Annotated in this window: 48 protein-coding genes and 4 tRNA genes (1 of these 52 running past the window's edge); 18 read left to right on the plus strand and 34 right to left on the minus strand. The window is 41.1% G+C overall.

Translation table 11 applies throughout. The annotated features are described in order from the left end of the window. Positions 1–2,003: 2,003 nt before the first annotated feature. Together thsA and MmiHf6_RS05370 are read right to left on the minus strand one after the other, a co-directional pair. Entirely contained in the window at positions 2,004–3,641 is a 1,638-nt protein-coding gene (gene thsA / locus MmiHf6_RS05365; protein WP_316556777.1) for a thermosome subunit alpha, read from the minus strand. A 473-nt stretch (positions 3,642–4,114) separates the two neighbouring features. After that, positions 4,115–5,422: a hemolysin family protein gene (locus MmiHf6_RS05370; protein ID WP_316556778.1), complete on the minus strand. Its 1,308-nt coding sequence runs from the start codon at positions 5,420–5,422 to the stop codon at positions 4,115–4,117. A 429-nt stretch (positions 5,423–5,851) separates the two neighbouring features. Between MmiHf6_RS05370 and MmiHf6_RS05375 the strand changes: the two genes are divergently transcribed. The 3 genes from MmiHf6_RS05375 (at position 5,852) to MmiHf6_RS05385 (ending at position 7,718) form a co-directional block, all read left to right on the plus strand. Next, positions 5,852–6,409 (plus strand): hypothetical protein, encoded by a 558-nt coding sequence (locus MmiHf6_RS05375; protein WP_316556779.1) that lies wholly within the window; start codon positions 5,852–5,854, stop codon positions 6,407–6,409. Positions 6,410–6,830: 421 nt separating this feature from the next. After that, a complete protein-coding gene (locus MmiHf6_RS05380) occupies positions 6,831–7,202 on the plus strand; it encodes a hypothetical protein (RefSeq protein ID WP_316556780.1) in 372 nt (123 codons plus the stop codon). 351 nt (positions 7,203–7,553) lie between these two features. Next, positions 7,554–7,718: a hypothetical protein gene (locus tag MmiHf6_RS05385; RefSeq protein WP_316556781.1), complete on the plus strand. Its 165-nt coding sequence runs from the start codon at positions 7,554–7,556 to the stop codon at positions 7,716–7,718. Positions 7,719–7,868: 150 nt separating this feature from the next. On the opposite strand, the gene MmiHf6_RS05390 is transcribed toward MmiHf6_RS05385, so the two are convergent. The 12 genes from MmiHf6_RS05390 to MmiHf6_RS05445 all read right to left on the minus strand — a co-directional run bounded on the left by MmiHf6_RS05390 (position 7,869) and on the right by MmiHf6_RS05445 (position 23,727). Beyond that, the gene (locus MmiHf6_RS05390) at positions 7,869–8,162 is read right to left on the minus strand and encodes a DUF2798 domain-containing protein (protein WP_316556782.1); all 294 of its coding nucleotides are present in this window, start codon (positions 8,160–8,162) and stop codon (positions 7,869–7,871) included. A 357-nt stretch (positions 8,163–8,519) separates the two neighbouring features. Continuing rightward, entirely contained in the window at positions 8,520–12,206 is a 3,687-nt protein-coding gene (locus tag MmiHf6_RS05395) for a hypothetical protein (protein WP_316556783.1), read from the minus strand. A 149-nt stretch (positions 12,207–12,355) separates the two neighbouring features. Next, the gene (locus MmiHf6_RS05400; RefSeq protein WP_316556784.1) at positions 12,356–12,760 is read right to left on the minus strand and encodes a type II toxin-antitoxin system PemK/MazF family toxin; all 405 of its coding nucleotides are present in this window, start codon (positions 12,758–12,760) and stop codon (positions 12,356–12,358) included. Then, positions 12,757–13,602 (minus strand): viperin family antiviral radical SAM protein, encoded by an 846-nt coding sequence (locus MmiHf6_RS05405; RefSeq protein ID WP_316556785.1) that lies wholly within the window; start codon positions 13,600–13,602, stop codon positions 12,757–12,759. Before MmiHf6_RS05405 ends, MmiHf6_RS05400 begins: the two co-directional genes overlap by 4 nt. A gap of 244 nt (positions 13,603–13,846) precedes the next feature. Further along, on the minus strand, positions 13,847–15,214 hold the full coding sequence (locus MmiHf6_RS05410) for a SufB/SufD family protein (RefSeq protein WP_316556786.1): 1,368 nt from the start codon (positions 15,212–15,214) through the stop codon (positions 13,847–13,849). 9 nt (positions 15,215–15,223) lie between these two features. Next, positions 15,224–15,982, minus strand: a complete 759-nt coding sequence (locus MmiHf6_RS05415) for an ABC transporter ATP-binding protein (protein WP_316556787.1) — start codon at positions 15,980–15,982, stop codon at positions 15,224–15,226. 331 nt (positions 15,983–16,313) lie between these two features. Continuing rightward, positions 16,314–17,531 carry an energy-coupling factor transporter transmembrane component T family protein gene (locus MmiHf6_RS05420; RefSeq protein WP_316556788.1) on the minus strand — a complete coding sequence of 406 codons (1,218 nt, stop codon included), beginning with the start codon at positions 17,529–17,531 and terminating at the stop codon, positions 16,314–16,316. Between the two features lie 13 nt (positions 17,532–17,544). Beyond that, positions 17,545–18,993, minus strand: coding sequence for an ATP-binding cassette domain-containing protein (locus tag MmiHf6_RS05425; RefSeq protein ID WP_316556789.1), 1,449 nt, complete (start codon positions 18,991–18,993; stop codon positions 17,545–17,547). 163 nt (positions 18,994–19,156) lie between these two features. Further along, positions 19,157–19,774: a biotin transporter BioY gene (locus MmiHf6_RS05430; RefSeq protein WP_316556790.1), complete on the minus strand. Its 618-nt coding sequence runs from the start codon at positions 19,772–19,774 to the stop codon at positions 19,157–19,159. A 384-nt stretch (positions 19,775–20,158) separates the two neighbouring features. Continuing rightward, positions 20,159–21,016, minus strand: a complete 858-nt coding sequence (locus MmiHf6_RS05435) for an Mrp/NBP35 family ATP-binding protein (protein WP_316556791.1) — start codon at positions 21,014–21,016, stop codon at positions 20,159–20,161. 525 nt (positions 21,017–21,541) lie between these two features. Next, on the minus strand, positions 21,542–23,272 hold the full coding sequence (locus tag MmiHf6_RS05440; RefSeq protein WP_316556792.1) for a right-handed parallel beta-helix repeat-containing protein: 1,731 nt from the start codon (positions 23,270–23,272) through the stop codon (positions 21,542–21,544). A gap of 275 nt (positions 23,273–23,547) precedes the next feature. Continuing rightward, positions 23,548–23,727 carry a hypothetical protein gene (locus tag MmiHf6_RS05445; protein ID WP_316556793.1) on the minus strand — a complete coding sequence of 60 codons (180 nt, stop codon included), beginning with the start codon at positions 23,725–23,727 and terminating at the stop codon, positions 23,548–23,550. A gap of 47 nt (positions 23,728–23,774) precedes the next feature. Here MmiHf6_RS05445 and MmiHf6_RS05450 point away from each other — a divergent pair. Together MmiHf6_RS05450 and MmiHf6_RS05455 are read left to right on the plus strand one after the other, a co-directional pair. Next, positions 23,775–23,847: transfer RNA gene (locus MmiHf6_RS05450), tRNA-Arg, on the plus strand. A 136-nt stretch (positions 23,848–23,983) separates the two neighbouring features. Further along, positions 23,984–24,433 (plus strand): N-acetyltransferase, encoded by a 450-nt coding sequence (locus MmiHf6_RS05455; RefSeq protein WP_316556794.1) that lies wholly within the window; start codon positions 23,984–23,986, stop codon positions 24,431–24,433. Between the two features lie 73 nt (positions 24,434–24,506). Here MmiHf6_RS05455 and MmiHf6_RS05460 read toward each other — a convergent pair whose 3' ends face one another. Next, entirely contained in the window at positions 24,507–24,674 is a 168-nt protein-coding gene (locus MmiHf6_RS05460) for a hypothetical protein (RefSeq protein ID WP_316556795.1), read from the minus strand. Between the two features lie 26 nt (positions 24,675–24,700). Here MmiHf6_RS05460 and MmiHf6_RS05465 point away from each other — a divergent pair, with 26 nt between their 5' ends. The 4 genes from MmiHf6_RS05465 to MmiHf6_RS05480 all read left to right on the plus strand — a co-directional run bounded on the left by MmiHf6_RS05465 (position 24,701) and on the right by MmiHf6_RS05480 (position 29,878). After that, positions 24,701–24,967, plus strand: a complete 267-nt coding sequence (locus MmiHf6_RS05465) for a hypothetical protein (protein ID WP_316556796.1) — start codon at positions 24,701–24,703, stop codon at positions 24,965–24,967. A 177-nt stretch (positions 24,968–25,144) separates the two neighbouring features. Beyond that, positions 25,145–26,662: a class I adenylate-forming enzyme family protein gene (locus MmiHf6_RS05470; RefSeq protein ID WP_316556797.1), complete on the plus strand. Its 1,518-nt coding sequence runs from the start codon at positions 25,145–25,147 to the stop codon at positions 26,660–26,662. A 167-nt stretch (positions 26,663–26,829) separates the two neighbouring features. Then, entirely contained in the window at positions 26,830–29,088 is a 2,259-nt protein-coding gene (locus MmiHf6_RS05475; RefSeq protein ID WP_316556798.1) for an energy-coupling factor transporter ATPase, read from the plus strand. Between the two features lies 1 nt (position 29,089). Beyond that, positions 29,090–29,878, plus strand: a complete 789-nt coding sequence (locus MmiHf6_RS05480) for an energy-coupling factor transporter transmembrane component T family protein (protein WP_316556799.1) — start codon at positions 29,090–29,092, stop codon at positions 29,876–29,878. A gap of 230 nt (positions 29,879–30,108) precedes the next feature. On the opposite strand, the gene hisC is transcribed toward MmiHf6_RS05480, so the two are convergent. The 3 genes from hisC to MmiHf6_RS05495 all read right to left on the minus strand — a co-directional run bounded on the left by hisC (position 30,109) and on the right by MmiHf6_RS05495 (position 33,177). Further along, on the minus strand, positions 30,109–31,236 hold the full coding sequence (gene hisC, locus MmiHf6_RS05485; RefSeq protein ID WP_316556800.1) for a histidinol-phosphate transaminase: 1,128 nt from the start codon (positions 31,234–31,236) through the stop codon (positions 30,109–30,111). A 56-nt stretch (positions 31,237–31,292) separates the two neighbouring features. Next, positions 31,293–32,465, minus strand: coding sequence for an acetylornithine transaminase (locus MmiHf6_RS05490; protein ID WP_316556801.1), 1,173 nt, complete (start codon positions 32,463–32,465; stop codon positions 31,293–31,295). A 127-nt stretch (positions 32,466–32,592) separates the two neighbouring features. Continuing rightward, positions 32,593–33,177, minus strand: coding sequence for a flavin reductase family protein (locus MmiHf6_RS05495; RefSeq protein ID WP_316556802.1), 585 nt, complete (start codon positions 33,175–33,177; stop codon positions 32,593–32,595). A gap of 354 nt (positions 33,178–33,531) precedes the next feature. Here MmiHf6_RS05495 and MmiHf6_RS05500 point away from each other — a divergent pair. Both MmiHf6_RS05500 and MmiHf6_RS05505 read left to right on the plus strand, forming a co-directional pair. Beyond that, a tRNA-Thr gene (locus tag MmiHf6_RS05500) sits at positions 33,532–33,603 on the plus strand. A gap of 549 nt (positions 33,604–34,152) precedes the next feature. Further along, positions 34,153–34,617: a ribbon-helix-helix domain-containing protein gene (locus MmiHf6_RS05505; RefSeq protein WP_316556803.1), complete on the plus strand. Its 465-nt coding sequence runs from the start codon at positions 34,153–34,155 to the stop codon at positions 34,615–34,617. 400 nt (positions 34,618–35,017) lie between these two features. On the opposite strand, the gene MmiHf6_RS05510 is transcribed toward MmiHf6_RS05505, so the two are convergent. From MmiHf6_RS05510 to lpdD, 5 genes are all read right to left on the minus strand, one after another. Beyond that, the gene (locus MmiHf6_RS05510; protein ID WP_316556804.1) at positions 35,018–35,386 is read right to left on the minus strand and encodes a hypothetical protein; all 369 of its coding nucleotides are present in this window, start codon (positions 35,384–35,386) and stop codon (positions 35,018–35,020) included. Positions 35,387–36,378: 992 nt separating this feature from the next. Next, positions 36,379–36,453 (minus strand) — tRNA-Pro (locus MmiHf6_RS05515). Positions 36,454–36,519: 66 nt separating this feature from the next. Further along, a tRNA-Pro gene (locus tag MmiHf6_RS05520) sits at positions 36,520–36,594 on the minus strand. A 147-nt stretch (positions 36,595–36,741) separates the two neighbouring features. Then, complete coding sequence (locus MmiHf6_RS05525) at positions 36,742–37,302, minus strand: UbiX family flavin prenyltransferase (RefSeq protein ID WP_316556805.1); 561 nt, start codon at positions 37,300–37,302, stop codon at positions 36,742–36,744. 19 nt (positions 37,303–37,321) lie between these two features. Then, a complete protein-coding gene (lpdD, locus tag MmiHf6_RS05530) occupies positions 37,322–37,666 on the minus strand; it encodes a prenylated flavin chaperone LpdD (RefSeq protein ID WP_316556806.1) in 345 nt (114 codons plus the stop codon). A gap of 141 nt (positions 37,667–37,807) precedes the next feature. Between lpdD and MmiHf6_RS05535 the strand changes: the two genes are divergently transcribed. Then, the gene (locus MmiHf6_RS05535) at positions 37,808–38,650 is read left to right on the plus strand and encodes a TatD family hydrolase (protein ID WP_316556807.1); all 843 of its coding nucleotides are present in this window, start codon (positions 37,808–37,810) and stop codon (positions 38,648–38,650) included. Positions 38,651–38,782: 132 nt separating this feature from the next. Here MmiHf6_RS05535 and MmiHf6_RS05540 read toward each other — a convergent pair whose 3' ends face one another. Next, positions 38,783–39,094 carry a hypothetical protein gene (locus tag MmiHf6_RS05540; RefSeq protein WP_316556808.1) on the minus strand — a complete coding sequence of 104 codons (312 nt, stop codon included), beginning with the start codon at positions 39,092–39,094 and terminating at the stop codon, positions 38,783–38,785. A gap of 67 nt (positions 39,095–39,161) precedes the next feature. Here MmiHf6_RS05540 and MmiHf6_RS05545 point away from each other — a divergent pair, with 67 nt between their 5' ends. The 3 genes from MmiHf6_RS05545 (at position 39,162) to MmiHf6_RS05555 (ending at position 44,611) form a co-directional block, all read left to right on the plus strand. Beyond that, positions 39,162–39,923, plus strand: a complete 762-nt coding sequence (locus MmiHf6_RS05545; RefSeq protein WP_316556809.1) for an anaerobic ribonucleoside-triphosphate reductase activating protein — start codon at positions 39,162–39,164, stop codon at positions 39,921–39,923. 479 nt (positions 39,924–40,402) lie between these two features. Then, a complete protein-coding gene (locus MmiHf6_RS05550; protein ID WP_316556810.1) occupies positions 40,403–44,020 on the plus strand; it encodes a GLUG motif-containing protein in 3,618 nt (1,205 codons plus the stop codon). A 441-nt stretch (positions 44,021–44,461) separates the two neighbouring features. Further along, a complete protein-coding gene (locus MmiHf6_RS05555; RefSeq protein WP_316556811.1) occupies positions 44,462–44,611 on the plus strand; it encodes a hypothetical protein in 150 nt (49 codons plus the stop codon). A gap of 267 nt (positions 44,612–44,878) precedes the next feature. Here MmiHf6_RS05555 and MmiHf6_RS05560 read toward each other — a convergent pair whose 3' ends face one another. From MmiHf6_RS05560 to MmiHf6_RS05575, 4 genes are all read right to left on the minus strand, one after another. Further along, on the minus strand, positions 44,879–45,646 hold the full coding sequence (locus MmiHf6_RS05560; protein ID WP_316556812.1) for a hypothetical protein: 768 nt from the start codon (positions 45,644–45,646) through the stop codon (positions 44,879–44,881). A 5-nt stretch (positions 45,647–45,651) separates the two neighbouring features. After that, on the minus strand, positions 45,652–46,155 hold the full coding sequence (locus tag MmiHf6_RS05565; protein ID WP_316556813.1) for a zinc metalloprotease: 504 nt from the start codon (positions 46,153–46,155) through the stop codon (positions 45,652–45,654). A gap of 367 nt (positions 46,156–46,522) precedes the next feature. Further along, on the minus strand, positions 46,523–48,832 hold the full coding sequence (gene nrdD / locus MmiHf6_RS05570) for an anaerobic ribonucleoside-triphosphate reductase (RefSeq protein ID WP_316556814.1): 2,310 nt from the start codon (positions 48,830–48,832) through the stop codon (positions 46,523–46,525). Between the two features lie 392 nt (positions 48,833–49,224). Then, complete coding sequence (locus MmiHf6_RS05575; RefSeq protein ID WP_316556815.1) at positions 49,225–49,479, minus strand: glutaredoxin family protein; 255 nt, start codon at positions 49,477–49,479, stop codon at positions 49,225–49,227. 790 nt (positions 49,480–50,269) lie between these two features. Here MmiHf6_RS05575 and MmiHf6_RS05580 point away from each other — a divergent pair. Both MmiHf6_RS05580 and MmiHf6_RS05585 read left to right on the plus strand, forming a co-directional pair. Further along, positions 50,270–50,440 carry a hypothetical protein gene (locus MmiHf6_RS05580; RefSeq protein ID WP_316556816.1) on the plus strand — a complete coding sequence of 57 codons (171 nt, stop codon included), beginning with the start codon at positions 50,270–50,272 and terminating at the stop codon, positions 50,438–50,440. A 92-nt stretch (positions 50,441–50,532) separates the two neighbouring features. Beyond that, entirely contained in the window at positions 50,533–50,748 is a 216-nt protein-coding gene (locus MmiHf6_RS05585) for a hypothetical protein (RefSeq protein ID WP_316556817.1), read from the plus strand. A gap of 126 nt (positions 50,749–50,874) precedes the next feature. On the opposite strand, the gene twy1 is transcribed toward MmiHf6_RS05585, so the two are convergent. Both twy1 and MmiHf6_RS05595 read right to left on the minus strand, forming a co-directional pair. Beyond that, entirely contained in the window at positions 50,875–51,957 is a 1,083-nt protein-coding gene (gene twy1, locus MmiHf6_RS05590) for a 4-demethylwyosine synthase TYW1 (RefSeq protein ID WP_316556818.1), read from the minus strand. Between the two features lie 191 nt (positions 51,958–52,148). Continuing rightward, the gene (locus MmiHf6_RS05595; RefSeq protein ID WP_316556819.1) at positions 52,149–53,321 is read right to left on the minus strand and encodes a hypothetical protein; all 1,173 of its coding nucleotides are present in this window, start codon (positions 53,319–53,321) and stop codon (positions 52,149–52,151) included. Between the two features lie 687 nt (positions 53,322–54,008). On the opposite strand from MmiHf6_RS05595, the gene MmiHf6_RS05600 reads away from it, so the two are divergent. After that, a complete protein-coding gene (locus tag MmiHf6_RS05600) occupies positions 54,009–54,296 on the plus strand; it encodes a hypothetical protein (RefSeq protein WP_316556820.1) in 288 nt (95 codons plus the stop codon). 66 nt (positions 54,297–54,362) lie between these two features. Here MmiHf6_RS05600 and MmiHf6_RS05605 read toward each other — a convergent pair whose 3' ends face one another. From MmiHf6_RS05605 to sepS, 4 genes are all read right to left on the minus strand, one after another. Beyond that, a complete protein-coding gene (locus tag MmiHf6_RS05605) occupies positions 54,363–55,325 on the minus strand; it encodes a tyrosine--tRNA ligase (RefSeq protein ID WP_316556821.1) in 963 nt (320 codons plus the stop codon). Positions 55,326–55,798: 473 nt separating this feature from the next. Then, complete coding sequence (locus tag MmiHf6_RS05610) at positions 55,799–56,224, minus strand: flavodoxin (RefSeq protein ID WP_316556822.1); 426 nt, start codon at positions 56,222–56,224, stop codon at positions 55,799–55,801. A 379-nt stretch (positions 56,225–56,603) separates the two neighbouring features. Beyond that, positions 56,604–56,861 (minus strand): PRC-barrel domain-containing protein, encoded by a 258-nt coding sequence (locus tag MmiHf6_RS05615; protein ID WP_316556823.1) that lies wholly within the window; start codon positions 56,859–56,861, stop codon positions 56,604–56,606. 219 nt (positions 56,862–57,080) lie between these two features. Beyond that, positions 57,081–57,671: the final stretch of an O-phosphoserine--tRNA ligase gene (sepS, locus tag MmiHf6_RS05620; protein WP_316556824.1), read on the minus strand. It continues 1,029 nt past the right edge of the window; only the last 591 of its 1,620 coding nucleotides appear in the window; the start codon falls outside the window, past its right edge; the stop codon is at positions 57,081–57,083.

Genomic DNA, 57,671 nt, shown 5'->3' on the forward strand with positions numbered 1-57,671 from the left:
TTTTTCGATTTTTTTAAATTTAAATTCCATTTCCTGTTGTCGATTTTATTTTCGATTTTTTGTTTACTTCGTTGTGTTTGCTGCAATTGTTTTGTTTGCATTTGTCTTGCGCACATTCCACCGAATCTGTTTTTTGTTTGCCTCCGCCGTTTTTTTGGTTTTTTGAACTTTCGAGATACGAGAGGTGGTTGGACCCCGTTGCTTCATACGGGATTTGACGGAGGCAAACAGGCAAATCCGAACGATTCGGGTCAGTTCGGATTTGCCCGGTTTAGGGGTGAGGCAGCAAATCAAAAGCAAAGGATTTTTTACACAATATACGGGGTTGGTTAGTGTCCGCTTTTGATAATTGCTGATTTTGAAACGGGAGCAGATACGACCCTGCCTCTGTAAGACAGACAGAGACGCAATTCTGCTTCCTTGCCGCCCGTTGGTTTTGAACCGACAGATTCTCAATGAAGAGAATCAACACGAAAATCCAAGGAAAGATTTTCGGCTCGTCAGGCGACATGATGAATTATTGGATCTGATCGAATTGTTTGGTCGAATTGTTTGTCGAATTATTTTGATTGAATTATTTCGAGAGTTGTTTGAAAGAATACCGGGCGGCATTTTTTTAAATTATTTTGACAAATTTCAGAGATTTTCGCGCGATTTTCTTGTTACGCGCGCATTTCAGTCGTGTTACGCGCATAAAGCGCATGGAAAAGTAAAGAAAAAAGAGAAACGCCGAAATGTCGGAAACGGAATAATCCTTTTATATTTCCCGAACGTTTCAGCAGTTGCCTCTGTTCACTTTACTTTTGCTGTACGGTGACATAGGTACTCGATGCCGGCCGAGTGTAAGGCGGCCGACATCACCTTTATTTTAAATTTTTCGATTTTTTTCAATTTTTTTTCGAATTTTGTATTTCGTATGTTGGTTATTTCGTATATTTTTGGTATATTTCGTATGTTTCGTGATACTTTGTTTTTTATGTCAGATCGAAACGGATTTCGATTAATTTGTGTGTGTAACAAATTGGTTTTTACTTTGGTTTAGAATGGGTTTTCAATTTCAGCGGTATGACACTGAAAAATCAACCGGTTTACGGTTTTCGGGTTTTACTGCATTCGTTTGTATTGAATTGCATAACATTTCGCTTAACGAAACGGAACATTTGCGTTTTGAAATCGTTTTTATTTTTAGTTTTGAAATACAGTTTTTTCAAACTGATACGGAGTCGTCTGCACGACATAACTTGTTTGGACGGAAAAGAGAAACGCAGTCCTGCGCTAATCCCTTTACCCGCTCCCCCTGCGATTTTCGCACAAAGCGTCGGAAAACCCCGACAAAACAAGTAAAATTGTGCAGATTAAACTAAAGGAAATCAGAATATATAAAGATATTGCACATTTGAAAACGAAATCAAGAGGCAATAAAAAAGCAAAAAAAGAAACAGAAAAAAGACAAAACAAACCAATCAAAATTAAGAAATTATCGAAAAACAAATTAACAAAAAACGAACAAAAACACAAAAATAACCTGAAAAGATAACATAGATTGAAAAATCAAGAAAGAGAGATTGAATAAAATAATAACTGCGGAATACCGGCAAAAACGGGAATGATAAAATAAAAACGGCAAACTGAGAGTGCCGAAAACAGGAAGACGAAATAAAATAAATCAGCCTTTAATGAGAGGATTGGTGATAAATAAAGAGAGTTGGTGATTAAAGGCTGAAAAAGACGCTGCATAAAACTGCAAAGCAGAATTATGCAAGCATCGGATTACTTTGGAAGATGAAATGAGTACAGGCGCGAATGCAGACTTGCAATCAAACTGCAAACGCCCCAAAAGGCGAAGCCTGAAAACTTGCGAAGCAATTTTTCCGCAAACACCGCTCTAAATCGACGGCGAAGCCATAAAAGTCGCGAAGCGATTTTTTACAAACACCGCCCCCCAAGTGCTCTTTGAAATTTTGTGAGAGGCTGACCGAAGGTCGGCCGCGAACAAAATTTTTTTACATCATGCCCGGAGGCATTCCGCCCATACCGCCCATTCCGCCGCCCTGCGGCATCGGCATTGCTTTTGCGGATGCGATCACGTCATCGATTCTGAGAATCATGATGGTGGATTCGGTTGCGGCGTTGATAGCCTGTGTTTTGATTCTCAAGGGTTCAAGAACGCTGTTTTCATACATGTCTTCAACCTTTCCTTCGTAAACATTCAAGCCGGCGTTCTTGTTGCCCTTTTCGTGCTGAGCCTTCATTTCGGCAAGCATGTTGATCGGGTCAAGACCTGCGTTTTCGGCAAGCGTCTGCGGAATGATTTCAAGAGATTCGGCAAACTTGGCGACAGCCAACTGTTCTCTGCCGGAAAGCGTTGCCGCGTATTCCTGCAAACGGAGTGAAATTTCGATCTCGGGAGATCCGCCGCCGACAACGACTTTTTGATCTTCGATCGCAACACCAACGACACGGATGGCGTCTTCAATGGCGCGGTCAAGCGCGTCGACAACGTGTTCGGTTCCGCCGCGGAGGAAGAGTGAAACAGTCTTTGTTCCCGGACAGCCCGTGACGTAAATCATCTTGGAGCCGGTTGTTTCCTTTTCTTCGACAAGTTTTGCTTCGCCGAGGTCATTTGCCGTGATTTCGTCAATGCTTGTCAAAATCTTGGCGTTTGTGGCTTCGGAAAGTCTTGTCATGTCGCTCTGTTTAATGCGGCGTGCGGCTAAGATGCCTGCTTTTGCCAAATAATACTGAGCCAAATCATCGATTCCCTTCTGGCAGAAAATAACATTTGCGCCGGAAGCGAGGACTTTGTTGATCATTTCCTTAAGCATCGCTTCTTCCTGTTCGATGAAGCTGAGCATCTGGTCCGGAGAAGTAATTTTGATTTCGGATTTGGTTTCCGTCTTTTTGTATTCGATCGGAGCGCCGAGGAGAAGGATTTTTGCGTCTTTGATGCTGGTCGGCATGTTCGGATGAACACGTTCTTTGTCAATAATCACGCCGTCAATGAGAACGGAATCATCAATGCTTCCGCCGGCACGCTTTTCGACTTTGATTTTGTCTGTATCGGCAACGACTTTGCCGTGTGCATCTGTTTTCGTAATGGAGCGGACAGCCTCAACGGTCAATTCGGACAACTTGTCTTTGTGAGCTTCAGCGCCTTTTCCGGTAATTGCGGTTGCCGCGATTTTCTTCAATGTTTCGACATCGTCAACGGATGCGTCGATTGCAATAGATGAAACGATTTCCTGCGCTTTGTCGGCCGCCAAGCGGTAGCCCGCGGAAATAAGAGTCGGGTGAATGCCGTCTTCCAAAAGGTCTTCGGCGCTTGCCAAAAGTTCGCCTGCCAAAACGGCTGCGGTGGTTGTTCCGTCACCGACTTCCGCGTCCTGTGTCTTGGAAATTTCGACAATCATTTTTGCTGCCGGGTGTTCGATGTCCATTTCTCTTAAAATGGCTGCGCCGTCGTTTGTGATGATGACGTCGCCCATCGAATCAACAAGCATTTTGTCCATTCCTTTGGGACCGAGTGTTGTTCTGACTGCTTCCGCGACAGCTTTTGCTGCCATGATATTGTTGTTTTGGGCGTCAGAACCTCTTGTTCTTCTGCTGCCTTCACTTAAAATAAAGATAGGTTGACCGGACATTTATTAAATCCTCCTTTGATAACTGTAAAAATGTCTCACTGACAATGATAATAACACTATTAATGTACACTATTAACATACAATAGACAATAAAAACGGCATTTTAAAAACCGTCTTTTTCCATAAAGCAGCCGATATAAAATCATGATTTAAAGAGGCTGTTTTACGAATCTGCAACTCAGATTTGGAATAAAACTAATGTAAACGCTTCTATATAAGGTTTACCCGTGAAATAAAATGAAAAAGGAGAGCAACCGACGGAAAAGAGAGCAATAAAAGGATGAACTGATCGGATGATGAAATTAAAAAACCGACATTCGATTCTCAGACAGATGATTCAATCCTGCTGCACATCTTTTTGTCGGATCATCACGACCGGATTGCTGACTGTTGTCCGCCGCCCGCGCGCGAGCCGCATCAATTTTAAAAAAGTGAAAAAAGGGGAGATTCGTTTTTCGTATATTTTATCAAAATTATTCGTCAATATCATCCGCTTTTTCTTCGATGCCGCATTTCGTTTCTTCTTTTGAAATCGGTTCATTCGTTTTTTCAACTTTTAATTTCGTCACGCGCTGTTCGTCGGCTTCCAATATCGTTACTCTCAGATTTTTATAAGAGAAGGTGTCGCCGATTTTCGGGATTCTTTCAAAAACCGCGAGCGCCCAGCCGCCGGCTGTGTTGTAGTCGCATTCAAAAGTGCTGTCATCAGCATCCAAATATTCAAACAAATCGTCCAAATTCATGTTGCCGTTGACTTCAAAAACATCTTCTTCGACTTCTGTGATTTCGCTGACGATTTCATCGTGCTCATCCCAAATTTCGCCGACAAGCTCTTCCAGGATGTCTTCCATTGTGACGATGCCTTTTGTGCTGCCGTAATCATCAACAACGATTGCCATCAGTGATTTGGATTGGCGCATTTCCGTCAAGAGCGGGGAGATGTTCATCGTCACGTAAGCGAAAGTGACGGGCTTCATCAAGTGATTCAGATTGAAGCGCCTGTTTGTCGCGGCGCGGATCAAAACGTCTTTTGCGTTGACGAAACCGACGACATTGTCTAAATTTTCTTTGTAAACAGGCATTCGCGTGTAGCCTTCACGAATGATTTTGTTCAAAACGTCATCTAAAGAATCGTCAATGTGAACGGCAACGATATCAGAGCGCGGCGTCATGATTTCCTGAGCCGTCGTTTCGTCGAAATCGAGCGCGGATTGAACGAGATCACTTTCGTCTTCTTCCAAAATGCCTTCTTCTTCGATGGATTCGATAATGTATTTCAATTCATCTTCCGTAACGGTCGGTCCGTCAGGCTCTTTTTTCCGGTTGAGTAAACCGATGAGTTTGACCAAAACAAATGCGGCCGGCGAGAAAATGGTGATGATCAGACTGACGATTCTTGAGGTTGCCAAAGCGTATTTTTCGGCATTTGCTTTTCCGAAGCTTTTGGGAAGTGTTTCGCCGAAGATCAAAACAACGATCGTGACAACGACGGTTGAAACGGCTGCCGCCATTTCTTCCGGAAACATGCGTGCAAAAAGAAGGGTCGCAATGGAGGAAGCACCGATGTTGACAACGTTATTGCCGATTAAAACGGTTGAAATGAATTTGTCATAATTTTCCGTAATTTTTAAAACGCGTTTTGCAGAAGCGTTGCCGTTGTCAGCCATTGCTTTTAAGCGAAGCTTGTTTGCCGTTGAATAAGCCGTTTCGGTCGCCGAGAAAAAGGCGGAAAGAATAAGCAGAATAAACAGCAGAACGTACCAAAATGTCATGGTTTCCATAATTTATGCACTCTTAAAAAACGATTCTCAATCGTGATTATGATTTGAAAATGATAAGAATTGACTTGAAATAGTTTAAAATGATATGAATTGACTTGAAAATGGTTTAAAATGATATGAATTGACTTGAAAATGGTTTAAAATGATAAGAATTGATTCACCAAGAACATAAAATGAATTCCATTTGATATAAACATATTTAAATAAACATAAAATGAATCAAAAGGAATCAAACTTGCACCATATTTTAATAGAATCTTTTAATAGAATCAAAACAGTTTTAATTTGCGTTGGTTTACTTTTTATTTTACGGATTATTTACTGATTATTTTACAGATAATTTTACATAATTTTACAGATAATTTTACGGATCAGCTTTTTGATTTACAAAAATGATTTAAATTTTAATTTAATAATGAGAGGAAAAATATGGAATATGGTCTGGAGATATACACCTATATCTATATGGGAATCGGCGTTTTCGCTTACTTTGTAATTTTATTCCTGACTTTTCGAGATATGCGTATTTTCAGAAGAACGGGATACGACTCCTACAGAAAAGGAGCATTTAAAGGCATCATTGCTTCATCGATGGTTCTGCTCGGTCTTTTTTTAATGCAGAGTCTGGAATTAATCGGAATCGCCCTTGTCTTCCTCGGTGTATTATATAATCGAAAAGGACCTCGCGAGAAAGTCTTTACGACGGCCAATGCTTTTGATCGATTTACCGGCAAAACCGATATCGTTCTGACGAATGAAGAGAAGAAAGAATTTCATGAAAAACAGCTCGCGGAAAAGAATCAATTCTTAAAAGAGAAAGAGAAGGCTGACAGACGCGAGAAAATGAAAGAACAAAGAGAAAAAGATGATAAAGCGGATGAAAAAGAAGAGTTGAATGAAGAAAAAGAATTGAGTAAAAAAGAAGAGTTGAATGAAGAAAAAGATGAAAAAACAAATGAAGAAAAAGATGAGACGAACGCATCTTAATCTTTTCAATATTCTTTTTCTCAATTACATCTTTTCATTTTTCTTTTTTCCAATTTACTTTTTCAATTTATTATTTACTTTTTTGAGTTTTAATTTCATTTTGTTTTATTTTTATGATTTTTTTTCGTTTTGATAATTTCTTGTTCATTTGGTTTCATTTTGTTTTACATCTTTGAAACCCAAACATCCAATTTTCAAAAACGTTGAACCTAAACGCCCGATAAAACCCTAAATAAATGTTTTAGATTTGGAAAAAAGAAGGCGTTTCATTTTTGTTTTAGATTGAAGAAAAAATGATGTTTCAATCGAAAAATCATCCGAATTAAAAGACCAAGCGCCGCCCCTCCAACGACGCGTTTTCGGAGCGAAGCGGAGAAAAGAAGGAGTTGGAGATTCTAACAATGAGTCGACGAATTCGCAGATGCTGACATTTAAATTGCCGACGCAATCAGCTGAGCTCGAACTTTTTAATCGTCGTGTAAGAATCCGCCAAGTCTCAATTCCCTTCGCTTCGCTACGGGAATCTCAACTTGCGGGGTTGTTGTTTGGACTTTTCATTTATTTTTATCAAAAACAAACATCCGTTTTATTCAAATCTAAAAAAAACCGAACGCCGTTTTTTATCCAAAAGATTCTTTTTATTTTGGGTTTTAAAGGGCGTTCGGGTTTATTGAATTTAAAGAAAAATCGATGTTTGGGTTTGTCCAAAAATTCAAAGAAAAGACAAAGAACCGCCCCTCAATCGACGCGTTTCCGAAGCGCAGCGAAGGAAAGAAGGAGATTGAGATTCTAACCATACGTCGACGAATTTCACAGATGCTGACATTTAAATTGCCGACGCAATCAGCTGAGCTCGAACTTTTTAATCGTCGTGTAAGAATCCGCAAGCCACGATATCGCTCGCTTCGCTCACGAATCTCGTTTGCGGGGGCGGTATTTGAACTTTTCAATTTATTTTATCAAAAACAAACATCGATTTTATTCAAATCTAAAACAAAAACGAACGCCGTTTTTTATCCAAAGGACTCCTTTTATTTTTGATTTTTAAAGGGCGTTCGGGTTTATTGAATTAAAGAAAAATGGATGTTTAGGTTTGTCCGAAAAAACAAAAAAACTGAAAATATTTTATCAACTGCGGTCTGACATGCAAAGCGGAACAGTCTGCAACTGTCTTTTACACTTCCGACTGTTTGACTGTGTCTGCCGGCGGCTGCCGCGCGCGAGCCGCACACTGTTTTTTAAAAAAAGTCAAACCGACACCGCGTTTTTAATTTTAAGACAAAATGAAAACAAAAACAAAACAAGATAGAACAAAGATAGAACAAACAAAACAAAGATAAAAACAAAACAAAGATAAAAACAAAAAGAAAGACGAATTTTGGTGAACCGGTCAAATTGAATTCGACCGATTGTGCATCGCTTTAACGCTTTGATTAATAAAACGAAGTATTTTTTCTATTTAATCCACGGTTTCGGCGACAGGAGCGGATGTGTGCGTCATTGACGATGCCCCCTGAGTCTGCATATTTCTCTGAGTGTTGTCCTTGTAGATTGCGGGAAGAATTTTTGTCAGCACCATCGGCGTCACAAAACTTGTCAAAATGAACGCTAAAACAAATGATATCGCCCAAGATCCGAGCCAATCAAAAAGCGTCGGAATCTGTTTTGTGTTAATAATCATTTGAAGGAGTGACATGCCGCAAGACATGAAAAAAACCATACAGAGTTTGGTTGCAGTTTCTCTTTTAATCATAACATTACCTCGTTTATATTAAAAATTTAATACAATTTTCAAAATTTCACTTGTTTTTCAAAACAAAACGAGTTACAAATTGAACATTCTAATTTGTTGAAAAGTACGAAACTGTTTCGCATAATCAACATGCAGTTCCAACCTTATTGAAAAAGTATAAAAAGTTTTCGAATATAAGAAGGCAGAGGGCATATGTATATGAAAACAAAACGTGAACAGAAGAAGTCATAAAAATCAATGAATATTAATGATAATATGCGTTTTTGAGAAAAATAAAATCATGATAAGAACAAAAAAATGATGTTCAAATCATGAAAAATAAATATGTAACCCGTACGATTTTTTGACGGACCAAATTTATGAATTAAAATATTTTACGAAAACTCCGTTATAGTTGACAACTTTACCATCATCTAATTTGCAGGTTGTGCGGTCTAAATTGCCCGATAACTCCTTCAGCTGCTTTCTTTCGGATTTTTGGACTTCCATATCCGGTGTTATTTGTATTTCTTCACCATAACCGATATCAAAATACATCGTTCCGTCTTCACTCTTTGAAACCAAATTGAATTTTCCATATTTGTATGTATTATCTAAAAGATTTCCAACGGGTATCATTTCAGTTTCTTCTTTAGAAAAGAACATGATATTTCTATAGGGATCAAAAGAAATGGAAACAGCATCGTCTGCGTATAATGCAACAGGACAATATTCGCCTTCATTACAAATCTTTTTAATTGTCTCTTCTCCCCCAGTATTTGTCACAAAAAGAACCTCAGTTCCTCTGACAGTAACATATGAGAAAGATTCGTTGTCAATAAACAAGGAAAGCAACTTTTCCTCATCGGAACCTTTAATTTGCCAACCCATAACATCATCAATTTCGAAGTCAATTCCATCCCCTATGATGCGAGTTTTGTATCTCATATCCTCAGGAACATCTGACAAGTTTTTTCGAACGGGTTGTTGTACCACATACTTGTCTCCGACACGACATAATGACAGATGACGCAAAGCGCCGCACGGCATATGTTTACAATCAGGTTCGATGCGAGTCACGAGATCAAGATTAAAATCAATCGGATGGATTAATCGCCCATAAGAATAGGTGCAGATGATTGATTGAATATTCATCCATATTAAAGGAATCTGATAATCAAAAGTTTTGCCGACATAATGATCGAAAATGCGATCAAATGTATAGATGTATGGCAGCGAAGGAATATTTTCACTTTTTGAATTTACACCAACGGGTAAAATCACAACATCTCCATTTTTAAAGGAACAATGGGGTGGAATTATATTCTTAACAACTTCGATATACTCCAAACAATCATCACCCGCAAATTCGGAAATACAAGGAAACTTTTCCAACAAAACATCCGAATCAAGTTCTTCTGACTGCGGGTCAGAAGAATCTTGACACCACGTGAAGATTGTCTTTTCATCCAGAACTTTTTTCATTTTTTTATCATAAGTTGATACACTATGAACAATACCGTCCGAAGCTGATGACACGAGCACACTACCCTCATCGCATTTTTCCAACAGCTTTCCATATACAGGAATATCTCCCCTAGGGTATCTTTTCCCGCTTGATGTATCCCATGACGAAATACCATGCCTCTTATCGGAGAGAGCGTGGCTGGATGTCATTTCTGACACAATAAATTTACCGCCATCTAAAGAGAGGGCTTTTGACCTTGAATCTATCTCATATCCAGCAAACCCATACATTTGTCCTCCAGACTGATCCAGGTTGTACCTAATCATTAAACCCTTGTTAGAATCCATAACACGAAGTCGTGGTTCATACCAATCGGCAGGATTTTCAGGATTTTCTATATCCTCTGTTGTCGATATTATGTACCGTCCACATTCAAGAGCAGTCATATTAGTAGAGATTGAATCGACGCTCAGTTTAATAACCATACCTTTCTTCAACTCCTCTTTTTTGATGGTCAGTGGATATATATTCTTCCATTCTTTGACAATAATAGATGTATTCTTCACATCTAAATCTGTACGCCACGCTTCTTCTGTTCTGAAATTGAAGTTTGCTTTTTCAAATACATCGATATGGCCGCTTTCCGGAAACAGCCGCGCAAATTTTACATTGATTGTTTTTTGGTCAACATTCATTTCGAATTTGACCAATGAAAATCTTCCGTCAGATGTCTTACCAGTTGACCGCCATCCGCTAAGATTAATAATTTTCTGGTGTTGAATAACAGACCCATCAAGATTGGAAACACATATCTCGCCTTCATTTGATATCCAATAAATTTTTCCTGAAAAAAGACATATGTTTTGCGGACAGGACAAATGTATATCTTCAAGAGGAAACAAATTTTGCATAGGACCCGATTGAATAAATGATTCCGATTTATCTTTCCCAATGACATAAATTTTCGGCCAGGTTGAGCCGGAAATCCATTTGATTTCATTCAACGAGCAGTGTTGAAATGTTGAATCATCGGCAATTTTTTCACAGTTTGCAAAAGGATCCACACAATAAAGGACATTCTCTCCATCCAGATAATAATCATTGAACGGATCGTTTGATTTAATCTTGTTTCCGATAGGAATAGCTTTTATTTCAATGCCCTCTTCACTTAATATCAGTCTCTCATTCCCTGAACAATAGGCAAAACCAATAAGTGACGAAATATCATTATCGTCCCAAACGTACACATTTCTACCTTTGTTGATGATCTTTTTTTGAAATTTTGGTTGAAAGCGATGGAGGAAAGAAAAATCAATTAATTTAAACATTGAAGAATCCTCTATCATAGCTTCTGTTTTGGTCTGTCTAAGATACACATTTTTTGCGGATCCATACGGAATGTATTTTTTCTCAGCATTGGACAAAAATTCTAAAAACTCAGCCTCATCATCTTCATTAAATTCAGAATCATATTGCGGCCATTGTTGGCGTTGAATCATCTTTACATCGAGTGTGTCTGACAGAATATAATCGACCGGATTGCATTGGACACTGCGATCATACATGATTAGGTTTTCATCTGTTGATTTCAATCCGCGACAGGAGACATCAACAATAGAATCAAACATATGTGAATTATACATTTTTTCAATTTTTTGGGAAATTGGAAATATTAAACCATCCGGATTTATCATTTCTAATTTATCCTTTATCTTAAGGACAATCCCATTTGCTAGAACATAGAACTCTTCGTTTTTGAATAATGCTTCAGCATCATCAAGTGACACAAGAGAATTCATCTTATTGATTTCTTCCCCTAAAACGACATCAATTATTCTTACAGCTGAATCTCCGAGCAAAAGAATGTTCGTGCCTTGATTATCCAAACAAGTGGTTGAAACGGGATATGAAGTTGGAATAGATTGGACAATTCTTTTTTCATGAATATCATAAACACATATCTCGAATTCTTGTTCGCATTTTTGTTTAACATAAGATATTCTTTTACTGTCGGCTGACCAGGATACCATATTTATCGTTGGTAAGTTCACATTCTCCAAATTCACATTCTCAGAATTCAGATTCTCCAATCTTTGAACTCTTAATTCGGAGACATCCCAAATGTGAAGAACATTTACATACAAAATCGCTACTTTAGACGAATCAGGGGAGAAAGAAACACCCATATCACTCGGATTTGCATTATTAAATCCTTTTTTAAGAATCAGTTTTGTCCAACATAATGGTAATTCCCGCGATGGAAAAATCACAACTCCGTCATCGGAAAAACATGCTGTAAATGTTCCGTCCTGCGAAAGTTCAACTCTGTGACCATAAAAAGAGGGCGAACCGGAAGAATCATATTGCGGGATAAAGCCATTCTCCTTGCATACTTCCAAAATATTCTGAATCATTTCTTCTCTTGACATAGACCTGAGATATTTTAATCTGAAATCAATGGAAGACAACAAAGCAATCTCATTCATAAAACGTTCAGTTTCATCCGATTCTTCTTTATTTTCCCTCAAACGCCTTTTAATAAGAGACAAGAACCATTCGTCATCTTTTATTTTAGCAATTAAGCTCTTTTGTGACATTATTTCTCTCCTGTGTATCATACTCAATAATTATTAGTACAGAAATTGCAGTGAATAAATTGAGTGACCGCCATTCAATGACATTCACTTTCAATTTCCGTTTCAAATTCTTTTACTCCTCTTGTTCTGATTATTCAGTTCACAGAGTTTCACGACCTAAACAGCCCTTGCACTTTGCGCATACCATCATATGTATTTTTTAAATCGCTATTATTCCACCAATCAATGGATTTCTTTACAGTATTTCTATCATCACGAGAAAGAGTTCCTAAATATGATCCCAACGATTCTTTTGAGATTGTCCTTGCTTTCCGAATCTGCACCACAGAATTTTGACTCAGCCCTGCCGTGTTGAGATCAATGATCGAAACATCAACCGCATAAAGTGGTTGTTTACTTGTAATTTCCAGAACCGTACAGGATGAACCATTCAGCTCCACTACTAAGACTGGTCTTCTTTTGCCGATTCCGCCATCTTCGAATGGAATATAAGCGTACCATACCTGCCATGGAGCGGGTGTCTTCAAATATTTTTTGAGCGGAATCTTAGTCATTGAGAGCACCCCCAATCGTATTCTGCACCACGGCCGTGATATTTTTTTGAATCGACAACCGTTTCAATCCCGTTTGACAGGATTATGCTGAAAGGCTGATAGAAGACCTTGTTTCCGGAATTACGCATTATCATTCCCCGAGGATCTAACATGAAATAACTGTCAACCATGTCGTCCTCGCCTTCAAAAATTATTTGTTTCCTGTTGGAGAGGAGGAATTCTTTATGTGTTTTTACAAAATGATTCCACTCCTCATTCGTTATGGAATATTCGCCGTACTTGTCCTCATTTTCCCCTTCGAGCTTCAGCACTTTGAAAGCCTTCACCCTTTCAGGATTCACTCTGCGAATCAAAGCGGAAAAATCATGATCCCATGATTGGTGAAGAACCGTAATGTTGAGTTTGACTTTGATGCCGTTTTCATGCGCTAAATCAGCCACTTTGATGACATTTTCAATGTGATTTATATGGGCGCATTGCCTGCCGACCGCTTTCTCCACCTCGTTGTCCGGTGAATCGATAGAAAGCCCGATCCAGTCAACAATTCCTTTCATTTTTTGGATCAATTGAAAGTCGATTTTGGAACCGTTGGTGACAACTGAGACAGTGAATCCCATATTTTTTGCAAGCTTACAGAGCTCAATAAAATAAGGATACAATGTCGGCTCACCGCCGGCAAAATTAATCTTGGTTATCCCCATCTTTTTCAAATCATTGAAAATTGACTTCCATTGGTCTGGAGTCATCAAAATGTCGTCAAGATGTTTAGCGAAACAGAATCCGCAGCGATAGTTACAAACTGCGTTAAGGTGTATATTTGTTGATTTGATTTTCGAATTCATATTTTTTTCCTGAAGTCAGGCAAAAACAGATAAGCTATGACGACTCTAAGAATCGTCATAGCTTGTTACATGGATTCTGAAAAGAAGCCAAACAATAATACGATTCGATAAATATCAATAACTTGAATGTTCTTTAAAACTTCAAGCAACAATTAACTATTATAATATTTAAGAGTATGGATGATTCTTACGCATTAAATTTAATGTCATGAAAAAATGATAAAAAGAAAAAGAAAAAAGCGAATTAAGATGCATCCGCCGTTTTCTTAATAATATCATCAATATCTTCTTTTAAAATTTCAGGAATACCTTCAATTCCCGCGCTCAAGAAACCGCGGACAATCAAACCTGTTGCTTCATTTTCATCAAGCCCGCGCGTCATCAAATATTCCACCTGATCACGCGCGATTCTGCCGATTGCCGCTTCGTGCGTCATTTCAACATCCATCGCGTGCGCTTCAAGCGCCGGAATCGCTTTTTGAGAACCATGTTCACTGAGAACCAAACCGTTGCATTCCAAATGACCGTAAACGAATGGCGCATTTCCGATAATGTCGCCGCGGGAAATCACTTCGCCGCCGATCGTAATCGTTCTTGAAATAATTTCAGTCTTCGTGTGCGGCGCGTTCAAATAAACTTTGCTTCCCGTATCCAAAACAGATCCGGGATGAGCAACAGCAATCGTGTTGAAGTAAGCCGCCGCGCCCTCGCCTTCCAAATAAGCAGACGGATTGGACTGAACCGATTTTGCAGGCTTCATACAAACATAATTGTTGGTCAGCTGACCGCCCTCTTCGATGCGGATTCCCGTTCTCGGGCGAACCTCGACCGATTCATCCCAATCATGGATCATCGAAAACGTCAGCTTGGCATTCTTTTTGACATACATCTCAGAAACACCGATATGAAGCGCGCGCTTAACATTGTCATGCGTCAGACATCCGGTCACAACTTCAAGCTCGGCGCCTTCTTCAACAATAATAATATTGTGAACCGTTTGAAGCGCCTTTTCCGAGCCGATCATCAAACAAGACTGAACGGGAGTATCCACTTTAACGCCCGGCAAAACACGAATGAAATAGCCGTCGGAATCCTCAACGAAACTCTCGGCCGTATATTTGTCCGTTTCCGGATTGACAAGCTTCCACATGTAATCCTGAAGCCAATCGTATTTCAGAAGCGCCTCCTTAACAGACATAATTTCCAAACCTTCTGTCGAAGAAGAACGATGAGAAACTTTATTGTTGTACATCAAAAAATTGCCGCCGGCATCGCCGTCAGCGGAAATTCCGACATTCGTTAAAGACGATTTGATCATCGAATCCAAATCGGTCATCTTATTGACCTTCAGCGACTCATCCGGAATATGATACATTTTCAAATCCACATGACCGCCGTACATGGCTTCCTTGTTCAATGACTTTTTGACGCGCTCAATCGTCTCTTTGTCATTTGCATTATTTGTGTTATTGTTTGCATTACTGTTTGCATTACTGTTTGCGTTTTTGTTTGCATTACTGTTTGCGTTTTTGTTTGCATTATTTGCATTATCATTTGTATTTTGATCTGCATTTTTTGCATTATCATTTGCATTGCACTTATTTTCTGCCATTTTTCCACCTCAGTCAAGCTGTTTCAAATCATTCAGCTTGCAGCGAATGCATTCTTCATACCCTTGAGTTTTGATTTCACTGAGCAAACGCGTCGGATTACCGGAGCACATAACGGTTCCGTCGCACAGAATGTACGCTTTGTCGGCCGCCAAATAATCCAAGATCTCGCCCGTGTGCGTAATCACAAGCGCGGATTTTCGATTCGGGTCTTTTGCAGTGCATTTTTTGTTGTCGCAAATCAGATTCTTGATCATGTTTCCGACCTGCGCCATGTTGACCGGATCGACGCCGGATTCAGGCTCGTCAAGCAAATAGAAATCGGGCTGCTGGATACTGAGCTGAAGAAGTTCGGAGCGCTTGATTTCGCCGCCTGAGAAGCCGACATTGATATCGCGTTCCAAAAAGCGTTCCATGTCAATGGAGCGGGCCATTTCATTCAAATTTGAAGATTTGCTGCCGGCTTCGATTTCCAATAAATCGCGGAGCTTAACGCCTGCAATGTTGGGCGGGCGCTGAGACATGATACCGATTCCCATCTTGGCGCGCTCATCAATCGGCGCTTCCGTGATGTCTTTGCCTTTGAAATAAATCTTCCCCGATGTCACTTTATAATTGGAGAATCCCATAATCGTGCTCAAAAGCGCGGACTTGCCGGCGCCGTTGGGCCCGAATAAAATCGTCGTCTCGCCCTTTTCCACCGTCAGCGATACATTTTTAAGAAGCGGACGCCCTGCCACCTCCACACATAAATCTTCAATTTGAAGCATCGTTTTGACTCCTAAAACTTAAAATTGTAAGCAAATTAAACATAAATTAAATGCAAATCAAATAAATTAATTTAAATTCGGATTTAATAACCCAATATGATTTGATAAATAAAAAGATTCTTAAAACCGTCTCATTTTGTCATTTATTTGACGTAATGCTATAAAACAACATAGTATCAAAAAGATACTTATTTGTTGATAGGTTTCTATAAAAAAATTCAAAAAAACAAAACAATATGACCTGCCCCTTGCATTTTTATTGAAATTCAATAATGACAGATTGTTCAATTGATTTGTTCAATTGATTTGTTCACTGATTGAAATGTCTGACTCAGAGATACGTTCCGATTGAAAGCTGGAGCCAGCCGACGGAGATGATGATAAAAAGCATCACAACGACAAATGAGCAGAAGAAAACGCCGTCTCTTTTGCCGAACTTCAATTCATTCATGGAAGTCTTGCCGACGCCGGTATATCCTCTGTTCAGCATCGCTCTTGAAACATCATCGGCAAAATTGATGATTGAGTTGACCAGTGATGTCGATATGATTTTAATCGCGCGCATCGGATGCTTTGACGGCCTGAAAGCGCGGGAAGTCGTCGACACTTTGATTTGAGCCGACGTTGAAATCAGAAGCGGTATAAACCGAATTGTCAGGAAGATCATGAGCGCCAAATCATGAGATGTAATATTCGCCCATTTCAGCGGAATCGGGCGAACCAGTCTTTCAATGCCCTGAACCAATGCCGATTGCTTTGTTGTTGCCGCCATCAATGATGCGAACAAAATCAGCAAAACGAATTTCAAAGCGACGCCGAGTCCCGTTATGAAACTGTACATACTCGGGTAAATCGAAAAACTCGTCTCAGGAGCAACTTTGATTTGATAGACGACCGGATGGTCTAAATTGATGCGCTTATGCGGATCAGGCTCTGCGGGAATGACTTCAACTGAAAATTCGCGAAGCTTCTCTTCGGGAATCTGATCAAGAGGGACTCTTTCGATTCTTAAATGACCGATTTCAAAATGAGCGTTCGGCTCGCCGGATTCGGAATCGCCTGCCTGCACGGAGGAATTATCAGGCGGCGGTTTAATGACAATAAAATAATCGACCTCACCGCCTTGGAGAATCACATCCGAAGACGGATCATGAACACCTCCAAAATACTGCAAGCGATAAATCTGATTTTCGCTGTCATATTCCCGAATCACGTATTGCTTATCAAATTCATTGATTCGGTCATCCATAATCTTCACCGAAAGCGTCGCGTCAGAAAAAACGGCTGCCGGCGCAAAAATAAACTGAAGCAGAAACACAAGAATGATGAAAAAGAGCATCGGTCTGACAGACACGACCAGCTTTTTAAGAGGAATACGCGCAATCGCGGCAACAACGACAAACAGAAGAAGAATAGAGATTAAACTCCACAAGCGATGAATATTGAAAATGATAATACTCAATATCATCAAAGTAATGATTTTTGTCCTCGGGTCCAATTTGTGTAAAAAGGATTTTCCGTCGACATAAGGTAAAAACTGTTTGTACATTTCCGCTCCGTTTTTAAATTGATTTGCCGTATGTGTTTCCGTTTTGTTCGTTTTGTTCAAATTGCTCGTTTCGATCGACTTGCTTGTTCTGTTCGTTTTGATCGTTATATTCAATCTGTTCGTTATGTCCGATTTGTTCGTTATGATTGACGTGTTCGTTATGTTCGATTTGTTCGTTATGTTCGATTTGTTCGTTATGTTCGATTTGTTCGTTATGTTCGGTTTGTCCGATTTGTTTTAAGATTTCTTCCGCTGCCGCTTTCGGGTCGGCAGTGGTTTCGGAAACGTCAATGCCGTTTTCACGAAGATATCTGAGCAATTCAACCATATCGGGAAGGCGGTATTTACCTGACGAAATATACTCCGAAAGACCGCCGTCAAATGCGATTTCACCTTTTTCGAAAACGATGATTCTGTCGGCTTTCAGCAAATCTTTGGGATTGTGACTGATATAAACAAGCGTTTTTCCGCGCTCGCGAAGCTCGTCAATCACTTTTAAAATGCGGTCTTCGGCAGCAATGTCAAGCATCGAAGTAACTTCGTCAAAAACGATACACTCGGGATCCATTGCCAAAACGCCTGCAATTGCCGCCGCCTGCGCTTCTCCGCCGCTGAGCGTTGAGGGGTCCTGATAAGACAAATCTTTGAGATGAACGGTTTCTAAAACATTGGAAACGCGCTGTTTGATTTCATCACGCGCCAGCCCGAGATTTTCGGGACCGAACGCGACGTCTTCTTCAACCGTATTTCCGACAAACTGCATGTACGGATTTTGAAAAACGATGCCGACTTCTCGATGAATCGCAGAAACATTTTTTCGGGATTTCGTGTCTTTGCCGAAAACTTTCATGCTTCCCGATGTCGGCCGCAGAAGACCGTTTAAATGGTAAGCAAAAGTGGATTTCCCCGAGCCGTTTAATCCGACAATGATCGTGAAATCGCCTTTGTAAATTTTCAAATCAATATTTTTTAAAATAGGAGAGCCGCCGGGATATGCAAAAGAAAGATTTTCCGCGTCAAATACGACTTCGCGCTCATTCGGATTTGAAGCGCTTTCGCTTTCCGAATCGGTTTCAGTTTCGGTTTCAATTCCGATTTCAGTATCAGTTCCAATCTCAGTATCAGTTCCAATCTCAGTATCAGTTCCAATCTCAGTATCAGTTCCAATCTCAGTATCAGTTCCAATCTCAGTATCAGTTCCAATCTCAGTATCAGTTCGGATTTTAGTTTCAGTTTTGATTTCAGAGCTGATTTCGATTTCAGATTCCGCTTCGGATTTGGAATCCTGCCCGGATTTGATTTCAAAATCCTGTTCCGATTTGATTTCAGAATCCTGTTCCGATTTGATTTCAAAATCTTGTTCCGATTTGATTTCAGAATCCTGTCCCGACATTTCGGATTCTGTTTCCGATCTTTCCTCGGAAATTTCTTCTTTCACGGATATTTCCGTTTTGTCTGCCATAATTTGTCCCCTCAGTCCGCATCATGTTTGACGAGGCATTCGTTTTTGATTTTGTATTAATGTTCGTATTAAATTTGTTTTTGTATTATTGTGATTTAATTTAGTGTATTGTGATGAATAATGATTTGAATGAAGTCAATTCGGCTTTCAATACCGTTTTACTTCAAAAATTTTTGAAATTCACTTTTTTAATGATTGACGGAGAAACCACTCCGATTGCAATTGATTTGATCATGTCGCCCGCAAAGAACGGAACGAAACCGCTCAAAAATGCGGTGCCGATTGGAATTGATCCCGAAAACGCGAAATGAACCGTACCGACGCCTAAGATAATAATGCTTCCCAATACGGCAATGCCGAACATGATAATGGAATCATTTGCTGATTTTTTGGAAATGTTTTCCGCACTTTTTGAACGTGCTTTTTTCCAAAAAATATCACTGAGCCAACCGCACAGGAATGCAACGATTATGAATGAATACAGATATCCGCCGGACGGGCCGAAGAGGATGCCGAGTCCGCTGTTGCCGCCTGCAAAGACCGGAAATCCGATGAAACCGACAAGAAGATAAACAATGACGCTGACGGTTCCCCAGTTTCTGCCAAGCGTCACCGCCGCAAGCAGAACGAAAAAAGTCTGAAGCGTAATCGGAATCGGCCCGATCGGAATTTTGATGTATGCGCCGACCGCAATCAGAGCCGCAAAGAGAGCAGCTAAGACCATTTTCTTAATTTTGACGGAATCGTCTTTGTTATTGAAATTATCAAGAGTTTCACTCATAAATACCACAGTTGGAAGAATAAATAAAAAATATAAATAAAGTAATATCAAATGACCCGATTGTAAACCAAATTGAATCGTAGAGTAAACAATCATTTTCATCGTATATATAATTTCTGAAAAGTACAATTCAAAAAAAAGTAATCGCCCGACAACGACAAATCGAGCGAATATAAATATGAAACGAACGATGAAAGGAATTGTAAATCAAAAAATTATAATTATCGGAATTTGATATTTGTTTCGAATTCGATTATTATTTGATTGCAACTCGATAGGATTTGATTGCGATTTGATTACAATTCGATTGTGGTTTGATTGCAATTTGATTGTAATTTGATTGCGATTTGATTGGTCAACTATTTTGATTATTTCGGTTGATGATTATTGTTTTAAACTGTTCTTTTCAACCGCTTCCAACACTTTTTTGAATTCCTTGGTCCATTCGGATTCGTTCATCATCCATTCAACCATTTTTCCTTCTTCTTCCGCTTTTGAAAAAGCGGGATCCATCGGCAAACGCGCCAAAATATCCGCGCCGAAATCAGCCGCCGCTTTCTCAAGACCGCTCGGTCCGCGGGAGTTGTAAAGATCAATGCGTTCATCGCAGTGCGGACAAATGAGCCCGTCCATGTTGCTGACAATTCCGGTCAGCGGAACTTCCAGTTTTTGAAGGAAAGTCAAAGATTTGCGGACGCTTGTGAGCGCAATGTCCTGCGGAATTGTGACAACGATTGCGCCGTTGTTTTTCGGCAAAAGCTGCATGATGCCGAGCGGCTCGTCTCCGGTTCCGGGCGGCAGATCGATGATCAAATAATCCAAATTTCCCCAGTCGACATCGGTGAAAAACTGCTGAATCGCGCCCGCTTTTGCCGGACCGCGCCAAATAACAGGCGTATCGTCATCGGGCAAAAGCAAACCGATTGAAATGACACCGAGATTCAGATTCGGCTCGGGCTTTGCGGGAATCATTTTATCGCCGACGACCTGCAAATCTTCCGGCTTGATTCCGAAAATTGCCGGAACGCTCGGCCCGTGCATGTCGCAGTCCATTAATCCGACATGATTGCCGGCAACGGCTAAGCCCGCAGCAAGCGCGCAGGCGACAGTGCTTTTGCCGACACCGCCTTTGCCGCTCATGACGACAAAAACGTTTTTGATGCGGCTCATATCAACGCCCGACTCGCGGGCGGGCTGACTCGGTCTTTGCGGCACTTTGTTAACAACATTTAATTCCGTCATTTTAATTCACCTTGATGATTTGTAATTGAATTTGAATAAGAATTTGAGCAATTGTTTTGAGCAATTGTTTTGAGCAATTGTTTTGAGCAATTGTTTTGAGCAATTGTTTTGAGCAATTGTTTTGAGCAATTGTTTTGAGCAATTGTTTTGAGCAATTGTTTTGAGCAATTGTTTTGAGCAATTGTTTTGAGCAATTGTTTTGAGCAATTGTTTTGAGCAATTGTTTTGAGCAATTGTTTTGAGTAATTGTTTTGAGTAATTGTTTTGAATAATTGAATTGAATAATCTGCTGATTAATGTAATGACTATGAATAAGACAGGTGATTTAAAAATTCGACTCTTCGGATGAGTACAGATTCAGACTCTGCAATCTGATGCGCGGCGGCATCGCGCGCGAGCTGCCACATTTTTGAATAAATTATCAAAAACGGAATTGATATTTGAAAATCAAAAAAGAATGAAGCAAAAAGTTTAAAAAAATAAGAAAGGTTAAAGGCTTCAAGCCTTTAACAACACAAATGCGGATTAACCGAACTTGTATTTTCTCTTTTCATTATATTTCCACAATAAAACGCCTGCAACAGCAATGATGACCAAAAGGACAATGGCTATGATGCCGTACATTAACCATTTCGTCCAGCTGCTGCCGGAGTCTTCAGGCTCGGGTTCGACCGGCGTTTGATTTGTTTCATTTTCAGAGGGCTGATCGGGCTCGGGTGTTTGTTCGTTGCCGCCGAGAATGTCGGCTGCGGGGTTGTCGGCGCTGCTGTTCAAAGCAACAGTGTAAACCTGAACTTTGTCGTAGCCTGCCGTGTATCCTGTGGATCTTGTCACTGCGGGAAGACCGTTTTGCATGACGAAAACATTCTCGACTTCAATGCCGGAGACATCGGTCGAATCAATCGGGAATCTGCCGTTTCCGTTATAGGTTCCGACCAAATTGTTGCCGCCGCTATTGACGGTTGCGTTGAGCTGGCCGAAGTCAACGTTTCTCGGATCAGTGTTTCCGACAATCACGTTGTTTGAAATCGTTGCAACGCTGTTTGAAATATTCAAACCGCCGCCGCCGACATCTTTTGCCGTATTGTTGGATTTGGCTGTGTTTCCTGCAAGAACCGATTTTGTCAATGTCGCGTTGCCGTCATTCCACAAAGCGACAGCGCCGCCGAAGAATTTGGCTGTGTTGTTGACTGCCGTAATGCCTGTTGCGTTCACTGTTCCGCGGCTGAAGAAAGCGCCGCCGTAGTTGGCGATGTTGTTGAGGAACGTACAGGTGTCAATTGTTGCCGATGCGTTGGCTGCAACGTGAATGCCGCCGCCGTCATCTGTTACATTGGCGTTTGAGAAAACGGAATACTTGATGGTTCCTGTGGAGCCGTTCATCAAAGTAATGCCGCCGCCGCTTCCGGTCGTGACGCCCTGGTCAAAGACACAACTTTCAACGATCAATGTACCATAAGAGGTGATGCCTGCGCTTTCTGTTGCGGTGTTGTTTGAGAAAGTGCTGTTTTTGAATTCAACGATCGTGCCTGAAGAAGCGTTGACCGGACTTCCTTTGGAAGTGATTGCGTTGTTGATGACGCGGGATTGGTTGGCCGTAATTTTTCCCTGGTCCAATTTGATCAAATTGTATTTGTCGGAGTGACCGTTGACGATTGTGTTTTGGAATTCGACGTTGCCGCTTTTAATGTAAAGAGCGCTGCCGTCTGTTGATGCCGTATTCTTGTAAATGGAAGAAGTGACGAACTTGACATTGCTGCTGTTTGCAACATAAATGCCGCCGCCTGTGTCGGCTCTGTTGTTCTGGATCGTACAGGCATCAAAAGTAACGTTTGCGCGGTCGATTAAAACGCCGCCGCCGGTTCCGTTTGTGACGTATCCGTTTTCGATTGTTAATTGTTTGAAAGTGACGTTTGCGCCGGAAACGGTGAAGATCGCCATTTCTTGCGTGACGGGGCTGGAGTCGCGTCCGACAGTGACTTTTGTGGTTCCGCCGACTGTGATGTCGTTGGAAATGTTTAATGTGCCGTTCATGATGGCAACGGATGTGACGTTATCGGCGAAAACGATCGTGTCGCCGGAAGATGCTTTTGCGATGGCTTCGCGAAGCGTCATGTTGTCTAAATTAATCATGCTCAGATTGACTTTGCCTGTGTCGCCGCCTGATGTAACGACCCATTCCTGGGCGGAAGCGACGCTTGTGAAAAGAAGCAAAATCAAGACAGATAAAACGAGTGTTTTTGCAATTTTCTGCATTTTTATCCCCTAATTTTCGTTGTAAAATAACCTACCTTTGTTAAAACGATAAACAAAATTTACTCATCTACATCGGGAAATCCGACATAATTAATGAATATGAATGAGCAAAACGTATATAAAAATATTTGAAGTTAAAAAAAGCATGTGCTGACATAGCGCCGTATTTTGAAAAACGAACGATTTTCGATTTTATTGTCGGGGATAAAAAGTAAAAATGGCGTACGGATTTGTTTGATGATGTAAAATAAAAACCGGGCACCTGTTTGAAAAATTTATAAAAAACGGAGCGGCTCGCGCGGGCGGGCGGCAGCCGCAAAAAGGTGGCGAAAAAAATCGCTTCGCGATTTTTTCATAAACGCCTCCCTCCCGCTGCAAACAAACACCGCCCTCCAACTGCAAACCGGCGAAGCCTGAAAATCGCAAAGCGATTTTTTACAAACACCGCCCTCCAAATAGAATAATTAATATGTAAGACAAACATTAGGAAAATGTTCAACCGGGGCGCGTGGCCTAGCGGATATGGCAGCAGCCTCCTAAGCTGCAGGCCGGGGGTTCGAATCCTCCCGCGCTCGCTGATTACAAATGAAAAACGAAATGAACGAACTCAATAAAAATAGAAAAACGATTTAAATCTGCATTCAAAAAATACCGATTGTTTTTTATTCTCACAATGAATTTGAAACAAAACAATTCTGCCGGGGTGGCGTCTTGATTCGAAAAGCAAAAATGAGCGACGTTTTTGAAATGAAGGAATTGATCAATTCCTATGCAACTGACGGGTGTATGCTGCCGCGTTCTTTGGACAGTCTTTATACATACATTCGGGATTTTGCGGTCATGGAAGACAATGGAAAAATTGTCGGCTGCTGCGGTGTTCATCCGGATTGGGAAGATTTGGGAGAAGTTGTTTCTTTCGCCGTCGCCAAACCGTACACGCGCCAAGGGAACGGAACGAAACTTTTGGAAGCCTGTATCGAAGATGCCAAAACGATCGGGCTAGGCAAATTATTTGTTTTAACAAGCAGCCCGGAGTTTTTCAAAAAGAAAGGATTCACCGAAATCAAAAGAGAAGAACTGCCGTGGAAAATATGGGCCGATTGCGTCAATTGTTCTAAATATCCGGATTGCAATTCGATTTCGCTGATTAAAGAGATTTAAAATATTTTTAATTTTTTTCTAAAATTTTCGTCCAATTTTTCTTCATTTTTAAAAACGGCAGGCGATTTTCAAATCAAAATGAAAAACGGAGCAGCTCGCGCGCGGCGGGTTGCTGCTGCGCAAACCTGACCGGCAAACGGAAACCTGAAGGTAGCGGCAACACGTTCGCGAATGCGAACGGATTACGATTAAAATGAGCAGATACAGGCAGAAGCGCAGACCTGACTCGCAGCAGCAACATTAAAAGACAGTTGCAGATTGTTCCGCTTGGCAGGAACCGCAACCGTAAAAGACAGTTGCAGATTGTTTCGCTTAGCAGGAGCCGGAAAGCAGCTAAAAGTCAGAGGTTTTGCATTTTTTGTTTCGTATGGGAAGAATCCGCCAAGTCTCGTTTCCTCGCTACGCTCGGAAACTCAACTTGCGGGGGCGGTTTTTGAAATATTATTCAATCTAAAATCAATTGAAACATCATCTTTTATCAAAATTATTCAAAACGGAACGCCTTCTTTTTTTCAAAGATTAAACATTTTTTAGGGTTTTATCGGGCGTTCGGGTTCAACGATTTTTGAAAATTGGATGTTTAGGTTTGACTTTTTTCAATTTTAATTTTGATTTTAATTTTAATTTTGTTGGATTTAGATTTCGGTAAAGAGAATGTTTATATTTGATGAACATATTTGTTCATTGTAGAACTTTAAAGGACATTGACTTATGTTAAACATAACCACATTTTTAGATGCAAATATGAGAAGACTTTCCAAAAACGTCTTTCATTGCCCCGAACGGGATACATATTACACATCTGCCGAAATTCTTTCAATCGCGTCGGGACTCGCCGAAAAGCTGAAAGAAAAAGGAATCGAGAAAGGCGACCGTGTTTTAATTTATTTGAATAACTCTCCCGAATATCTCTGTTCATACTTCGCGATTTGGAGAATCGGCGCCGTTGCCGTTCCGACCAACCGCGTTTACACAAAATTTGAGTTAGAATATATGATTCAAAACGCCGGCGTACGCCTCGTCATTACCGATGAAGACGGCGTTGATTCTTTCGATGACGAAAACGCCGATCTTTCACTTTCACTTTCATTATTTGTCCCGACGGGAATTGAAGAAATGAGAAATCATCCGATCCTGCCGCCGACGCCGACAAATCCCGAAGATTTGTGTCAAATTCAATACACATCAGGCACGACAGGAAAACAGAAAGGCGCAATGCTGACGCACGGCAACTGGCTTGCCGCCATTTCAAACGAAGTCGATGTTATGGAATTCACGGAATCCGACGTTTATTTAGGCATTTACCCGATGGGACACGTCGGCCTCAGCTGGGGAATCGCAGCACTTCGAGCAGGCGCGCTTTTCATCATGCAGGAACGCTACGAACTTGAAAATTATCTGCATTTGATTGAAACCCATCAAGTAACGGCACTCTCCGGAATGCCGCCCGTCATCCATTCACTTGTCAATTGTCCGTCCGGAACAGAAGAGCGTATCAAAACCGTCCGCGAAATCATTTCCGGCGGCGGCCCGCTTCACCATGAAATTTGGAAAACTTTTCATTACAGATACAATATTCCCGTCGTCAACGCCTACGGACTTTCAGAAACGATCGTCATCGGAACGGGAACCGTTATCCGTCCCGTCGATTATGCAACCGCCGACAAATTCCAAAGCGTCGGACATCCCGTTTGCTTTTCGGAAGTCAAGATCGTTGATGAAAACGATCCCGATCGCGAGCTTGAACAAGGCGAAGCCGGCGAAATCGCACTGCGCGGACCTGCCGTTGCAAAAGGATATTACGGCATGCCCGAAGAGACGAAAAAAGCATTTTTAGCCGACGGCTGGTTTTTGACCGGTGACATCGGCTATCTCGATCAGGATTTACGCCTTTGTTTAACGGACAGAAAAAAAGATATGATCGTCATGTCGGGCTGGAAAATTTATCCGACCGAAGTTGAAGACATTTTGCTTCGGCATCCGGATGTTGCTGACGCCGCCGTTTTCGGAATCATTCACCCCCACCGCGGCGAAATTCCGATTGCAGCCGTTATCTGGCGCGCGGGCTGCGAGAGCCCTGCAGAGTTGTCCGACTTTGCAAAAGAGCATTTAGCCGGTTACAAAGTTCCGAGACACATCCTGACCGTGGACGAATTGCCGCGGGTGAACGGATGGAAACTGCTCAGAAGAGAACTGCGCGCAAAATACGAATTGATGTTTACAGAATAAATTCGATAAACAATGACATTGATTCGAGGACATTCGAATTGTTTCAATTTTTAAAATTTTGAAACATCGAAAAACCCGTTTTACCGCGCGAATTTTAAAACCGGAAAGCAACGCCCGTGAAAATTTCAGCAAAATGAAGAAACATTTTAGGAATCAACAGATCTTACATGAAATCAAGAGATATCGCGCTTGTCGGCATTCTGCTTGCCGCCGGCGCTATTGCCAGATACATTTCCCTCTTTATACCGGGTGCGATTGTCGCGAATTTGACAATTGCATTCTATTGCCTCGCAATCATTTTAGTGGTCCCGAAATACAAAGAAACGCTCGGAATCGGATTGGTTGCGGGCATTATTTGCGCCGTTTTCAGCCACTCCGTCTTCCCGCTCGGAAATTTAATTTCGGAGCCGATCGGCGCTTTTGTCTGCCTTTTCGTCTATAAAGCGATTCGAAACAAAACCAAACTGCTTTCCCCCGTCATTGCAACCGCGATTGCAACGCCTGCAAGCGGATTTTCATTCATCGCCATTACATTTTTAGTGATGATTGCGCCGTCGGGAGCATCAACAGCGACAATGATTTCGTTTGTCGCTCCGCTTGTGCCAATCGTTCTCGGCGCGACAATCGTAAATGCCATCATCGTTCAGGTAATCGCATTGCCTGCAATGCTTTTGATGCAAAACGCCCCGACAATTGAAAAAACATCACATGAAAAACCGGCAGACAAAGACACGATTATCGGTCTTGAAAATGTCAGTTTTACATACAATACAGGAAAAAGTACAGGAAACAGCACAGGAAACACCAACGGAAACAGCACAGGGAACAGCATCGGAAACAATACAGGAAACAGCATCGGAAACAATACAGGAAACAACACCGAGAGCAATACAGGAAAAACTGATAATATTGACACATCTAAGCCCGCGCTTGAAAACGTGACGCTGAATATCGGCAAAGGCGAATTCGTTGTCGTGACAGGCTCGTCGGGATCGGGAAAAACGACATTCTGCCGAACCGTTACGGGAATTATTCTTCACTCGTACGGCGGAATCGTCGGCGGCGAAATCACTGTCATGGGAAAATACGCCGATGAATACAAAGATATGGAAGAACTCAGCACGGTTGTCGGAATGGTTTTTGATGATGCCGACGCTCAATTGATTTTTACGACCGTTGAAGAAGAAATCAGAACGGGACTTGAAACTCGAAAGCTGTCGAATGAAGAAATCGAAAACAAGCTGAACGATTTGTATGAGATGACGAATACCTGCGGCATAAAAGACCGCGCGCCCCACGCGCTTTCCGGCGGGCAGAAGCAGCGTGTCGCGTTTGCCGCGGCGCTTTCCAAAGAAACGCCGATTCTCGTTTTGGATGAAGCGACTTCCGAATTGGATAAAAACGCCCGAAAACGGGTTTATGAAGTTTTAAAATCGCTGGCCGACAGCGGCAAAACAATCATTCTTGTCGAACATATGGTCGATGAAACCGTTGATTACGCGACGCGCCAGATTCGTTTGGAAAACGGAAAAGTCGTTTATGACGGCGCGCCCGTTAAAGATTCTGCAGTTATTCCGAATTTTGAGCGAAAAGAATCGGGAATGAATGAACCGGAAATAAATGAACAGGGTATGAGCAAACAGGGAATGAACGAACAGGAAATAAACGAACAGGAAATGAATGAATCAAGAACAAAAGAGCCGGTTGCTTCCGTTAAAAATTTGGTTCATGTTTACGGCAACAATTTAAAAGCGCTCGATGATGTTTCGATGGATTTGTACGCGGGGGAAATTGTTGCAATTGTCGGTGAAAACGGATCGGGCAAAACGACTTTAATCAAACATTTAAACGGGCTTCTTCGACCGACATCGGGAATCATTGAGATTTTTAATAAAAATATCAGCGAAATGCGCGTTCCTGAAATTGCGAAAGATGTCGGATTGGTTTTTCAAAATCCCGACACGATGCTTTTTGAAAACACTTGCCGGAAAGAAGTTGAATTCGGTTTGAAAAATATCGGCAAGAATGAGTCTGTTGCGGTTTCGGCTGCGATTTCAAAAGCGCTTGCGGAAGTCGGTCTTTTGGAAAAAGAAAACGTCAATCCGCATTACCTCAGCCGCGGCGAGCGCCAAAGATTAGCGCTGGCTTGCGTTCTTGCAATGAATCAGTCGATTCTGATATTGGATGAACCGACGACCGGGCTTGATTTGAAAGAATCTTTTGAAATCATGGAACTTTTGATGAAAATCAGAAACGAAGGAAAAACGATTTTGATGGTAACGCACAGCCCGAAAATCGCTGAAATCGTCGCCGACAGAATTATTGAAATGTCAAACGGCAAGATTACGAATGTGACTTGCGGCGGAAAAAGTCAAACGGGCGAGATCATTGAAAGCACCGACATTGAAATCGCGGAAGGTGATTAAGATGGATGACATCATGCAATACACGCCCGGAAACGGATTATTCCACCGCCTCAATGCGATGACAAAAATTATTTTTGCAGTCGGTATGCTTTTTGCAGCCGTTTTGACAAATAATTTGTACATTTTAGCGGCGATGATCGTGTTCGTTGCCGTTCTTGCAGTCGTCTCGGGTCTCGGGAAAGCGCTTTTGAAACAAGTGCCGATTATCATTGTTCTCAGCGTTCTCTTGGTTCTGCTGACGGTTTTGACGATGAAAGACGGCGATGTTTTGTTCAACCTGATTCCGATCGGAAAAGGTTATGTTTCGGTGACGACGGGAGCGGTTTTGTTTGCCGTGACGATGAGTTTCAGGTTTGCCGTTTTGATTTCATCTTTCCAGATGCTTGTGATTTCAACGAAACCGAGTGAACTTGTCAACGCGCTTTACGTCTTGCACGTCCCGAGCGATTACGCTTTGATGTTTTTGATTGCGATTCGCTTTATTCCGACGCTTCAGCGCGAAGGTGCCCGAATCAATGAGGCACAGCTCTCCCGCGGCTACAATCCGGGCGGCGGCTTTATCGGGAAAATGAAACAAACGGGACCGGTCATGCTTCCGCTGATGCTCAATTCGCTTTCAAAAGCAGATACGCTCGGCTTGACAATCGATATGCGCGGATACCGGAAAGCATCGGAAAATAAAAGAAAAATCAAATACAAAGCATTGGATGTTTTAATGATTTTAATCACGCTTGCAATTTTAATTGCGATGGCGGCGATTGCTTTGGGATGGATTGTTTTGCCGATTTAATCAGACAAAACAATCAATTAAATCAACAAAACAAATCCAATCAAACAAATATCAAAAAAGTTGTTGAACAAAAATATTCAATAAAACTCAAACATCCGTTTTAATGAAAATATGAAAACCCGAACGCCCGTTCTCTTTTCTGAAGAGAAGAAAGACGGCGTTCGTTTTTATTAATTTGAAAGAAAAACGATGTTTCATTTTTGTTTTATTTTTTCGATTTCACTTATTAATCATTCTTCGTTTTTCAAAAATTCAAACGCTTCAATCACTTTTTCATTCACTTCAGGCGTCCCGATCGTAATTCTGACCGTATTTTTCCCGATATTCTGAAAAGAATCACAGCTTCGAATAATGATTCCTTTTCTCAAAAAAGCGTCAACCGCTTCCTGAGAAGTTTTCGGCGACACGTCAGCGATAATGAAATTTCCTTCCGACGAATACGCTTTGTAAGGCGTTTTTTCATTGATTGATGCAATCAGCTTTTTACGCTCGGACTGCACCATCTCAATGGCTGCATTCAAAGATTCCTGATCGCCAAGCGCTGCAACCGCCGCCGCTTCTGCCAAGATGCTGACCGCAAAAGGCGGCAGCACGCGCAGCAGCGCAGACGCGATCCAAACGGGCGCAATAACGTAGCCGAGGCGCATTCCTGCCAAGCCGAACGCTTTTGAAAAAGTTCTGCCGATGACAATATTTTCAAATTCATTCACAAGAGCGGATAAACTCCCCGCTTCCGAAAATTCGACGTACGCTTCATCAATGAAAATAATCGCGTTCGTCTTTTCGGCCAATTTTCGAACGTCTTTGGCTGCAATGACATTTCCGGTCGGATTGTTCGGCGAACAAAGCCAAATGATTTTTGTCTTGTTCGTCACCGCTTTTAAAACAGCGTCGACATTGAGTGAATAATCGGGATTCAGATTCACATGAACAGGAACGCCGCCGAGACCCGCCGCTGAAATTCCGTAATATGTAAAAGTCGGAACGGGAACAATGACTTCATCGCCGCTGCCGACAAATAATTTATTCAGCGCGTCAATCAGACTGTCCATTCCGGGACCGGACGCAACGATATTTTCAATCGGAAAGCCCGTGTATTCCGTTAAAGCGCGGCGCAAATTGGAAGCGTCCGCCGTCGGATAAAGCGACGCGTTTTCGGCTTCTTTTTGAATCGCCTCAATCACTTTCTTTGACGGGCCGAGCGGATTTTCATTTGAATTCAGCTTGATAATCGTATTCGGATCAAGCCCGTAAGCGGCAGCGATTTGAGACGTCGTCTTCCCGGGAACGTATTCCGGCACGTTTAAAACGGAATCTTTGAGCAAAGAAGCGTAAATTTCCTTTGATTTCTTGGTCATTGAAAGTTCTCCGTTTTCATTTTGAGTTAATAATATTTCATCAATTTTTTCATCAATTAATTCGGTCTTACAATTGAATCGATTACTTCGACTACGCGATCGACTTCTTCTTTTGAAATCGTCAACGGCGGAATCAAACGAATGACATTTCCGGCCGTCACGTTCAAAAGAACGCCTTTTTCGGCTGCGGCATCCATAAAGTATCCGCATTCATGATTTAATTCGATTCCGATCATGAGTCCCATGCCGCGAATATTGACAACGTCATTGCGTTCCATTTTGGAAAGTTTTTCAATGAAATATTGTCCCATATTTGCCGCGTTTTCAAGCAGATTGTCTTCTTCGATTGTTTCCATAACGGCAAGCGACGCCGCGCAAACGAGCGGGCTGCCGCCAAAAGTCGTCCCGTGTTCGCCTTTTTCAAAGGACAGGCTTTCACAAGCAGCAAACGCGCCCATCGGAAGACCGCCGCCGATGGCTTTTGCCATTGTCAGAATGTCCGGCTGAACATTATAATGGTCTTTGCAGAACCATTTTCCGGTACGACCGAATCCGGTTTGGACTTCATCGAAGATGAGAACCAAATCTTTTTTGTCGCAAATTTCACGAACTTCTTTGAGATATTCGGCATTGGAGACATTCACGCCGCCTTCTCCCTGAAGCGGTTCTAAAATAACGCCCGCAATATCATCCGTGACCGCTTTTTCGATTGCTGACGCGTCGCCGTAGTTGACGAAAGTTGCCGGTTTCACGAGCGGCACAAACGGGTCGCGGTATTTGATATTAGCAGTTGCGCCGAGCGATCCGATCGTTCGTCCGTGAAATGCGTTATTGGTTGAGATGAAGCTGTTCTTTTTGGTGTGCAGCTTTGCAAGTTTCATGGCGCCGTCGTTGGCTTCTGCGCCCGAGTTGCAGAAAAAGACTTTGGAAAGCCCTGTGATCTGAACCAATTTTTCGGCGGCGTTCGCTTGCGGAATATTGTAATAATAATTTGAAATGTGGATGAGCTGCTCTGCCTGCTCTTTAATTGCGTTGACTAATTTTTGATTGGAATATCCGGTTGCATTGACGGCGATTCCCGCAACGCAGTCGATGTATTCTTTGCCGAAAATATCAATCAAACGGCAGCCCTCGCCGCCCGTAAAAAGCAGCGGCTTGCGGCCGTATGTCGGCATAACATATTGATTGTCTTTTTCGACAACGGATTTATAAATTGATTCGGGGTCCATTCTTCTCCCTCTTGATTTAAAATAATTAATAATAAAAATAATAATTTTTGAAGATGAATATTTAATTTCGATTTATTATCAAATTCAATTGTTATTCAAATTCGATTGTGATTCAAATTCGATTTGTTTATTCGCTCTTGTCTTTGATTTCTTTTCCGATTGAGAAGGCTTTGCCGACTTCGTCGCCGACTTTGTAATAGCTTCTGTCTGTCGGGGAATACACAAGCGGTTTCAGCTTTTGAATTTCAATGCTGTCTTTGTGGTCTAAAATTTCTTCATCGGCTTTGATATCAATGATTTGTCCGATCAAAACAAAATGCGATCCGAGATTCATTCTGTCGGTCAATTTGCATTCCAAATGCATCGGAAATTCTTTGATGTAAGGCGCGTTGACTTTTTCGGCGCGCTCTGCCGTGAGTCCTGCTTTTGCGATTTTGTCTTCATCTCTTCCGGAAGCGATGCCGAAATAATCGGTTTCTGCCGCGAATTCCTCTGACGGAATACAAACGGTAAACTCTCTTTTGGCGAGAACATTTTCGTAAGTGTATCTGCTCGGCTGAATTGCAACAGCGACACACGGCGGATTTGAGTTGACGATTCCGCCCCACGCGACTGTCATTGCGTTTGCGCGTTCATTTTTGTCATATGTAACGATGACCCATGCGGGTGTCGGGAATGCTGCCGTTGACGGTCCGAGAGATTTGAATGTCATATTTATTCACCTGTAAATGATTTCATATTTTTTTTGATTTTTAAATATTAAAATATTAAAATTGAAATTTGAATTTGAATTTTAATTTGAAATTTATTGAATTTTTAGATTTATTTGATAATTTGAATATTTCAGCATAATACACTCCGGCTTATTAAATTAATGTATCCGGTACGAAAAATGAAAACTAAAAACGAAATCAAAACAAAATTGAATGAAAATAAAAATGGAAATAAAATGGAAATGAAAATAAAATGAAAGTAAAATGGAAATTGAAGATTGGAAATTGAAATCCGAAAATAATCTTTAAATATCTTAAAGACTACTAAGGAATTCTGTTTTATTTCAAAAAGCGCCGTTGTGGCTTAGCGGTATAGCGGCTGATTCGTAATCAGCAGGCCGGGGGTTCAAGTCCCCCCAACGGCTTCCGTTACTTAAGTCAAGTCCCTGATGCGGAAATCGCATCGGGTGAAAATCCGGGATAAAATAAGGGCTTTGACCAAAATGTCAACAGCCCACGGGTCGGCTTTTTTATTTTTATGATTTCATCATAAAAGAGTAAAATTAATTTTTAAAAAACGTTTTCAAATGAGCGACTTTCCAAAATTATCCCCTCTGAAAAGTATTTTTAGAAAAACGATGTAAAGAATTAGCCGCTCGACAAGGGGTTGAATTGAAAAGTCGAGCGACACACTGATTGAATGATTTTGCCGATTCTTGCGGCAAAATAATTTTCAAGTAATTCTGAATGCAGATAGTTTTCAAAGCCAACTTTCTGAATTAAAATTCGAAGTTAACTTTCAAATTAACATTCGTAATTACCGAAACGATTTTGACAAAAACATTTTTTATTTTCGCCACGAATTATTGCATATGTAATTAATATATTTAAAACTTTTCAAAATTATTACCGTTGCAATAAATTATTATAAAATGAATAAGAACGATAATAAGAATAAAATTAAATTTAAGGATATGAGTCAGCACAATCGTAAAAAGCTGTCAATTTCCTTATCGATTAGTGAAACTCTTCTTAAAAAAATAACAGCGATTGTAGAAAGCGGTGATTTTGCGACAAATTCCGATCTGATTTATGTTTCAATCTGTGAATTTTTAGGCATTATTTCATACCGCGAAGAAAAAGAACTGTTTGAACTGGAATCTTTTTTGGATTCGGTTCCGGAAGATATCGGGCCCAAAGTTTCAGTTTCAGCGACAGTCAATCCGTTTATTTATTCAAAACTGAAACAGATTTCAAGACAAACCAATTACAATCAGTCTGCAATCATTCGAAAAGCAATTCTTTATTTTATGGAGCGTTACAACAATCCGCCCCTACCCCTTCAAGACACGACCGAATATGCTTCGTTTCCCGCATCTGAAATAGAGCTGAAAGAGTTTATCATTCGAACAATTCAGGAAATGAAAAAACAAGAATGAAAATTTGGGATATTGTTTTTAATTTTTTATTATTTTTAAAATGAATTGTTTTTGAAATTTTTGTTTTTTAAATATTGATGCTTAACTTATTTTTCAGATAGAGTTGAGCCTTTCAAGAATGTTTAATTGAATGTTTAATTTAATCTTATTTGTTTAAACTCTTTAATTGTTTAAATTAAAATTGTTTAAATTTAAACTTATTTTCATTTTTCAACCCGAAATTTAAAAACCGAATAAAAATTATGGTCGCTCGGCGGGGTTGAATAAGTTTGCCGAACGACACCCTGTTGTTAACCAAACACTTTCGCTTTGAGCGGTTAACATCAGGATATAGAATTCTCTTTTATTTATTGTTTTTGACAAGATTTTTTTGAAAAGATATAATTATGAACCCCTGTGATTAACTTAAAAGGTTCACTTCCGTGTATGTCCAATTGCAGACAACATACGCTTTCTTTGATTCTGTGTCTTCGTTGATTAAGAAGACATGGCAATTGTTGTAGCCGGTGCCGTCTTTTTCATCATCGTCTTCATAATTGACGGTGGTGAAACCGGACCCGGCGCCGATCATAGAGAGCGCTTGAATATAATTTTGATCTTTTAAATCAATTTCAAATTTAACTTTTAATTGATCGGGAACATGAAGACTGAAAACTCTGCCGTTCTCGTCAAAGAACTGTTCGTCATTTTCTTTCATGCTCAACAATTTAAAGTTTTCAACATCAAACTTGGAACCGTCATTGAATTTAATGTAGCTGTGATGCGTCATTTATACATCCTTCCGTGGATTTAAACAATCAACCGAATATATTTATGATATAATAGTCGATTAATTACAATAATGTATACTACAGATATATAGATATCCATTCAAAAATTAATTCAGGATGTTTTAGGATATTTTTCAGGATACTTTTTAGAAAAATTCCGGATATTTTTTAGATATTTTTGATTTTTTTGGATACTTAACACTAACTTCATTTTAAAAAACCAAATTAAAGAGATTTTTATTAAAATTAAAGGAATATTTATATACATGATATAATGTTTTACGAGTATCACATATTTGTTTACAGAAGCAATGAAAAATCGTTATGTAAACAAGTATTCACATTCTTGGAATGTGCAGGTTACGTAAGAAAGGATCGGATCGCCGTTGAGCGCCGCCCGAAAAGATCGGGGCGCTGCTGCGCACCACCCGAAAATTGGGGCGCCGCTACGCGCCGCCCAAAAAACAAAAACAAAAAAACAATTCGCTCCCTTTCATAAGGGTTCAAAAAAGGTGATAAAAATGTTTGAAGAAGACTTTTTTGAAGTCGACGAACTTCAATATAAGACAAGAGACGGTGTTGATGTCGAATATGAATACGTATTCGATGCCGGAAAATATTTCAGGATGCTGAAATAATGACCGCCAAAAAACAAAAAAAGGTCAGTTTCTTGTACTATTGCATGACAAAATGCACGGAACAATTCCGTGCGTTATGCAATTTTTTTTATTTTTCTAATTTATTAAAATTTTCCACTTTTCATTTTTCTCATTTTAGATTTTCTACTCTTCATTTTTCGGATTTTAGATTCTCTAACATTTTGTTTTAAATTCGCTCATTTTCACAAAATGAAAAGGCTGCCGCTGCTTCATTCATACTTCTAAAACAAGTCATAAAAAGAAGAAGTCATAAAAAGAAGAAGTCATAAAAAGAAGAAGTCATAAAAAGAAGAAGTCATAAAAAGAAGAAGTCATAAAAAGAAGAATTGAAATGGGATAGCGCGGATTTGAACCGCAGTCCGAACGTCCCGAACGTCCGAGGATGGACCAAGCTACCCTACTATCCCATGCTGAAAACATAGAAATAAGAATTTTCGGGAATGATAAAAGAATTTGTTGATATTTTAATCTTATGGGATAGCGCGGATTTGAACCGCGGTCCAAGCGTCCCAAACGCTCGAGGATGGACCAAGCTACCCTACTATCCCTTGCTGATTATGAAAATACCGTTATCGTGCCGCTGCCGCAACTGCTGTAACCGCAGTCACCGCCGCAACGGACATAGAAACACTTTCTGATTTATAAAGATTTTGATTTTTAAAAAGAACCCGATAATGTTTTTCAATTATTCGATTTCATTCGCTTTCTTTCCAGCGTTTATAAACATGATTTTCAATGCCCGCCAAATCCAATGCGCGTCCCGCCATGATATTGTACAAATCATCAATCGTTTGCGGCCGGCTGTAAAATCCGGGGCTTGCCGGAAGAATCGTTGCGCCCGCTTTCTTTGCGGCAACCATGTTTTCCAAATGAATCAGGCTGAATGGAGTTTCGCGAACCATTAAAATCAGTTTCCGCTCTTCTTTTAAACAAACATCGGCGGCGCGGACAAGCAAATTGTCGGAAATGCCGTTTGCGACTTGACCGAGCGTTTTCATGCTGCACGGCGCAATAATCATGCCGGCCGTTTTATAAGAACCGCTTGCAATCGGCGCCGAAAAATCCTTTTCATCCCAAACGAAATCCGCCATTCTTTTGACATTTTCGGGATCATAATCGGTTTCCGTCAAAATGATTTCTTCAGCGGCTTTTGTCATAATCAAATGCGTTTGAATGTCCGTTTCTTTTAAAATATCAAGCAAACGAATGCCGTAGCCTGCGCCTGAAGCGCCGCTGATTCCGATAATAAGTTCCATATTTTTACCTGTTTTGTCCTTAAGAATTTTTCAAACAATTCTGAATCATTTCACGACATACGCTTTCAATTTCTTCGATTTCTTCCAATGAAATTTCATCCAAATGAATGCCGACGGCAAACAAAACCGTTTTTTTCGTGTCTTTGCTGATTGCCTTGGCGCCGTAGAGAGCGATTTCTTCTTCCTTGTGACCGGGCGCGGAAATGACGGACGCCGTTGTCCGGCCCGTTTCTTTGTCGACATATGCAAGAGCTGCCGCGCCGATATGCGCTTTGCCGCCTGTTAACGTGACCGACAAATCGACTCCGACTTCTCTTTCTTCAAGAACAAGGGTCAGGCGACCAATCGTTTTGGATGTTTTCATTCAGACCACCGTTTTATTGCAGATTTAAAATAATTTGAATAATGAAAATCTTTTATAAAAATAAAATGAACAGACAACAATAAATATTTAATTCAATTTTCAAAATCTAAAAATTTAAAAATCAAAAAACGAGGAACGACCATGTCTCAGCTTCCGATTACGGATAATCACATTCACATTGATATGAAGCGCGGCCGCGGCTTAGATGCTGTCCGCGACTTTCAAAACGCGGGCGGAACGCACATGTTTTTAGTCTCGCTTCCGAGCCGTCATCTCGGGGTTTCCGTGAAAAAGCCAGAAGATTACAAAACCGTTTTTGATCTGACGATTGAAGCCGCTTCCAAAATCAATGAAACCGGCGTCACCGCGTTTCCCGTATTGGGAATCCATCCGGTCGACATTCTTTATTTGTCCGAAGAAAACGGCGTTAAAAAAGCCGTTGAAATCATGTGCGGCGGATTTGATATTGCCGCGTCATACGTTCAAAAAGGAGATGCAATTGCGCTGAAAAGCGGCCGCCCTCATTTTCCGGTCGAGCCCGATATTTTAAGCGCTTCCAATCAAATCATGAGTCACGTTTTCGAGCACGGCAGAGATTTGAAATGCGCCGTTCAGCTTCACGTCGAAGATATGACCCCGGAAAGCATCAAAGATATTGCCGAAATTGCAAAAAAAGCAGGCATCGGAACTGAAAAAATCGTCAATCATCACGCAACGCCGCTCGTTTCCGCGGCGGAAGTTTTCGGCATTTACCCGAGCATTCCGGCTGCCAAGGATAATATTGAAATCGCGTTTGAGCAGGGAAGTCGTTTTTTGATGGAAACCGATTACGTTGACGACCCCGACAAACCGGGTTTTGTTCTCGGTCCCAAAACCGTTCCGAAGAAAACGAAAAAACTGATTGAAACGATCGGCGAAGAACCGTTTTGGAGCATTCATCAGGAGATTCCGAGCAAGATTTATGATGTCGATATTGAAATTTGAAAAACAATTCCTCTTTTTGACTTATTTTTGAAAATTGTACCTGCCGTTTTTATTTTATTTTTTTAAAAATTGTACTTGCTGTTTAAATTTTATTTTTTTAAAAATTGTACCTGCTGTTTAAATTTTATTTTTTTAAAAATTTGTGCAGCTCGCGCGCGGGCGCAAGCCAAAAAGTGGCGAAAAAGTGACGAAAAAGTGGCGAAAAAGTGGCGAAAAGTGACGAAAAAGTGGCGAAAAGTGACGAAAAAGTGGCGAAAAAGTGACGAAAAAATCGCGAAGCGATTTTTTCATAAACACCGCCCTCCAAGCGCAAACAAACACCTCCCTCCCACTGCAAACAAACACCTCCCTCCCACTGCAAACAAACACCGCCCTCCCACTGCAAACAAACACCGCCCTCCCACTGCAAACAAACACCGCCCTCCCACTGCAAACAGAAACCACACTCCCATCGCCAACCTGGAAAAGCGCAAACCTAAAATTTTAATAACTCCGCCCCCTTTTCACATTTATGATTGCAAATGTCGGCGGCGTCGTTCCGCTTTCAACGGTTGACTGGCACGGGAGATCTTCCGTTGTCGTCTTCTTGAACGGCTGTCCCTTCCGCTGCGGTTACTGTCACAATTATGATTTGCTGACAAAATCCAATCCGACGGATTTGGAACTTGTTAAAAAACGGATCAAAGAATCAAAACCTTACGTCAGCGCCGTTGTTTTTTTGGGCGGCGAGCCGCTGATGCAGGAAAATGCGGTTGAAGAAATCGCGGCATTTGCAAAAGAAAATAATCTTCTTGTCGGCATTCATACAAACGGATTTTATCCCGAAGCAGCGGCTTTGTTGATTGAAAAAAAACTGGCGGATAAATTTTTCATTGATATTAAAGCGCCGCTTGAAAATGAAATTTATAACAAGACTGCCGGTATTCAAAATGAAAAAATAAGCGAACGAATTCAGGAAACGATTCGAATCGTTGATGAAAGTTCGGCGGAGCTGGAAATCAAAACAACCGTTTTTCCGGAATTGGTCGGCACAAAAGAGCAAATCGCCGAGATTTCGAAATGGATAAATGAAAACATTCATCAAAAAGAAAAACTGACCTGCGTTCTTCAGCAGGGCAAAGGCGGAAATTCAAACGATCCCGTTTTTCAAGAAATGACTTTTTTATCGCCCGAAGAAATGGATATTTTAGTTGAGATTGTTCTTGAAAATTTAAAAAATACAGCCGTTTTTACGCAAACCGATGAAGAAGGGCGTGTTTTGAAAAAGAAATGAAATTTTGTTTTTTACATTAATTTGTTTTTTTACATTAATTTGTTTTTTACATAATTTACGTAAATTTCATTTTAGATTTTTCATTTTTACATTTTTATTTTTACATTTTTATTTTTACATTTTTATTTTTACATTTTTATTTTTACATTTTTTGATTTCATATTATTAGATTCAATTTCGAATATTTTGCATGTTTACCGCATCGTTTTTTGAATAATCAGATTTTTGAACAATAAATCAAATTTTCACAGATTTGACAAAACAAAGACCATCAGCCGTCTTTTCAAAACCGAGACAGTCTCAAATATTTGAAATTGATTCATATAAAAATAAACTGAAAAAATAAAATAATACATTAGATATAAATATAAAAAATGATTAGTATTGAAAATGATTTGTATTAAGAAATAACGATTAACATCATATGAAAATTTAGAAGGAACTGTATGAAAAACAGAATAACAATATTCGGGGTTATATTGGCAATAGGAGTGATTTTTGCATTCTCGGGAGTTGTCGCCGCTGATTCCGGCTTTGCGGGCGGAGACGGCAGCGCGGAAAACCCGTACCAAATTGCAGATATCGACCAGCTGAATGCAATGAGAAACGATTTGAGTGCAAACTATATTCTGATCAGTGACATCGATATGTCTTCATATACCGTTTGGGAACCGATTGGAACAATCGAATGGGTCAAAAGCGCAAATACCTGGAAAAACGAAATTCCGTTTACGGGAACATTTGACGGCGCGGGTTATACCATTTATAATTTTACACATCTCCCCGAAACGAAAGATGTCTTTACCGACGGCAGACAAGCCGACGGAAACGGAAACGGACTTTTCGGCTACATCAAAGACGCAACCATACAAAATGTGCGCATGGAAAATATCAAAATCGCAAGCACCATTATGGACCACAACAATGTCGGGCCTTTGGTCGGGCAAATAGAAAACTCTTCCGTGATTAATTGTTCAAGCGTGAACGGTTCCGTTGAATTGACAGGCATTTTGTGGCTGTCCAATGCCGGAAATGCCGGCGGATTAATCGGAAAAGCCGGAAACAGTTCCATTGAAAACTGCTACTCGAATGTATCCGTTAAAACGCATTTCCACCGTGTCGGCGGTCTGGCCGGCGGTATTTGGAACACGAATGTTTCAAATTGTTCGGCTGACGGAGACGTTGCAGGACGATCTTGTGTCGGCGGTTTGATCGGCGACTCATACATCAGCAGCAGCACCGATGTTTATATCACAAACAGCTTCGCAACAGGAAACGCATCTTCAATTTCCGTCCCCTGCTTAAACAATTCATTGCCGGACGGATATAACATGATCAACAGCGGTCAAGTCGGAGGATTTATCGGCTGGATTTCTCAATCTGCTTCAACAGACGGCACGCTGAATTTGACATACGTTTTAAACTGTTATTCAACAGGAAATGCCATTAATGAAAACGGAACAACCGCCGGCGGATTTGTCGGCGAATATCAAAACGGTGTCATTTCCGACTGCTATGCAACCGGAACGGTTTACGCACACGGATATGTATATGACAACGGTACCCATAAGCTCGGTTATGCGGGCGGATTTGCCGGAAAAATGGCGAACGGAACGATTCAAAACAGTTTCGCATCCAATACAGTCACCACTGTTGATGAAGCAGGCGGATTTGTCGGACAAATGTCAGGCGGAACGATTCGGGAATCTTATGCCGTAACAAATACAACCGCCGAAAATTCATCAGCCGGCGGATTTGTCGGATTTATGAGATGCGGCGTCATTGAAGAATGTTATGCGGCAGGCGATGTTTATTCAAAAAGTGAAGCAGGCGGTTTTGTCGGACTCGTTAACGATACCACAGGCGGATACGAAGTCAAAATCAACAACACATATTCTGTTTGTGATGTCGCGGCAGCGCAAGGCAATGCAGGCGGATTTGTCGGACAAATCATTGCAAACGGCGCAAACATTTCAATTGCAAACAGCTACGCGGCAGGCAGTGTCAAAACAGACAGCGGCAGTTCGGGCGGTTTGATTGCGCAGTCCGGTAAAAGTGTCCTTTCAAATGCGTTTTTTGACAATGTTACGACGGAAAAGACGACAACTGCCGGCGGCACAGGCGGCAAGGGTAAGAATACGACTGAAATGAAAAACATCAGTATTTTTGAAAATGCCGGCTGGGATATTACGAAAGGAGAGCCGCAGGGTTCATCTGTTTGGTATATTCTGGAAGATTACAGCTATCCGCTTCTGACGGCTTTTTATCCCGAAACGATTTATGTCGGAAACGAAGAACAGTTCAAAATGATCGGAACACGCGCTTACGATTACGATTCGGACGGGTCCGGACAGAAAAAGTTCTGGCACACGAATGCAAATTACGTGCTGGCTGCCGACATTGACCTCTCAGAAACAGAGTTTGAGCCGTTCGGAACCGTTTCTTTGCCGTTTAAAGGCAATCTGACAAATCAGGGTGATTATGTCATCAGCAATTTGAAAATCGAAAAACCGGCTGAAGAAAACGTCGGGTTGTTCAGTTTTGCCAAAAAAGCAGTTATTGACGGAATTATGATTGAAAACGCATCCGTCTTGGGCGATTATGCTGCGGGAACTTTTATCGGAACAGGCGAAAATGTCACGCTTATTGACTGCGCTGTCGTTTCCGGAAATATTTCGGCATATCAGGAAGCGGGCGGATTGATTGGCAAAACCGACGGCGCTGTTTTGACAAACTGTTCTTTTGAAGGCGATTTTGTCAAAGCGGAAGGAACATATTATGCCGGCGGACTCATTGGAAACGCTGCGAATATAACTGTTTCAAACAGCCGCGCAAATGTCAAAGAAGTTTATTCCGAAAATGAATATGCGGGCGGTTTGGTCGGCGCTGTTTCAGAGACAGGATCGTCTTCACCCTCTTCATCTCTTTCAGCTGTTTATCAAAGCAGCTTTACCGGAAATGTGACGGCAGGCTATGCTTTTGCAGGCGGTCTCATCGGACAGGCTGAAAACGTAACGGTCAGCCAAAGCTTCGCCAAAGGAGATGTGACGGCAGACACGCACACGGCCGGCGGACTCATCGGCGCTTTGTCAAACGGAACGATTACAGAATCATTCGCGACAACCGGAACTGTTTCTGCTTACGGCATCGCAGGCGGGCTTGTCGGCTTTGCAGACGGCGCAACAGTCATCATTCAAGACGGTATCGCAACCAATTCCGTTCACACGGAAGAAGGAAAGGCGGGCGGTCTTGTCGGCGTTGCTGCGACTTCTGCGCCGCTTCAAATCAAAAACAGTTTCGCTTTGAACGAATACGTGAACGGAACCGCTGATGTCGGCGGTTTGGTCGGAACAGTTTCCGGAGGAAGCGTTCAGACTGTCGGCAGTTTCAGCTGGAGCGGTATGCAAAACGGCGATGCGCTTGTGAGCGCGGGAACGGGTATTCACGGAACAGAAATTGATTCGATTGATGTGTGGGACACTTTTGATGACAGCGGTTCCTGGGACATTCTTTCAAAGAGTAATTGGCAGCAGGATAAATACAGAAGATATTTGCTTCCGATTTTGTCCTGGCAGGAGCAGCCTTTCATTGCCGAAGCTTTGTATTTGGCGCCGGATGAAATGCAAAATCTGTATTATGTGACGTATGTCGGAAACGGAAATGATGCTGCAGGCGTTCCTGTTGACGATAATAATTACATCTTAAATGACATCGTTACCGTGATGAGCAACGATTCAATGGTGAACGGAGATGCGAAATTCATCGAATGGAACACCGAAAGCAACGGAAAAGGTGAAAGTTTCGCACCGGGCGGCACTTTTAAAATCACAGGCGATGTGATTTTGTACGCGCAGTGGAAATCTGTCGGCACGGATGAAAAAACCGAAAACAAAACAAGAAATTCAGGATCAGGCAACAGCAATTCTCTTGGCTCAAAAATCGTACCGGCTGAAGGAACAACCCCGGGTGAAGGATATGAAACTCAAACATTGCCGGAATATATCGGAAATGCGGTCAGTCTCCCGCTGATTCTGCTTGTCTTTTTGACGGTAGTTTGTTTCTATGTTTACCGTAAAACGGAAGAGGATGAAAATTAAAATGAACGGCTGAATTTTTCAGCTGTTTTATTTCTTTTTTGTTTTATTTCTTTTTTTATACTGTCGTTTGCGTTGTTGTCTGCACAGGCGACCGCCGCGTGCGAGCTGCTCCATTTTTCAATATATTTTCAAACCTGTTCTGCCATTTTATTTTATTTTGAATGAAACCTAAACATCCTATTTTCAAAAATCGGTGAATCTGAACGCCCGATAAAACCCTAATCTTAATTTTTAGATTTTGGATAAAAGAAGGCGTTCCGTTTTGAATAATTTTGATAAAAGATGATGTTTCAATTAAGTTTTAGATTGGATTAATTTCGAAAGCCGCCCCTCCAACGACGAGTTCACGAGCGAAGCGAGTGAAGGAGGAGATGGAGATTCTGACTATGAGTCAACGAATCTGCAAACGCTGACATTTTAATTGTCACGGCAATCAGCTGAGTGCGAACTTTTTATTCGTCGTTGAAAAAATCCGCCAAGTCTCGATTCCCTCCGCTTCGCTGCGTGAACTTGAAACTGCGTTTTTTACTGCTACTGTTTCCGCTCGGCAGCTGCCGCCCGCCGCGCGAGCCGCACAAACTTAAAAAATAAAATCTAAAATCGAAGAATGATTTTTCAAAATAAATTCAAATCTGAAGAGCAAATTTACAAAACAGATTCAAAAAGAAGAACAAAATTTGCAAATAAACAAAAAAAATCGTCAAAAAATAAAAAATACAGCTGTTTTTACACAAACAGATGAAGAAGGGTGTATTGAAAAGAGCAAAGTGTCTGAAATCATTCAGTTGCTTTGAATTATTAAAAAATTAAACAATAACAAAAATCATAAGTGATGATTTTTATTATTGTTATCACGAATTATGCCAAAATTGATCGTTTCTCAATTTCTTCGTTTGCAATCGGCCTGAACCGGAAATAATCTTTAATTCCTGATTCTGCAAGCTTTTTGTACATCAGAACTTCTTCAAAATCATCACTGTTTTGATCATAATTTTCTAACAAAATCCGGTAATCAGGATAGAAAATTGTACAATATCCGTCATCCTGAGTAACAGTCATGAATAAATAGACTTCTCCCTCCTGCAAAATAGAATCATCGGCTCCTAAAAACCCATAGTATCCGTTTTCATCTTTTTCAAAAGCGTCTTTTGATACTTTCGTTCCTTTTAATTTTTTCTCTAAACCTTCTTCCGTATAATATCCGCCGGATTGATTTAAAACGATTTTATTCTCAAGGGCAGGACCTTTTACCAGATCAATAACTTCAATGTGATATCTGTTGTAGGGTATAGGGTAACTGTCAGTTGAACTGTTCACTTGATAATTTCCGATATGTTCTGTGACTTTTCCAACAAAGATATGATCACAATAAGCAATCCGGTATTGAGGGGATGTGGTGCCGTACAACTCAACATCTTTTGAAAGTGTTTCAAATCCTTTTTTCAAATTCGCATAATCTTCCTCAGTTACGGTAATACCGTATGTTTCTTTTGTTGATTTTTGAAAAGCCAAAAAATCTGATTGAGACGTATCTTTTTCAAACTGAATTTGACTTGCAGCGGAAAGAGACAACAAGGCAACAAGTGCAAAACATGCAAAAACCCAAATGAATTTATGTTTTATCATTATGATTACCTCCATAAACAATTGTATACTTCTTTATCTTTAGAACCAAGGTACGTTTGAGAAGATTTCCCGGGTTTCATAATATTTCCGGAAAAAGCTGATAACTCTCCAATTCCCAATGCATGCCCCAATTCGTGTGTTGCTGTTTTTACTCTCTCACTGTAAGTGAATGTATCAAGAACAGGTTTATAAAAGTAAATATAATTCCGATTGGAATTATATACGCCTGGAGTTGTTGGTTCATTTGGGTCATATGTATTTACATACGTAATCGTTATGTCTTGTAAGGTTAAGGCAGTATCTTTAGAAATATTGACTTTTCCCAATGCGTTCCATGTGTTTATTCCGGCATTTAATTCATTGATGAAAGAGCTGTTAACAGACCCTCCCCAATGCATATTATAGCCGGAATCAACGGAATGGGGAATGTGATAACCACATGCACTTGCATTAGATATCATTGCAAAAATAATTAGCAAACTCATTCCTATCATCATTTTTGATTTCATATAATTTCCTCACTATACGCTGTAATTAATTTGCACATCAATCGCTGTATGTGTTAAGAACATCCTGATTTAAGATAACAAAAATCATTGTTCTAACAGCAGATTGTGTACCTTTTCGAGAAGAAACACCGACTATATAAACATTTTTAATATGTTTGAAATGAATAAAACATTACCGTCGATATCACATGTTTTTGCAAATAAAAAATCAGCATCAATGATAACATATAAGAAAAAATAAAAAAAGGAAGGGAGTGAAAAGAGATTTTTAAGTGGCTTCTTTTCGTTCGTTTTTGTTCTTTTCAATCGTTTTGAGTAACCGTTTTTGATGAGAAAAGAAAAGTAAAAAGTTTGATCATTATCGGAATCAAACTTTCAAATTCTTCGGGTCGGCGCGTGTTCTGTCAACAAGCTCCTGCCTTTTGCCTGCATTCCAGCCGTCAACGGACTGCAAATAGCCCGTAATTCTGGACAGATGGTCAATGTTATTGGAACCGCATTTCGGACAGCATTCTTTGATGCCGGATGCAACATAGCCTTCGTCTTTGCAGACCGTCATGTCGCGCGTAAACGCGAAGTAGCCGGTTGCCGTGTTCTTGGCGATGTGCATTGCCATTTCCTGAAGTCCGTCAGGGTCAGGCGTTCCTTCACCGAGCCAAATGTGCAGAATGTTTCCGCCGTCAACGATCGGGAAGAAAGTCTGTTCATAATTGATGCGTTCAATCACGGAAATGTCGGCGCCTGGCGGAATGTGCGTGCCGTTTGTGTAGTAGACCGGCAAGTCTTTCGTTGTTCCGAGCTCCTTTTTCGTCAGCTCGACATCGCCGTTCATGTTGTTTTCAGCTTTTTCGGCGTATTCGGGGTGGAGCAAGTCTGACACTGCAAATCTCTGCGCAGTCGTCTCGGCCGGCGTTCTTGCAAGAGCGATTTCAATATTGTTTTCCTGAGACAGCTTTTGCGCGTGCAGCTTCATTTCGTACATGATGCGAATCGCGAATTTGAACGAGTCTGCGGACTCGTACATGGATTTGCCGGTGTGATACTGAACCATTTCATTGATTCCGATCACGCCGATCGTGTAGACGAGCGCGTCAAAGTCAACGGCGATTGCGCCTTTTTCTCCGGTGTTCGGGTCTTTTGGCGTCATTGCGGCAAACGGAATTCTGTTGGATTCTAACAAATGATCCATCCATTTTTTCTTCACGCGGAAAACTTCAACGGACTTGTTCATGAGATATTTGAGTTCGTCAATCAGTTTTTGGTCGTCGTGGTCGGCTTTGTAGGCGGCGCGCGGGCAATTGAGTGACATGACCATCCAGGAGCCCATGGAGAAGTGTTTGCCGTCTTTAAAGTAAAGCTTGTCATCGAAATCAACGTCGTCTTCAGGATTTGCCGAGAACTGGTAAGCGCAGCACTGGTAACAGCTGATGCCTTCGCCGGCGCCGCGGTATTCCGGAATCTGGTTGTCGAAATACGGCGTCCCGAATTTGGCGGCCAATTCAAAGGTTAAGCGATAGAGTTCTTTGTACGTCAAAACATCGGGATTTGCAGCGTTGAAGGCTTCGTCTTCTTCCATGAAATCCGGTTCGATTGAAATTTCAGGTTTGGGGAAGCTGAAGGGTTTGCCCCAGTCGTCGCCTTTGAGCATGACAACCATGAGCGCGCGGAATCCTTTGCGGACTTCTTTTTCAAGATCGCCGTAGACCCACTTTTTTGTGCCGTTTGTGCCGTCCCAGACTTTGCCCATTGCGACAACAGGTTTGTCTCTCCAAAGTTTCGGAATGCCGGGAGACAGCTGAACGGATGAGAAAACGGTCTGTCCGCCGCGGGCGCACATCATCTGCATCATTTCGTAAACGAACATCTGCATGAGCTGTTCAAGTTCTTTGTCGGTTTTATCAACAAAATACGGCGCGAGGAACGCGAGGAAATTGTAAAAGCCTTGGCCGCCGGCAAAGTTTGTCTGGGCGGATCCCATGACTTTAACGGCGTGAAGGATAGCGACTTCTGCTTTCATGGCGGGGCCGGCAACGCTTGACTGAACGCCGACGCCGTCAGGCATGAGGCCGTAGTAGAAGAAATATCTGAGATCCCAGTCCTGGCAGAACGGGCGTGTTCCGAAGTATTCCAAGTCGTGGATGTGGAAGTCACCGTTTAAGTGAAGGTCGGCAAGATTTCCGGGCATCAAAAGGAGGTTTTGTTCCTTAGACATCTTGTCGGCTTTCTTCTTGTGCGATGTTTCGGCGTTGTCCAATTGGTTGGCGTTGTCGTGGGATTCGAATCCGAGACCGGTGTCGATTTCACAGGCGTCGTAAACGGAGGCGCCGACTCTTGTCATCACGTTACGCCATTCGGTGTGGCCGTGTTCTAAAAGAATGCAGTTGACGATTTCACGAACCAAGGGACCGGAGAGGAATTCAACGCCCATTTTTTTGATGCGCGCTTCGGCTTCTTTTGCGATTTCGACCGCTTCTTCTTTGGTAATTCCGGGAACACCGTAAAAACGCTCTGCAAGCGGCGTTTCTTTCATCAGCTGGCGGACAATTTCGTTTCGGTTCCAATCCATCATGTAACCGTTGGTCGTTCTGACTTTCGGCATGGTCGGAACGGTACCGCCGTCAAGCGTTTGCTGAACTTGTCCTTTGCCTTCTGTGTTTTTGCTGAGTTCTGTAGACATGAGTCGTTTCACCGTAGTTGTTTTTATTATTTTTATTAGATTTGATTAAATTAATTTTTTAGATTTGATTAAGATTTGAATTTAAAATTTAATATTGAGTCCGTTTGAGTTGAGTTTTGATTTAAGTTGAATTTAATTGGGTTCGTTTTGAAGTTCATTTTGAGTTGAATTTTAAATTTGATTTTGGATTAAGGAGTTGATTGATAAGCCGTATAAACTGCGTGTAAGTCATGTGAAAGTAATGTATGATCGGAATATCGGAACAGAAATGTGTGAAGATCCGATTTCGTTTTTAGGTGATGAAAGATGGCGGGTTCAGCAATGAGCTTTTAAATTGGCTATAATTGAAGCGACTCTTGCGAACCTGCATGTGGCGATAAATTGCGTAATTTTTACGCAATCAGTGTCATGATTTGTTCTTCTTTGACGGCGGTTCCTTCAAAGATGTCCTTGTATGTGAGGAATTTGTCGTCGATTTGGAGAACCGGGGCGACGTTTGTAAAAATGTTGTTGACCGCGAGTTCCGTGAGCGCCGCGGGCGTTGTCATGTCCATTTCTTCGTATGCGACGTTGTTGGACCGGAAAAATCCTTTTAAAATTTTGCATTTCGGGCAGACGTCCGTTGTATAAATGATTATCTTTGACAAACCTTTCACCTGTTGCTGTTATTTAATTAATTTTTTTATTTTTTTATTAGTTTTTTTACATTAATTTTTTAATTAAATTTTTAATTAATTTTTTAATTAGTTTTATTAATTTCCGCAATTCTAATTTCTGTTATTCCGTTTTGTGCTCTCTTTTCTTCTGCTTTATCATGAGATTAAGAATGTCAGATTAGCAGATTAAGAAAGTTTTATAGATCTGATAGAAGACAAGCAAACCATACCTTGTCTTTATTTTTAATATCATCAAAGACATTTAAAATATTTATCAAATGCATTTTATTAAAATCCGACAATTAAATTATCGGGAACTTTAGTGAAACTTCAATAACTGTCCTTTTGTTTAATAAGGTTTTTACCACCATCTTTGAATACAAACCCCGAAAACGAATGCAGTAACCACACAGAATTTGGATACAGAAAAAAACGGCAGTTTATAACAGATTTGCCGATAGTTTGATAACATACTTGGTAAAAATTCGACTGCGCTTGATAATTCTGAAAAAGAGTCGAGAATCGTTTGATAAGAGGAAAAACTGAGAAAACGCGAGAAAAAATTCAAAAAATATTAAAAAATTAGAAAAAAAATCGAAAAAATACAGATCAAAAATAAAATAAAAAACCAAAACATCCAATTTTCAGAAAAGATTGAAACCTGAACGCCCGATAAAATCCGAATAAATTTAAATTTTATTGCAAAATTGGCGTTCCGTTTTGAAGAAAATTAGAAAAAGACGATGTTTCAATTAATCAGAAATTTGAATTAAAAGACCAAATGCCGTCCCTCCAACGACGCGTTTCCGAAGCGCAGCGGAGGAAAGAAGGAGTTGGAGATTCTAACCATACGAAACAAAAAATACGAAACCGTCACGATGGGATTGTTTTTCCGATTCCGGCTGAGCATGCCGGTCTGCGACTGTCTTTTACTGCTGCCTGCGCCTGCTAAGACTGCTAATTTGCGACTGTCTTTTACGGTTGCTGTTGCCGGAGCGGTTTGCATTTTTCAGGCGGTGCGAAGCAGCGACCTGATCTTTCTGCTTGCATCTGCTCTTTTTAATCGTAATCCGAACGCTAACGCGAACGTGGGCGCTGCTGCCTGCCGTTACAGTTGCCGCTTGCAATCAGGTTTCTGTTTGCAGTGGGAGGGAGGTTTCTGTTTCTGCTTGCGGTCAGGTTTGCGCCACGGTTGCCGCTGCCGACAGCCGCAGCAGCTGCCCGCCGCCGCGCGAGCCGCTCCGCTTTTCAAAAAAATAAATCAAAAATCGATACCAAATTTTAAAAATCAAAAAAATCGACATCAATTTTTGAAAAATAAAAAACAATAACGAAATAGAAAAAGAATAAAAAAACAATAACGAAATAGAAGAAAAAGAAAAGAAATCAAACATCCGACACAGAAACATTTGAAAGCTGACCGCTTTTTGAAAGAACAACAACGCGGCTCGGCTCGGATTCGCCGGCAAATTGATAACCCGCAAGGTCGGCGATTTTTTGCGCAAATTCTCTGACCTCATCCTGCTCGGCCATGTTGGCGCGCTCAAGGCGCAGGCGCGAGAAGCCGACATGCATGTAAGACTTCACTTCGACAAAATCAGGCTCGGCTCTTTTGATCAAATCGGCGTAGCCGGCTTCATCTGTCATATTCAACCCTTTGACCGCCGTGATTCGAATCGCCGTTCGAACGCCTTCGGCTTTCTTTTCTTTGAGAACGTCAAGCGATTCCGTTATTTTTTCCCAAAGGCGCGGTCCTTTCGGGCGGCAGACTTCGTCATACATTTCAGGCGTCGTTGCGTCCAAACTCATGTAAAGCTGCGTCGGCTTGGTTTTTCGAAGCATTTCAGGACGCGTGCCGTTCGTGACGAGAAAAACAGTCATCCCAACGGATTCAAAAGACTGAACGAGTTCGGGCAAATAAGGATAAAAAGTCGGCTCGCCGGAGAGTGAAATCGCGACATTGGACGGGTTTTTGGCTTCATCGTAATGCCCAGGAACAGCATTCGGAGAGCCGCCAAAGCCCGTAATTAATTTACGCTGCGCGCGAATGCTTTCTTCAACGATTTTTTCAGGCGTGTCCCAAACATCCGGCGCGGTTGCCGGAACCTCCGTCGGGCGCCAGCAAAAAACACATTCCTGGTTGCACATCAAAGTCGGCGTCATTTGAAGACAGCGATGAGACGTGACACCGTAAAAAGAAGATTTGTAACAGACACCGGTTCCGTTCATGGAATTTTTAAGCCAGGCGCAGGTTTTAACGGCGGAATGGGCGCCGGCTTTCGCGTAGCCTTGACGTGACATCAGCTCGTCGATTGAAATTTCTTCGGGCGAATAATTAAATCGAATGCGCTCATCTGTCTGCGTTTTTGACATTTCCCGGTTTTCCGCTGTTTCCGATGCTTTCAGCGCTTCCGCCGAATTTCCCGCATCGGTTGTATTGTTTGCATTTGATGAGCTTGATCCGTCCATTTTTGTACCCGAAAAAATTGAAATTTGAAATTTTGATAAATTAAAAATTAAAGAAATAAAACAAAATTGAAAGCAATTAAAAATAAAAATAAAATTAAAAACAGAATTCAAGCAATATCAAATCATCGTCAAATATCAAATCATCGTCAAATATCAAATCATTATCAAACTTAACATATCAGACTCAAATATCAAACGATGAAATATTTATTATTGCTGCTCGGCTTTTCGACAACTTCGGCATCCGCGCCGATGAGGCTTGCAATTTCCAAACCGTCGCCGCCGATGTTGGCAAGAGATGAATACAATTCGTCTTTGGAAAGGTATTTTTCCGTTCTCGTGCCGTCTTCCAGCTGCACTTTGATGGAAATTTCGGTTTTGATCGGGCTTCTTCGAATGCATTCGGCCACAATTGCGCCGTATTGCGTTGCGATGATTTTCATGCAATCGAAAATCAAATTGTTCGCAATCGCGTCGTCGTCGTCGATTAAAATTTCCGTTAATTCGAATGAAGCAACGCTTTTGCGGATGTATTCCGTAATATTTTTCGGCAGGCGCTGAAGCGCGGCATCTTCAATCAGGGAGGCCAATTCGGCATCAGCGGTGATGTCGCGGCCGTCATCATAGATTGAGAAGTTGCCGTTTTTGCGGACGATGCGGATGATTTTCTTTTTGTTTTCCAATTCCAGTGAAAAGTTGTACAAATCATCGTATTGGATGGCAAGAACGAGGTATTCCGCGAGGCTGACGACGCGCGGCTTGTGTTCTTTTGTAAAGATGCCGGTTGACGCCATAACGGGGAGCGAAAAGTCGCCGAGCAGGCGCGCAACGGTCAAGCGGTCGTCGACGAAATTTAATTTGTAATTGAATTGAAGTCCGGAAGAGTAGCAGTAAAGCGTTCCGCCGAGAATTTCGTGATAAGAAATATCGTAAACGCGTTTGGCGCCGTAAACGCTTGAAATCAAAAAAGGATTTAAGATTTTGATGATTTCGATTTCTTTGGATTTGATTTGTGCGCCCGAATCTCTTTTCATGACGTGGATTTCGGATTCGTAATCGTCGTGCGTTTTGCGGATGAATTTGTCGCAGACTTCCATGATTTCGCTGATGCACGGCTCCAAAAGCGCGGCATCGTCGATATCCAAATTAACAGGCATGCCGCGGATCAAATTTTCTTTAAAGCCGCTTAAAACGGCGACTCTTCTTTCAAACAAAGCGCCTTGATCTTTTTCCAAATCTTTGAGTTCCATGATTTGGTTTTCAAGCGGCAGAATTTTTTCAAGACACTCAACGTAATTTTTCATGTCCTGAATGAAATCCCGCTGAACGGGGAGCTCTGTTCCGTCTTGATAAGTATAAAGCATAAATGCACCTTTGAATTGTGTATAATGGTAACGTGTAACGATAATTTAACTTCGTAAAATAACGATGACGATTAAATGAAATGTTTGAGTAAGGTTCTCTTTACTCACTTCATGAATATAACTGTAATTATTTGAACAAATTTCAGATAATAATTGGTAAAATATTTGGTAATTTTATCAGACATTTTAATTCAATTTTTAATTGTATTGATATTTAAACAAGTTTGATATTTAAATTGTTTTTTGAATTTCTTTTTGAAGTGATTTTTGATTGTTTTTTGATTTGTTTTCGCGTTTGTTTTCGCGGCGTCGGCTCGCGCGAGCTGCATCATTTTTCATTTGATTTTCAAACTTATCTCCCCGTTTTGTTTTTGTATTCAGGATGAAACCTAAACATCCAATTTTTAAAAATCGGTGAACCTGAACGCCCGATAAAACCTTAAAAATGTTTAATCTTTGGAAAAAAGAAGGCGTTCCGTTTTTGAAGAAATTTGATGAAAAACGATGTTTCATTTAATCTAAAATTTGAATTAAAACAAAATACCGCCCCCGCAAGTTGAGTTTCCGAGCGCAGCGAGGAGACGAGACTTGGCGGATTCTTCCCATACGAAACAAAAAATAAAAAACCGCTGAATTTAATATTTTGCTTTTCGACTCCTGCTAAGCCTGCCGGTCTGCAACTGTCTTTTGCTGCTTTCGCCCCTGCAAAGCGGAACAGTCTGCAACTGTCTTTTAATGTTGCCGCCGCTACCTTCAGGTTTCTGTTTCCGCGTGCCAATCAGGTTTCCGCTTGCTGCTGCCGGCAGCAGCCTGCTGCGCCCGCGAGCCGCACAAATTTTTCAAAATATTCGAAAAAGCAATCTCGTTTTTCAAACAAAAAAACAAAAAACAAATTTCGCTTTTACAAAACAAAAAACCAATTTCGCTTTTACAAAACAAAAAATCAAAAAAAGAAACAAAGCGTTCGCTTCTTGAAAATAAAAAATGAAAAAAGAAAGAAACAGAGAAATTCTGTTCAAAAAATAAAATTTAAATTTTGATTTAAAGCAAAACCGCTCTGACCGGGTCCAAAATTTCATTGAGATATTTGACGCAGGCGGATTTCAAATCCATCGGGTGAACTTTTTCGTCGGCAAACGCGGTTTCCAATTCGGCGTAAGAATTGTAAGTGACGTTTCCGCCGAACTTTTCCGGCTTTTCGATCGTAATCGAATCGTAGCGCGGGAAAATGTGGTATTTGAAAAGTTCCATGATTGGATTGTTTTCAATATCGCCCTGTTTGCAGTACGCTTTTTTGATTTTGCTGGCGACATCTTCGGCGGTGTCGTCAACGGAAATGAAATTATCGTTAGACGATGACATTTTGTTGCCGTCAAAACCGGAAATAATCGGCGTGTGAATGCAAACCGGCGTCTTGAAACCGAGGTCTTTTAAATGTTCGCGGGCAAGCATGTGAATCTTGCGCTGGTCCGTGCCGCCGACAGCGATGTCAACGTCAAGCATTGCGATGTCGATTGCCTGCATGATCGGGTAAACCAATTGCGAAACCATCGGATTGTCCATGGCGCGGCCGACCTCATCCATACTGCGCGTTGCACGGTTGAGCGTGACGGTTTTTGACATTTTCAAAACATTGAGCATATAATCGGGACCCAACTGATAATCCGAACCCAAAACGAATTTTGTATTTTCTTCGCTCAAACCCAGCGCGATAAAGCAGCGCTTGTTATAATCCGCGATTTTGCGGACTTCCTCAAACGTTCCTTTCTTGTTGAGATAAGCGTGGACATCCGCAAGTAAAACAATCACTTCACAGCCGGCTTTCTGGCAGTCCAACAGTTTGTTGACCGTCAGAACGTGTCCCATGTGAATCCGTCCGCTGGGCTCATAACCGACATAAACCTTGGGCGCAGGATTGTTTTTGATCAGTTCTGTCAGTTCTTCATCCGTGACGACTTCGTCCACGTTGTATTTAATTCGTTCGATCTTCTCTTCAGGGGTCATCAAAAAACTCCGTAGTATAAATTCAAATTCAGCGCCGCTTCCTTTGGGGCACCGATTCAGGCCGATAAAGCAAAACCGCTTGATAAAATGAATCAAATCAACACTGAATTTTTACAATGAGTGACTTCTAAAGATATAAATCATTCTGTTTTATCCCGCGCGTTTTGATAAGAGTCGAAACGAAAGAAGAAAGAAAACAGCGAAAGAAAAGAAAAGAAAAGAAAAGAAAAACGAAAAGAACAGAAAAAGAAACGAAAAAGAAACGAAATTAAAAAATGAATAAGAAATAATATGAGAATAAAAAGAAATGAAAGAGTGGATTAAAAGTAATGAAAGAATGAAAAAAAGAAATAGTGAAAAATGAATGAATTAAAAATTGAAAAGAGAATTAAAAAGGGTTTTTGCGCCGCACAATGGCACGTGCGACGCAAGAGGGTTGAAATAAACAAATAAATAAATAAACAAATTTAGGTTTACATTCCGGCAATGTCTTTGCCGAAGCTGCGGCACTTTTCAACGTCATCGCCCTCGGGTGTGAGGTTGACGATCAATCCTTCTTTTAAAAGGTGAGCGCCTGCTTTTTTGACATCAGATTCCCAGGTGCGCATCCATTCGCCGTCTCCCCAGTCGTAAGAACCAAAAAGACCGACTTTCTTGCCGTCCAAGAGACCTGTAACGGAGCTCATAAAGGGTTCAAATTCGTCTTCTTCCAAGATTTCGTCACCCATCGAAGGGCAGCCGAAAACGGCAACATCAGCGCCTTCAATGTCGGCGGCGGATGCGGATGAAACTTCTTTAAGCGTTACGTCAGCGCCTGTTGAAACAGCGCCTTCACAAATCAAATTGGCCATGGCTTCCGTGTTACCGGTGCCGCTCCAATAAACAATGCACATTTTCATGAATAAAATCCTCCTTTGAAATTAAGCTTCAACAGGGGGAAGGATTTCACCGAATATAAACATTTTCGTTGTAGCGAATTTAATTTTACATAATGAAATTACAAATTAATGATGACAAATTAAAACAAACGAAATAAAAACAAGAAAAATGAAAAAAATGAAATATGAAAAAAATGAAATATGAAAAAAATGAAATATGAAAAAAATGAAATATGAAAAAACTTGAAACTGCGTTTCAAGTCCGTCCGCCGCTTCGCGCCGACCGGAAAACAAAACCAAAAAACAACAGTTAATCAAAAAATAACAATTAATTAAAAAATAACAATTAATTAAAAAAATTAAGAATAAAAAATGAAAGAATAGAAAGAGAAAAACGAGCTTAATCGTCGCCTTTCTTTTGGAATCTGCGAATCACGTCGCGGATTAAAACGATGTCTGCTGCGGTAACGACCCAGCGGTACGGGATAATAATGCCGTCGCCTGCAACGTCAAAAACATCTGTGTTGACATGGTTTGCAATAATTCCGGAAACGGATTGGCTTTCGACATCAATGATTAAATCAATGACTTTACCAACATAAATACCGTTAACGGTATAGATGTCAAGTCCAAAAAGTGAAGTCAGTTCGGTACGCATATTTTCTCGCCTTTGAATATAGATGTGTGAAATAAATTTGATTCAAATTTAAAAATTTTAAAAGAATTGTGAATGAATGATAGAGTATAATAAGGGAATACAATATAAATTATTTGTTCGCTTTTATATCTTTTGACAATCCGATATTTATATTGAATTAATTTTTATTGAATTTACTTCAATTGCTTTTAATTGAATTGCTTTTAATTTGAATTATTTTCATTCGATTTTAAATTGAACCGTCGTAAACACCGGTCCGCGAACATCGATTTTCTTATTGTTTCCGGTCATGTAGCGCTGTCCGAGATCTGTCAGCCTCATGTTGACTTCGGAAAGCATTTTCACCATTCTGACGCGCGACTCGTGCTCGGACGCGCCTGCCAAGACCGCCTCTTCGGCTTCTGCCGCTGCCGCCTGCGCAAATGCGCCGACAAATGTAAATCCTGTTCTCGCAGAATGATTTTCAAGCGCTTTTTCCCACTTTTTCTGATTCGGAACGCCGAGAACGTCGCCGTTGTAAGCAACGACTTCGTTAAACGAGGCCGGCCCCGCAAGGGATGTGTCGGACTCAGGCTCACTCACGGAAACAGTGACGGTTTTGCCGCACAATTCTCCTTTCCAAACTTCAAATTCGCAAGGTCCTGCAACTTTCCCGTGTTGCTTGAACCCGTCAACGATTGCATCAGCAATTTCGCGCCCCGCATCCGTTTTCGGCGTTTGGATCAATTCAACTTGGCGCGCAAGTTCTGAATCTTCCATTTCCCAGTCGCCGTATTGCGAAAACTGCGGATAAGTCATGTAACGCATATC

It is taken from the genome of Methanimicrococcus hongohii (assembly GCF_032594095.1).
Lineage (GTDB): Archaea > Halobacteriota > Methanosarcinia > Methanosarcinales > Methanosarcinaceae > Methanimicrococcus > Methanimicrococcus hongohii.

Coding starts and splice junctions, on each gene's coding strand:
- thsA (WP_316556777.1), bottom strand. CDS start 3,641: ATGTCCGGTCAACCTATCTTTATTTTAAGTGAAGGCAGCAGAAGAACA.
- MmiHf6_RS05370 (WP_316556778.1), bottom strand. CDS start 5,422: ATGGAAACCATGACATTTTGGTACGTTCTGCTGTTTATTCTGCTTATT.
- MmiHf6_RS05375 (WP_316556779.1), top strand. CDS start 5,852: ATGGAATATGGTCTGGAGATATACACCTATATCTATATGGGAATCGGC.
- MmiHf6_RS05380 (WP_316556780.1), top strand. CDS start 6,831: ATGCTGACATTTAAATTGCCGACGCAATCAGCTGAGCTCGAACTTTTT.
- MmiHf6_RS05385 (WP_316556781.1), top strand. CDS start 7,554: ATGCAAAGCGGAACAGTCTGCAACTGTCTTTTACACTTCCGACTGTTT.
- MmiHf6_RS05390 (WP_316556782.1), bottom strand. CDS start 8,162: ATGATTAAAAGAGAAACTGCAACCAAACTCTGTATGGTTTTTTTCATG.
- MmiHf6_RS05395 (WP_316556783.1), bottom strand. CDS start 12,206: ATGTCACAAAAGAGCTTAATTGCTAAAATAAAAGATGACGAATGGTTC.
- MmiHf6_RS05400 (WP_316556784.1), bottom strand. CDS start 12,760: ATGACTAAGATTCCGCTCAAAAAATATTTGAAGACACCCGCTCCATGG.
- MmiHf6_RS05405 (WP_316556785.1), bottom strand. CDS start 13,602: ATGAATTCGAAAATCAAATCAACAAATATACACCTTAACGCAGTTTGT.
- MmiHf6_RS05410 (WP_316556786.1), bottom strand. CDS start 15,214: ATGGCAGAAAATAAGTGCAATGCAAATGATAATGCAAAAAATGCAGAT.
- MmiHf6_RS05415 (WP_316556787.1), bottom strand. CDS start 15,982: ATGCTTCAAATTGAAGATTTATGTGTGGAGGTGGCAGGGCGTCCGCTT.
- MmiHf6_RS05420 (WP_316556788.1), bottom strand. CDS start 17,531: ATGTACAAACAGTTTTTACCTTATGTCGACGGAAAATCCTTTTTACAC.
- MmiHf6_RS05425 (WP_316556789.1), bottom strand. CDS start 18,993: ATGGCAGACAAAACGGAAATATCCGTGAAAGAAGAAATTTCCGAGGAA.
- MmiHf6_RS05430 (WP_316556790.1), bottom strand. CDS start 19,774: ATGAGTGAAACTCTTGATAATTTCAATAACAAAGACGATTCCGTCAAA.
- MmiHf6_RS05435 (WP_316556791.1), bottom strand. CDS start 21,016: ATGACGGAATTAAATGTTGTTAACAAAGTGCCGCAAAGACCGAGTCAG.
- MmiHf6_RS05440 (WP_316556792.1), bottom strand. CDS start 23,272: ATGCAGAAAATTGCAAAAACACTCGTTTTATCTGTCTTGATTTTGCTT.
- MmiHf6_RS05460 (WP_316556795.1), bottom strand. CDS start 24,674: ATGTTGCTGCTGCGAGTCAGGTCTGCGCTTCTGCCTGTATCTGCTCAT.
- MmiHf6_RS05470 (WP_316556797.1), top strand. CDS start 25,145: ATGTTAAACATAACCACATTTTTAGATGCAAATATGAGAAGACTTTCC.
- MmiHf6_RS05475 (WP_316556798.1), top strand. CDS start 26,830: ATGAAATCAAGAGATATCGCGCTTGTCGGCATTCTGCTTGCCGCCGGC.
- MmiHf6_RS05480 (WP_316556799.1), top strand. CDS start 29,090: ATGGATGACATCATGCAATACACGCCCGGAAACGGATTATTCCACCGC.
- hisC (WP_316556800.1), bottom strand. CDS start 31,236: ATGACCAAGAAATCAAAGGAAATTTACGCTTCTTTGCTCAAAGATTCC.
- MmiHf6_RS05490 (WP_316556801.1), bottom strand. CDS start 32,465: ATGGACCCCGAATCAATTTATAAATCCGTTGTCGAAAAAGACAATCAA.
- MmiHf6_RS05495 (WP_316556802.1), bottom strand. CDS start 33,177: ATGACATTCAAATCTCTCGGACCGTCAACGGCAGCATTCCCGACACCC.
- MmiHf6_RS05505 (WP_316556803.1), top strand. CDS start 34,153: ATGAGTCAGCACAATCGTAAAAAGCTGTCAATTTCCTTATCGATTAGT.
- MmiHf6_RS05510 (WP_316556804.1), bottom strand. CDS start 35,386: ATGACGCATCACAGCTACATTAAATTCAATGACGGTTCCAAGTTTGAT.
- MmiHf6_RS05525 (WP_316556805.1), bottom strand. CDS start 37,302: ATGGAACTTATTATCGGAATCAGCGGCGCTTCAGGCGCAGGCTACGGC.
- lpdD (WP_316556806.1), bottom strand. CDS start 37,666: ATGAAAACATCCAAAACGATTGGTCGCCTGACCCTTGTTCTTGAAGAA.
- MmiHf6_RS05535 (WP_316556807.1), top strand. CDS start 37,808: ATGTCTCAGCTTCCGATTACGGATAATCACATTCACATTGATATGAAG.
- MmiHf6_RS05545 (WP_316556809.1), top strand. CDS start 39,162: ATGATTGCAAATGTCGGCGGCGTCGTTCCGCTTTCAACGGTTGACTGG.
- MmiHf6_RS05560 (WP_316556812.1), bottom strand. CDS start 45,646: ATGATAAAACATAAATTCATTTGGGTTTTTGCATGTTTTGCACTTGTT.
- MmiHf6_RS05565 (WP_316556813.1), bottom strand. CDS start 46,155: ATGAAATCAAAAATGATGATAGGAATGAGTTTGCTAATTATTTTTGCA.
- nrdD (WP_316556814.1), bottom strand. CDS start 48,832: ATGTCTACAGAACTCAGCAAAAACACAGAAGGCAAAGGACAAGTTCAG.
- MmiHf6_RS05580 (WP_316556816.1), top strand. CDS start 50,270: ATGCCGTCCCTCCAACGACGCGTTTCCGAAGCGCAGCGGAGGAAAGAA.
- twy1 (WP_316556818.1), bottom strand. CDS start 51,957: ATGGACGGATCAAGCTCATCAAATGCAAACAATACAACCGATGCGGGA.
- MmiHf6_RS05595 (WP_316556819.1), bottom strand. CDS start 53,321: ATGCTTTATACTTATCAAGACGGAACAGAGCTCCCCGTTCAGCGGGAT.
- MmiHf6_RS05605 (WP_316556821.1), bottom strand. CDS start 55,325: ATGACCCCTGAAGAGAAGATCGAACGAATTAAATACAACGTGGACGAA.
- MmiHf6_RS05610 (WP_316556822.1), bottom strand. CDS start 56,224: ATGAAAATGTGCATTGTTTATTGGAGCGGCACCGGTAACACGGAAGCC.
- MmiHf6_RS05615 (WP_316556823.1), bottom strand. CDS start 56,861: ATGCGTACCGAACTGACTTCACTTTTTGGACTTGACATCTATACCGTT.